52 protein-coding genes and 2 pseudogenes (1 of these 54 running past the window's edge) are annotated in these 57,671 nt (G+C 38.6%); 7 read left to right on the top strand and 47 right to left on the bottom strand.

Annotated features, from left to right (window positions below):
- The 26 genes from ACI6MV_RS16065 to ACI6MV_RS15940 form a co-directional block, all read right to left on the bottom strand.
- A protein-coding gene (locus ACI6MV_RS16065; RefSeq protein ID WP_407271335.1) for a beta-galactosidase GanA crosses the window boundary here: on the bottom strand, positions 1 to 1,271 show its 5' portion. It extends 751 nt beyond the left edge of the window; only the first 1,271 of its 2,022 coding nucleotides appear in the window; the start codon lies at positions 1,269 to 1,271; its stop codon lies beyond the left edge, outside the window.
- Between the two features lie 98 nt (positions 1,272 to 1,369).
- Positions 1,370 to 2,518 (bottom strand): galactonate dehydratase, encoded by a 1,149-nt coding sequence (gene dgoD, locus ACI6MV_RS16060; RefSeq protein ID WP_407271334.1) that lies wholly within the window; start codon positions 2,516 to 2,518, stop codon positions 1,370 to 1,372.
- Between the two features lie 21 nt (positions 2,519 to 2,539).
- On the bottom strand, positions 2,540 to 3,547 hold the full coding sequence (locus tag ACI6MV_RS16055) for a 2-dehydro-3-deoxygalactonokinase (RefSeq protein ID WP_407271333.1): 1,008 nt from the start codon (positions 3,545 to 3,547) through the stop codon (positions 2,540 to 2,542).
- Positions 3,548 to 3,563: 16 nt separating this feature from the next.
- Entirely contained in the window at positions 3,564 to 4,190 is a 627-nt protein-coding gene (locus tag ACI6MV_RS16050) for a bifunctional 4-hydroxy-2-oxoglutarate aldolase/2-dehydro-3-deoxy-phosphogluconate aldolase (RefSeq protein WP_407271341.1), read from the bottom strand.
- 530 nt (positions 4,191 to 4,720) lie between these two features.
- Positions 4,721 to 7,774: a beta-galactosidase, LacZ type gene (gene lacZ / locus ACI6MV_RS16045; protein WP_407271332.1), complete on the bottom strand. Its 3,054-nt coding sequence runs from the start codon at positions 7,772 to 7,774 to the stop codon at positions 4,721 to 4,723.
- A 151-nt stretch (positions 7,775 to 7,925) separates the two neighbouring features.
- Complete coding sequence (gene lacZ / locus ACI6MV_RS16040) at positions 7,926 to 11,048, bottom strand: beta-galactosidase, LacZ type (RefSeq protein WP_407271331.1); 3,123 nt, start codon at positions 11,046 to 11,048, stop codon at positions 7,926 to 7,928.
- Positions 11,049 to 11,127: 79 nt separating this feature from the next.
- Complete coding sequence (locus tag ACI6MV_RS16035) at positions 11,128 to 11,955, bottom strand: carbohydrate ABC transporter permease (protein WP_407271330.1); 828 nt, start codon at positions 11,953 to 11,955, stop codon at positions 11,128 to 11,130.
- Positions 11,952 to 12,806, bottom strand: coding sequence for a carbohydrate ABC transporter permease (locus ACI6MV_RS16030; protein WP_407271340.1), 855 nt, complete (start codon positions 12,804 to 12,806; stop codon positions 11,952 to 11,954). The genes ACI6MV_RS16035 and ACI6MV_RS16030 overlap by 4 nt, the downstream gene beginning before the upstream one ends.
- Before the next feature lie 322 nt (positions 12,807 to 13,128).
- Positions 13,129 to 14,430 carry an ABC transporter substrate-binding protein gene (locus ACI6MV_RS16025; protein ID WP_407271329.1) on the bottom strand — a complete coding sequence of 434 codons (1,302 nt, stop codon included), beginning with the start codon at positions 14,428 to 14,430 and terminating at the stop codon, positions 13,129 to 13,131.
- Between the two features lie 408 nt (positions 14,431 to 14,838).
- A complete protein-coding gene (locus ACI6MV_RS16020; protein WP_407271328.1) occupies positions 14,839 to 16,599 on the bottom strand; it encodes a cache domain-containing sensor histidine kinase in 1,761 nt (586 codons plus the stop codon).
- A gap of 10 nt (positions 16,600 to 16,609) precedes the next feature.
- Positions 16,610 to 18,145 carry a response regulator transcription factor gene (locus tag ACI6MV_RS16015; RefSeq protein WP_407271327.1) on the bottom strand — a complete coding sequence of 512 codons (1,536 nt, stop codon included), beginning with the start codon at positions 18,143 to 18,145 and terminating at the stop codon, positions 16,610 to 16,612.
- A 346-nt stretch (positions 18,146 to 18,491) separates the two neighbouring features.
- Positions 18,492 to 19,601 (bottom strand): GGDEF domain-containing protein, encoded by a 1,110-nt coding sequence (locus ACI6MV_RS16010; protein ID WP_407271326.1) that lies wholly within the window; start codon positions 19,599 to 19,601, stop codon positions 18,492 to 18,494.
- Between the two features lie 279 nt (positions 19,602 to 19,880).
- Positions 19,881 to 21,257, bottom strand: coding sequence for a 23S rRNA (uracil(1939)-C(5))-methyltransferase RlmD (gene rlmD / locus ACI6MV_RS16005; RefSeq protein WP_407271325.1), 1,377 nt, complete (start codon positions 21,255 to 21,257; stop codon positions 19,881 to 19,883).
- 174 nt (positions 21,258 to 21,431) lie between these two features.
- Positions 21,432 to 22,349, bottom strand: a complete 918-nt coding sequence (locus tag ACI6MV_RS16000) for a diacylglycerol kinase (RefSeq protein ID WP_407271324.1) — start codon at positions 22,347 to 22,349, stop codon at positions 21,432 to 21,434.
- Between the two features lie 122 nt (positions 22,350 to 22,471).
- Positions 22,472 to 23,902 carry an Asp-tRNA(Asn)/Glu-tRNA(Gln) amidotransferase subunit GatB gene (gatB, locus tag ACI6MV_RS15995; RefSeq protein WP_407271323.1) on the bottom strand — a complete coding sequence of 477 codons (1,431 nt, stop codon included), beginning with the start codon at positions 23,900 to 23,902 and terminating at the stop codon, positions 22,472 to 22,474.
- On the bottom strand, positions 23,902 to 25,371 hold the full coding sequence (gatA, locus tag ACI6MV_RS15990) for an Asp-tRNA(Asn)/Glu-tRNA(Gln) amidotransferase subunit GatA (RefSeq protein WP_407271322.1): 1,470 nt from the start codon (positions 25,369 to 25,371) through the stop codon (positions 23,902 to 23,904). Before gatA ends, gatB begins: the two co-directional genes overlap by 1 nt.
- Positions 25,372 to 25,385: 14 nt before the next feature.
- Positions 25,386 to 25,676, bottom strand: coding sequence for an Asp-tRNA(Asn)/Glu-tRNA(Gln) amidotransferase subunit GatC (gene gatC, locus ACI6MV_RS15985; RefSeq protein WP_407271321.1), 291 nt, complete (start codon positions 25,674 to 25,676; stop codon positions 25,386 to 25,388).
- Positions 25,677 to 25,769: 93 nt separating this feature from the next.
- Entirely contained in the window at positions 25,770 to 27,035 is a 1,266-nt protein-coding gene (locus ACI6MV_RS15980; protein ID WP_407271320.1) for a helix-turn-helix domain-containing protein, read from the bottom strand.
- Between the two features lie 111 nt (positions 27,036 to 27,146).
- Positions 27,147 to 28,298 (bottom strand): CamS family sex pheromone protein, encoded by a 1,152-nt coding sequence (locus ACI6MV_RS15975; RefSeq protein WP_407271319.1) that lies wholly within the window; start codon positions 28,296 to 28,298, stop codon positions 27,147 to 27,149.
- 12 nt (positions 28,299 to 28,310) lie between these two features.
- Positions 28,311 to 30,314, bottom strand: coding sequence for an NAD-dependent DNA ligase LigA (gene ligA, locus ACI6MV_RS15970; RefSeq protein ID WP_407271318.1), 2,004 nt, complete (start codon positions 30,312 to 30,314; stop codon positions 28,311 to 28,313).
- A 15-nt stretch (positions 30,315 to 30,329) separates the two neighbouring features.
- Complete coding sequence (pcrA, locus tag ACI6MV_RS15965) at positions 30,330 to 32,570, bottom strand: DNA helicase PcrA (RefSeq protein ID WP_407271317.1); 2,241 nt, start codon at positions 32,568 to 32,570, stop codon at positions 30,330 to 30,332.
- Positions 32,571 to 32,585: 15 nt separating this feature from the next.
- The gene (gene pcrB, locus ACI6MV_RS15960; protein ID WP_407271316.1) at positions 32,586 to 33,275 is read right to left on the bottom strand and encodes a heptaprenylglyceryl phosphate synthase; all 690 of its coding nucleotides are present in this window, start codon (positions 33,273 to 33,275) and stop codon (positions 32,586 to 32,588) included.
- Between the two features lie 396 nt (positions 33,276 to 33,671).
- Positions 33,672 to 34,658 (bottom strand): Gfo/Idh/MocA family protein, encoded by a 987-nt coding sequence (locus ACI6MV_RS15955; RefSeq protein ID WP_407271315.1) that lies wholly within the window; start codon positions 34,656 to 34,658, stop codon positions 33,672 to 33,674.
- Positions 34,659 to 34,693: 35 nt separating this feature from the next.
- Entirely contained in the window at positions 34,694 to 35,002 is a 309-nt protein-coding gene (locus ACI6MV_RS15950) for a YerC/YecD family TrpR-related protein (protein WP_407271314.1), read from the bottom strand.
- Positions 35,003 to 35,029: 27 nt separating this feature from the next.
- On the bottom strand, positions 35,030 to 36,106 hold the full coding sequence (locus ACI6MV_RS15945) for a DUF3048 domain-containing protein (protein WP_407271313.1): 1,077 nt from the start codon (positions 36,104 to 36,106) through the stop codon (positions 35,030 to 35,032).
- Positions 36,107 to 36,551: 445 nt separating this feature from the next.
- Positions 36,552 to 38,294, bottom strand: coding sequence for an adenine deaminase C-terminal domain-containing protein (locus ACI6MV_RS15940; protein ID WP_407271312.1), 1,743 nt, complete (start codon positions 38,292 to 38,294; stop codon positions 36,552 to 36,554).
- Between the two features lie 84 nt (positions 38,295 to 38,378).
- On the opposite strand from ACI6MV_RS15940, the gene ACI6MV_RS15935 reads away from it, so the two are divergent.
- On the top strand, positions 38,379 to 38,624 hold the full coding sequence (locus ACI6MV_RS15935) for a YgaP family membrane protein (RefSeq protein ID WP_407271311.1): 246 nt from the start codon (positions 38,379 to 38,381) through the stop codon (positions 38,622 to 38,624).
- 240 nt (positions 38,625 to 38,864) lie between these two features.
- Here ACI6MV_RS15935 and modB read toward each other — a convergent pair whose 3' ends face one another.
- Positions 38,865 to 39,527: a molybdate ABC transporter permease subunit gene (gene modB / locus ACI6MV_RS15930; protein ID WP_407271310.1), complete on the bottom strand. Its 663-nt coding sequence runs from the start codon at positions 39,525 to 39,527 to the stop codon at positions 38,865 to 38,867.
- On the bottom strand, positions 39,524 to 40,309 hold the full coding sequence (gene modA, locus ACI6MV_RS15925) for a molybdate ABC transporter substrate-binding protein (RefSeq protein ID WP_407271309.1): 786 nt from the start codon (positions 40,307 to 40,309) through the stop codon (positions 39,524 to 39,526). Before modA ends, modB begins: the two co-directional genes overlap by 4 nt.
- A 110-nt stretch (positions 40,310 to 40,419) precedes the next feature.
- Here modA and moaC point away from each other — a divergent pair, with 110 nt between their 5' ends.
- Positions 40,420 to 40,911: a cyclic pyranopterin monophosphate synthase MoaC gene (gene moaC / locus ACI6MV_RS15920; protein ID WP_407271308.1), complete on the top strand. Its 492-nt coding sequence runs from the start codon at positions 40,420 to 40,422 to the stop codon at positions 40,909 to 40,911.
- Positions 40,912 to 40,920: 9 nt separating this feature from the next.
- On the opposite strand, the gene ACI6MV_RS15915 is transcribed toward moaC, so the two are convergent.
- Genes ACI6MV_RS15915 through moaA form a run of 6 tightly spaced genes read right to left on the bottom strand, consistent with a single transcriptional unit; the run spans position 40,921 to position 45,478 of the window.
- Positions 40,921 to 41,430, bottom strand: coding sequence for a MogA/MoaB family molybdenum cofactor biosynthesis protein (locus ACI6MV_RS15915; RefSeq protein ID WP_407271307.1), 510 nt, complete (start codon positions 41,428 to 41,430; stop codon positions 40,921 to 40,923).
- Positions 41,431 to 41,446: 16 nt separating this feature from the next.
- Complete coding sequence (gene moaD, locus ACI6MV_RS15910; RefSeq protein ID WP_407271306.1) at positions 41,447 to 41,680, bottom strand: molybdopterin converting factor subunit 1; 234 nt, start codon at positions 41,678 to 41,680, stop codon at positions 41,447 to 41,449.
- Positions 41,677 to 42,138, bottom strand: coding sequence for a molybdenum cofactor biosynthesis protein MoaE (locus tag ACI6MV_RS15905; RefSeq protein WP_407271305.1), 462 nt, complete (start codon positions 42,136 to 42,138; stop codon positions 41,677 to 41,679). Before ACI6MV_RS15905 ends, moaD begins: the two co-directional genes overlap by 4 nt.
- Positions 42,138 to 43,406, bottom strand: a complete 1,269-nt coding sequence (locus tag ACI6MV_RS15900) for a molybdopterin molybdotransferase MoeA (RefSeq protein ID WP_407271304.1) — start codon at positions 43,404 to 43,406, stop codon at positions 42,138 to 42,140. The genes ACI6MV_RS15905 and ACI6MV_RS15900 overlap by 1 nt, the downstream gene beginning before the upstream one ends.
- Positions 43,407 to 43,424: 18 nt before the next feature.
- Positions 43,425 to 44,435: a MoeB/ThiF family adenylyltransferase gene (locus tag ACI6MV_RS15895; RefSeq protein ID WP_407271303.1), complete on the bottom strand. Its 1,011-nt coding sequence runs from the start codon at positions 44,433 to 44,435 to the stop codon at positions 43,425 to 43,427.
- A gap of 26 nt (positions 44,436 to 44,461) precedes the next feature.
- A complete protein-coding gene (gene moaA, locus ACI6MV_RS15890) occupies positions 44,462 to 45,478 on the bottom strand; it encodes a GTP 3',8-cyclase MoaA (RefSeq protein ID WP_407271302.1) in 1,017 nt (338 codons plus the stop codon).
- 210 nt (positions 45,479 to 45,688) lie between these two features.
- On the opposite strand from moaA, the gene ACI6MV_RS15885 reads away from it, so the two are divergent.
- Positions 45,689 to 46,108: a VOC family protein gene (locus tag ACI6MV_RS15885; protein ID WP_407271339.1), complete on the top strand. Its 420-nt coding sequence runs from the start codon at positions 45,689 to 45,691 to the stop codon at positions 46,106 to 46,108.
- A gap of 38 nt (positions 46,109 to 46,146) precedes the next feature.
- On the opposite strand, the gene ACI6MV_RS15880 is transcribed toward ACI6MV_RS15885, so the two are convergent.
- The 6 genes from ACI6MV_RS15880 to ACI6MV_RS15855 form a co-directional block, all read right to left on the bottom strand.
- Entirely contained in the window at positions 46,147 to 46,542 is a 396-nt protein-coding gene (locus tag ACI6MV_RS15880) for a VOC family protein (protein ID WP_407271301.1), read from the bottom strand.
- A gap of 15 nt (positions 46,543 to 46,557) precedes the next feature.
- A complete protein-coding gene (locus tag ACI6MV_RS15875; RefSeq protein ID WP_407271300.1) occupies positions 46,558 to 47,046 on the bottom strand; it encodes a DinB family protein in 489 nt (162 codons plus the stop codon).
- Positions 47,047 to 47,050: 4 nt separating this feature from the next.
- Positions 47,051 to 47,479, bottom strand: coding sequence for a DUF1801 domain-containing protein (locus tag ACI6MV_RS15870; RefSeq protein ID WP_407271299.1), 429 nt, complete (start codon positions 47,477 to 47,479; stop codon positions 47,051 to 47,053).
- 14 nt (positions 47,480 to 47,493) lie between these two features.
- Positions 47,494 to 48,333 carry a hypothetical protein gene (locus ACI6MV_RS15865; protein WP_407271298.1) on the bottom strand — a complete coding sequence of 280 codons (840 nt, stop codon included), beginning with the start codon at positions 48,331 to 48,333 and terminating at the stop codon, positions 47,494 to 47,496.
- Positions 48,334 to 48,582: 249 nt separating this feature from the next.
- A complete protein-coding gene (locus ACI6MV_RS15860) occupies positions 48,583 to 49,035 on the bottom strand; it encodes a hypothetical protein (protein ID WP_407271297.1) in 453 nt (150 codons plus the stop codon).
- A 4-nt stretch (positions 49,036 to 49,039) separates the two neighbouring features.
- Positions 49,040 to 49,828: a hypothetical protein gene (locus ACI6MV_RS15855; protein ID WP_407271296.1), complete on the bottom strand. Its 789-nt coding sequence runs from the start codon at positions 49,826 to 49,828 to the stop codon at positions 49,040 to 49,042.
- 328 nt (positions 49,829 to 50,156) lie between these two features.
- Here ACI6MV_RS15855 and ACI6MV_RS15850 point away from each other — a divergent pair, with 328 nt between their 5' ends.
- Positions 50,157 to 51,989 carry a cation:proton antiporter domain-containing protein gene (locus ACI6MV_RS15850; RefSeq protein WP_407271295.1) on the top strand — a complete coding sequence of 611 codons (1,833 nt, stop codon included), beginning with the start codon at positions 50,157 to 50,159 and terminating at the stop codon, positions 51,987 to 51,989.
- Between the two features lie 24 nt (positions 51,990 to 52,013).
- Positions 52,014 to 52,439 (top strand): annotated as a pseudogene (locus ACI6MV_RS15845) (GNAT family N-acetyltransferase).
- 106 nt (positions 52,440 to 52,545) lie between these two features.
- Here the strand turns inward: ACI6MV_RS15845 and ACI6MV_RS15840 are convergent.
- Positions 52,546 to 53,100: a DUF3231 family protein gene (locus tag ACI6MV_RS15840; protein WP_407271294.1), complete on the bottom strand. Its 555-nt coding sequence runs from the start codon at positions 53,098 to 53,100 to the stop codon at positions 52,546 to 52,548.
- A gap of 136 nt (positions 53,101 to 53,236) precedes the next feature.
- Here ACI6MV_RS15840 and ACI6MV_RS15835 point away from each other — a divergent pair, with 136 nt between their 5' ends.
- Together ACI6MV_RS15835 and ACI6MV_RS15830 are read left to right on the top strand one after the other, a co-directional pair.
- Positions 53,237 to 53,680, top strand: coding sequence for a hypothetical protein (locus ACI6MV_RS15835; RefSeq protein WP_407271293.1), 444 nt, complete (start codon positions 53,237 to 53,239; stop codon positions 53,678 to 53,680).
- Between the two features lie 59 nt (positions 53,681 to 53,739).
- Positions 53,740 to 54,285 carry a CBO0543 family protein gene (locus ACI6MV_RS15830; protein ID WP_407271292.1) on the top strand — a complete coding sequence of 182 codons (546 nt, stop codon included), beginning with the start codon at positions 53,740 to 53,742 and terminating at the stop codon, positions 54,283 to 54,285.
- A 60-nt stretch (positions 54,286 to 54,345) separates the two neighbouring features.
- Here ACI6MV_RS15830 and ACI6MV_RS15825 read toward each other — a convergent pair.
- The 6 genes and pseudogenes from ACI6MV_RS15825 to ACI6MV_RS15800 form a co-directional block, all read right to left on the bottom strand.
- Positions 54,346 to 54,633, bottom strand: a pseudogene (locus ACI6MV_RS15825) (C40 family peptidase); the annotation flags it as partial.
- Between the two features lie 21 nt (positions 54,634 to 54,654).
- A complete protein-coding gene (locus tag ACI6MV_RS15820) occupies positions 54,655 to 54,933 on the bottom strand; it encodes a LysM peptidoglycan-binding domain-containing protein (protein ID WP_407271291.1) in 279 nt (92 codons plus the stop codon).
- Between the two features lie 546 nt (positions 54,934 to 55,479).
- Complete coding sequence (locus ACI6MV_RS15815; RefSeq protein WP_407271290.1) at positions 55,480 to 55,716, bottom strand: hypothetical protein; 237 nt, start codon at positions 55,714 to 55,716, stop codon at positions 55,480 to 55,482.
- 43 nt (positions 55,717 to 55,759) lie between these two features.
- Complete coding sequence (locus ACI6MV_RS15810) at positions 55,760 to 56,131, bottom strand: DUF4181 domain-containing protein (protein WP_407271289.1); 372 nt, start codon at positions 56,129 to 56,131, stop codon at positions 55,760 to 55,762.
- An 83-nt stretch (positions 56,132 to 56,214) separates the two neighbouring features.
- Positions 56,215 to 57,009, bottom strand: coding sequence for a hypothetical protein (locus ACI6MV_RS15805; protein ID WP_407271288.1), 795 nt, complete (start codon positions 57,007 to 57,009; stop codon positions 56,215 to 56,217).
- The gene (locus tag ACI6MV_RS15800; RefSeq protein ID WP_407271287.1) at positions 56,996 to 57,520 is read right to left on the bottom strand and encodes an RNA polymerase sigma factor; all 525 of its coding nucleotides are present in this window, start codon (positions 57,518 to 57,520) and stop codon (positions 56,996 to 56,998) included. The genes ACI6MV_RS15805 and ACI6MV_RS15800 overlap by 14 nt, the downstream gene beginning before the upstream one ends.
- Positions 57,521 to 57,671: the final 151 nt, after the last annotated feature.

The raw sequence follows: 57,671 nt of genomic DNA, 5'->3' as shown, positions 1-57,671 counted from the left end.
TTCTTGGTTTTCAATCCATAGCCTTGTGCATCATTTAACGCCCAGTTACTTTCCCAATCGTATAGAATGGCTACATCAGCTGGACGATTCGTACCAACAACAGCTGATATTTTTTCTAACGTTTCCCCGACTTGGGCAACTTCTTTAAACACACGATTGTTTGAGCTGTTATCATGATCTACAACTGCACCATGGAATTTCTCTGAAGAGCCTCTTGATTTTCGCCATTGGAAATACATCACACTATCAGAACCGTGGGCAATCATTTGCATGGAAGATAACAAATGCATGCCTGGACGTTTTGCTTTGTTTACTTCGTGCCAGTTTACTTGGCTTGGTGTCGACTCCATTAATAAAAACGGCTGCTGTTTTAAACTGCGGTACAAATCATCAATAAAGCCTACCTTCATAGCTAAATCTGAATTACTTTCCCAATCATTATGCCATGCAGGATAAGCATCCCAGCTGATCACATCAACATGTTTGGCAAACTTGCTATAGTCCAATGATTGAAAAGGAATTAAATCAAACGTATCAGCCATAAAATTTGTGGTGATTGGAATATCCGGTGTGAGCTCACGCAATGGTACTGCTTCGTTCTCATAAAAATCAATTGTCTGGTCTGTGACAAAGCGTCGCCAGTCTAAGTTTAAGCCATGAACGGCATTTTCTCCGATTGCTGATGGCGATTCAACTTGTGACCAGTCGGAAAACGTATGACTCCAGAAGGGACCCCACCATGCATCATTTAATGCTTTAAGATCATGATTGTATTTGTCTTTCAACCAAGTTCTAAATGCTTCTTGACAAAGGTCACAATGACATTCTCCACCATACTCATTAGAAACGTGCCACATTAACAACGCTGGATGGTTGCCATATCTTTCTGCAAGCAAGCGATTCATCTGTTGTGTTTTTTCACGGTAAACATTGGAAGTAAAGCAATGATTATGTCGGCCACCGTGCAGTTGCTTCACGCGACTACCATTCACACGCAACACTTCTGGGTACTTTTGTGACATCCAAGCAGGACGTGCCCCACTTGGTGTAGCCAAAATAACGTTACCACCAATTCGGTGAATGTTTTCAAAAATGTCATCGAGCCACTCAAACTGGTAGCTGCCTTCCTCAGGCTCTAATGTACTCCATGCAAAAATTCCTACAGAGAAAGTATTGGTATGGGCAAGCTTCATTAATTTAATATCGTCTGCTAGAATGTCTGGATGATCTAACCATTGATCTGGGTTGTAGTCGCCACCGTGAAGCAGCATGTCTGTTTTTGTAACATATGTTTTATTATGTTTTACGATCGTACTCGCCCTCTTTCTTATACGTTTATCTTATATCTCTTTATTTCAGATGCACTAATCTACCATTCAGCAATACTTCCATCTTTATGACGCCAGATTGGATTTTTCCAGTTATGGCCTTCTTTCGCCTTTTCTTTTACGTATTCTTCATTGATTTCAATTCCAAGTCCAGGTCCTTGTGGAATCTTCACATAACCGTCCTTGTAATCAAATACACTCCGGTCCTTGACATAATCTAAGATGTCATTTTCTTTATTATAGTGAATCCCTAAGCTTTGCTCTTGAATAAAGGCGTTATGTGAGGTTGCATCAACTTGTAAACAAGCAGCAAGCGCTATTGGTCCTAATGGACAATGTGGTGCAAGTGCCACATCATAAGCTTCCGCCATTGATGCTATTTTCTTCACTTCCGTTATTCCACCGGCATGCGACAAATCTGGTTGAATGATATCAACATAACCGTCTGACAAAATTGATTTAAAATCCCATCTAGAGAACATTCTTTCACCGGTGGCAATCGGAATATGCGTGTGGTTAGCGATTTCTCTCAATGCTTCATTATTTTCAGGCAGCACTGGTTCTTCGATAAACATAGGTCGATAAGGCTCGAGTTCTTTTACTAATATTTTTGCCATTGGCTTATGCACACGACCATGAAAATCAATGCCGATTCCGACGTCATTACCAACTGCCTCTCGCACTGCTGCAATCCGTTCCACTGTTTCGTCAATTTTTTTGTAAGAATCAATGTATTGTAGTTCTTCCGTACCGTTCATTTTCACCGCAGTAAATCCTGTATTTACTACATCCTTCGCAGCCTGACCGACATCTGATGGGCGATCTCCACCAATCCAAGAATAAACACGGATCGAATCTCGAGCCGCACCACCCATTAACTGATAAACCGGCGCATTATAGTATTTACCCTTAATATCCCAAAGTGCCTGATCAATCCCCGCAATCGCACTCATTAGAATTGGACCTCCGCGATAAAAACCAGAACGGTACATCATGTTCCAGTGATCTTCAATACGCAATGGGTCTTTGCCAATCAAATAATCCATTAGTTCCTCGACGGCAGCATTTACGGTATGCGCTCTTCCTTCGATGACCGGCTCTCCCCAACCAACGATTCCTTCATCCGTTTCAATTTTCAAGAACAACCATCTAGGTGTAACCGTATAAAGTTCATAGTTGATTATTTTCATTGCTAACATCTCCTTTACAAATTAATGATTCGTATCTACCATACGTTTTTCTCCTAGCATTTTCGCACCAATAATTGTACTCAATTGAACATGTTCATCATTTGCTTCTATCACTTGAGCAAAATTCATATATTCTAACACGTGAATAAATGCCTTCCGCAACGGGTTAGATCCACCAACAACAATCCAAGCAACGTCTAGTTCTTCATATGTATTTTTTAGTGCCTGGATATCCGCAGATAATATCGAACCCAAAAAGTAATTTGCACGCTGATTTTCATTCATTTCTTCAAATAGCTGCAGCAACCGAATATGATAAAAGGAGCGCGTGAGACCAAATTTATTCCCAGATTTAAATCCTTCTAATAATAAATTTCTATCTGCCTCTGACACCAAATCATCATTAAGAGAACTCGATAAAATCGTCTCCTTCTGCACGGCATATACCATTTCTCCGCCTAACGTGGAAAGGCATGAGGTAATTTGTTCATTATCCATCATTACATATTTGGTATGTGATCCCGGTAAAACGAATAGTCCTTTCCCTTGTAAACCAAGTTGCTTTTTTAATCCAAAGGCTTCTACCTCTTCTCCTCTCATCACATCAAAATAATTGATGTGATCAAAAAGAGAATCAGTTTCCGTATCCGAAACATTATTTTTTAAACCTGGAACAAAAATACAAGGAACGTCAAAAAACTCTGGTAATTTCTCAACCACAGATCCATTTACAAAATCATCAATACTGCCAGGACTAGGTATGTGTGGAACTTCTAAAATACCTAAATTTGAAGTAATCATTCCAGTAGCCACAATGTACGCAATGTCCGCTGTAGTACAGGTATTTTTCGTAAGTATTTCTTCTATTGCAGCAGATAATCCTTCACTTAAGGCTTTCGTTGTCCCGTCAATTGCCGTGTTCCTAACACCTACACGTTTTTTAATGACATCGATCAGTTCGGAACTCTCTAGGTCAATTAAATGGACGCGAGAATTAGTAGTTCCTGAATCTATCGTAAGGATATACATTTCCTCACTCCCTTTGTTAGTTAGAAAAATTGGTTACAACGTCGACAAATTGCTTGGCTCGTTTCCCAATCTCAGCAAAATTCTTTTCTTTTACTAACTGATTACTTACAATCGTTGAACCAACACCCAAAGCAAAACTTCCTGCTTTTAAAAATTCCTGGGCATTTTCCTTACTTACTCCACCGACCGGTATCATGTCTACATGGGATAATGGGCCTTTCAAATCTTTAATATAATTTGGTCCTAAGGAACCAACTGGGAAAACCTTTACTACCTGCGCACCTAATTCATAAGCAGTCAGTACTTCTGTTGGTGTAAAAACGCCTGGTATCACTGGTACATGATATCGATTTCCCATTTCAATCGTTTTTTTACTTAATGTTGGTGCCAGTAAGAAGCTTGCTCCAGACAAGATAGCTAGTCGTGCTGTTTCAGCGTCTAATACCGTGCCAGCACCTATCTCCATGTCTTCATATTTTTCTTTAATTTGTTCAATTCCTCTAAGTGCACCTGGTGTATTCATCGTAACTTCAACAACCCGAATCCCCGCTTCATAGAGGTGATCAGCAACCTCTACAAGTTCATTCGAGTAATCAGTTCTAATGATCGAAATAATACTGTGTTGTTTGATTGTCTTTAGCACATCTACCAATGTCTATCCCTCCTTTTTATTGCTTACAGATAGCGTAATTGAAGTAAACTCCGTCGTAACGTAGTGCTCGTGATTTCCGCTCCAGGCAGTCGCTTTCCGCGGGCACGGCTTCAGCTAACTCAGAAGCAAAATGCGCTTCTGAGTGGATCTTCAGCTCGCGCTTTCCCGCTGGAGTCGACTGCCCGGAGCTCCAATCACCCGATGCAAAGGAATCCCGTTAGCAGCGGAGGAAATCCACTTCGACTCCTCGAAAATACAACCCAATTTTCTTCGTGCGATGTATTGCTGTCGTAGCTTTCCTTTTCCTGCGGGACTAGTGGCCTAAATGAGACCCCGCAGGAGCGAAGCGACGAGGAGGCTCACTAGCCCCCCGCGGAAAGCAAAAGTGTATTTCTGGAGCGAGTGAAAGCACTACCCATATAGTTATGCCGGAGTTTAGCTATTTTCTGTCACATATAAAAAAAGCACTATTAGGAGAGACCCTGTTTAGAGTCCCTCCATAAATTTTTTAATTGTACTAATTAAATTCTACTAATAAAAAATTCAAACTGCCTATTCTCATTTGCTTTAATCAGATGCTCTTCATGAACTGGTGCACCCCAACTGTCATCTCCACCAACGCCCATTTGCTTTCCTGCTACTGTTACAACTGTGTAATGGACATTTGGTAATTCGTAATGATGTCTGGCGTTCTCTAGTTCGAAAGCGGTATATGGGGAAAAATTGCACTCAAGCTCTTTGTTTGAAGATGCTATTTTTATCCCTTGACCTTTTTCGTTTGTTACATTCACCCATCGCACACCAGTCCGATTCCCTGACTCTTGTGGTACTAAATAATTCGTTACATTGCTGGTTACTTGATTTTTAAATATACCTAACTTTGCTCCCATCGAACGATCAGAGTAATTCTCTTCCGGTCCCTTCGCATACCATTCTAAGTGTTGGTAGTCTGCAGGGATTTTAAATGAGACTGCAAAAATTGGCATTTGTGGTAGTCCACTAACACCTTTATATTCGGAATTCACTCGAATACTTCCGTCAGCATATACGGTATACATTACCTTCGTTTCAATTTCATCATTAATTGAAAACTTATACGTGAAGGCAACGTTCACTTGGTTCTTGTCATCGTTAAAAGTAATCTCTGAACACTTTCTAGCAAGGCTTGCTGTTAACCAGCATCCTGAATGAAAGTTTTGTGCAAACCCGCGATCGTTATCTGTTGTTGCTCTCCAAAATAATGGAGCAGGTGGATATTCAATCATTTCTTTTCCTGCATAATTAACGGAAATTAAACTACCTACTTGCTTAGAGAACATGATCGTGAAATCTTTGCCATGAACACCAATGTTCACATCGCCTTCCACAACTCTAAGGTTACCTTCTATTAAATCAACGACTTCCGTTTGTTTTTCTGTGAACACATACTGACCAAACCCAACTTCATAGCCTGCATCTTCCCACAAAGTGTTCTCTTTTAACTTGAGTGAAGTATGAATATAATACTCTCCAGACTCAACGAACAGATGATTAGGTAATTCAAAGTCAACACGGCTTTCGCTTAATGGCTCTACATCAGCTGAAAGATTACTTCGATAGATTTCTTTTCCTTCGAAATATAAAATATATTCTAAATCAAATTCATTTACATTTGTAAACAGGTTGTCGTTAACAATTGTTACACCAGTTTGATCAGGGCGAAGCTTAACGTTTTGATATAAGAACTTTACTTCTTGCATTGTCGGTTTTTCTTTGCGGTCAGCAAATACAATACCATTCCCACAAAATTCATAATCAGTTGGACGATCGCCGAAATCTCCGCCGTAAGCCAAAAACTCATTACCATAACGATCTTTTTTCATTATTGATTGGTCCATATAATCCCAAATAAATCCACCTTGGTACATCGGGTATTTATGTTCAAGGTCTGTATATTTGTACATACCACCTACTGAATTCCCCATCGCGTGCATGTACTCACAGCTGATATATGGCTTTTCAGGGTTATCATTCAAATAGTTCTCTATATCAGCAGGCTTTGCATACATACGGCTTTCCATATCACTTGTATCATTATAGTCTCGGTCGTAGAAGACTCCTTCATAGTGAACCATTCGACTTGAATCAACTGATTTGAAATATTTAGAGACATTCAGAATTACTTCCCCGGCATACGATTCATTACCACAAGACCAAATAATGATAGAGGGATGATTTTTGTCTCTTTCATACATGGAAATTGCCCGGTCCATAACAATGTTTTCCCACTCTTTTTTATTTCCCGGTACATTCCAAGAAGGCTCTACTGCACCCATTTTTTGCCACGAACCATGACTTTCTAGGTTCATTTCATCAATCACATACAAACCATATTCATCACATAGTTCATACCAATAAGTCTGGTTTGGATAATGAGATGTTCGAACAGCATTCATGTTATTTCTTTTTATTGTTTTGACGTCCCATAACATATCTTCTTTCGTTATCGTGCGTCCACTATAGCAATTAAATTCATGGCGGTTAACACCTTTAAAAACAATTCGTTTTCCATTGATATGCATAATGTTATCAATCATTTCAAACCTTCTAAAACCAATTTTTTGAGGAATTACTTCGACCAATTGATCAGATTTATCAAAAATTTGAATCGATAGTTTGTATAAATAAGGATCTTCGGCACTCCATAAATTTGGATTATCAACTTTCAAAGAAATTTTGCCTACTAATTGATTTGGCTCGATCGTTGTCGATAATACTACTTCACCACTTTTATCGGCTAAGTTCGCCAATACTTTTGTACCGCTTGGCATATCTGATAAGAAGTTCAAGTCAACATCAAGTTTACCAACATCATATGTGTCGTTTAACTCTGCATGAACTTTCAAATCATTCACATGGATTTTAGGAACAGTATAAAGATACACATCTCTGAATATACCAGAGAACCTCCAAAAATCCTGATCCTCTAACCAGCTTCCGGTGCTACGCTGATAAACCTCTACCGCAAGCTTATTCTCTCCATCGGTTATAAAGGGAGTTAAATCAAATTCTGCAGGGGTAAACGAATCTTCACTGTATCCCACGAATTCACCATTTAACCACACATAAAAAGCTGACTCTACACCCTGAAATGATATATAGACTGGTTTTTTATTCATATTAGCTGGCACTTGAAATGATTTTACATAACTACCAACGGGATTGTGATCCGTTGGAATTTCAGGAGGACGGATATCGTTATGTCCATCCCACGGATACATCGTATTTACATATTGTGGTTGGCCATAATCTTGTAGTTGAATATGTCCTGGAACAGTAATATCTCCCCATCCTGAAATATCAAAATCAGTTTTATAAAAATCCTCTACTCGATTTTGAGGATTAATTGCATAATTAAACTTCCAATTACCATTTAAGCTATGTCTCATGCTCATCGGTTTATTCGAACTTGCCTCTGTTAATGTCTCATAATATACATGGTCGGAGTGTGCAGGAATTCGGTTAACTGCAAATACACTAACATCTGAAAGCCAATCAATACTTGCTTCTTTTTCTGTTTTAATGTTTGTTTTCAAGCTAATCACTCTTTCTGTAGTAAATATTATCTTTTCCTTACTATTTTCACAATTACTGATACGTTTAAATCACTGGTACATAAAAAATTACCTGAATACTACTTGATATCTTCCTGTGAAAAAAATCAGGAAGATTCTCAATTTTTATAGTCTAACCAACATTCGGTTTTAATTTTAATGCAAATTCGAATGGACCACTGTATAATCTATACTTTTCCAATACATCTGGACCACAGCTAGAAGATCCGAGACCGTGTTGCTTATGATCAATTTGTACAGTAATGAAATCTTGTTTCACCAAATCAAATGTGTGTTGTGCTGTTTCGATATTTTCTGGTGTATAGTAAGCAGCGTTAAAGTCAAAATCTGGCTGTCCTTGGAACTTAATACCGATACCATTCTGATTTGTGAGTGTTGACCAGCGCACTTCATGCCTATTTCCATTTTCTTGCGGATAAACGTAAGGAGTGTACAGGTCTTCTACTTTTTTCGACCATACACCAAATGCATTCGCTTGCTTACTATCAACATAGGCTTCACCCGGTCCGCGACCATACCACTTTACTTGTTCAAACATTTTTGGAACTTCCATTTTTAACCCGATTCTTGGGAACGTAGTTGGAAGCTTACCATATGGTTCTCCTTTTACATTTATCCCGAGCATTCCACTCTTATCCATTGTATACGTATAGGATGTTGTAATTCCCCAGCTTAATACTGGTGGAGCAACACGTGCATGAACAACAACTTCCACTTGATTGTCCTCTAAAATTTTATAGCTAACAAAGTCGATTCGTTGTTGCATTCTATGAAGACCATGATTCTTCCATTCCGTGATAGACGGAACATCTTTCCAGTGATTTTGCGCCCAAAGATCATTATCTATTGGCGTTCTCCATAGGTTCAATTTTGGTCCAGTTTTAATAAGGTCGATACCTTGATATTTCCATTCCGCTAAGTTTCCGGTAACCTTATCGAACCTGGCAACAAACTCATCCCCATGAATGACAAGACTGTTGCGTAAATCTTCGACTCGCAATGCGCTTCGTGAAGAAGTTACATTATCTAAATTGGCTTTTTTGACAGGTAATTCAAACTGGCCCCATGCAACTTTGTGTCCAACTAATGCCCAATCATTATCTTTTGCAAGTGAAAAATCAATGTTCAACCAGAAATCATCTACTGAACCATGAAACTTGTTCATGTCATAAGCTAACTCGACTGTCTTATTAGAACGGCCCGCAATCTCACTAACTGGAATTGTTCCGCTTGCTACAACAGATTCTCCCGATTTAATCGTCCATGTCGCATGTAGATGCGCTAGTGAAATAAAATCATAACGATTCGTAATTGTAACTTCGCCTTTTTCCAAATTTACTGCTTCAACAATTACTGGCTCGATAACTTTTTTGTACTCAATTAGTCCTGGTGAAGGTGTGCGATCGGCCATCACTAATCCATCAATAACAAAGTTGGAATCGTGTGGATTTTCTCCAAAATCACCACCATAAGCAAAATATTCTTGACCGTCTTCCGTATACTGACGAATACCGTGATCCAACCATTCCCATACAAAACCACCTTGAAGGCGTTCGTGCTTGTAGAACGTGTCCCAATATTCCTTTAATCCACCTGGACCATTACCCATGGCGTGTGCATACTCACAAAGGATATGTGGTTTTTGCAAATCCGTTCTTTCGCCTAACTTATCCATGACTTCAACCGCTGTGTACATCGTCGTAAATATATCCGATGACTCTGGATCACGCTTTGGATCATAATCACTTTCTGTACGTGTAATCGCACGACTTTCTCCTTCATAATGAATAAGTCTTGTATCGTCATACGATTTTGCCCAATTTGCCATTACAACATGGTTCCTACCAAAGCCTGATTCGTTTCCTAATGACCACATAATAATTGATGCATGGTTTTTGTCACGGTGGACCATACGTTTCATGCGATCTAAATAGGCAGCTTCCCATTCCGGGTCATCACTAAGCTGATTCCAGTTGCCAATCACATCAAACCCGTGTGTTTCTAAATCTGCCTCATCTATTACATATAAACCATATTGATCGCATAAATCGTAGAATCTTGGATCATTTGGGTAATGAGCAGTTCTGACTGCGTTAATATTATGTTGCTTCATCAGTTTAACGTCCTCAATCATCCACTCAATCGGCACCGCTCGCCCTAAATCTGGATGATGGTCATGACGGTTCACACCTTTAAGTTTAATGGCTACACCGTTAACCCAAAATAAGCCATCTCTAAGCTCTACAGACCTGAAACCAACTTTTGTAGGTATCACTTCCGTCATTTCACCATTTTGATTCTTTAGTGAAAGTAACAGGCTATACAGATATGGATCTTCTGCAGACCACTTGTTTGGCTTTGTAATATCAACAGTTTGAATAATTTTTTCTGTGCTATGAGCTGCAATAGAGATAGCCGCTGAATCTTGCTCACTTACAACCACACTTCCATTAGCATCTAACAACTCATAAGCTAGTGTGTATGCTTCAACTGGCATTTCACTGTTGTTTTCAACAACTGTTTCTATTTGTAGCACTGCATTTTCATAGTTTTCATCTAAGATTGTTTTAACAAAGTAATCTTGTATGTGCACTTTAGGCTCTGCTAACAAATATACATCACGAAAAATACCGCTCAGCCACCACATATCCTGATCTTCTATATATGTCGCATCGGACCACTGGTAGACTTGAACGGCAACAATATTTTTACCCTCTTCGATATAAGGAGTAACATCAAATTCAGATGGTATGCGACTTCCCTGACTATAGCCAACTTCCTGACCGTTAACCCAAACATGGAACGCACTATCCACACCCTCAAATTTCAGTGTGATTTGTTCACTAATCCATTTCTTTGGAATGAAAAACTCTCTTACATAACTGCCAGTCGGATTTTCATTGGGGACAAACGGCGGATCGACTGGAAACGGATAAACCACATTCGTATAAGCTGGCTTTCCGTATCCGTGCATTTGCCACGAAGATGGAACGTATAAATCATCCCAGTTATCGGTATTATAATCTGCCCGATAAAAATCCTCAGGTGCTAAGCTTGGGCTATTTGCATAGTTGAATTTCCATAGACCATTTAATAGTTTAATTGAAGAGGTGTTATCGCGGTCGAACGTTAATGCACTTCGTCTTTCTTTAAACGGAATAAAATGTGCTCGTTCGGATTTACGGTTTCGATGTAGTACGTCTAAGTTTTCCCAATCGTGTTTAATCGTAGGCAATTTCTATTCCTCCAAATATGCAATTTAGGACGGTTCACTTGTCCCATATCGCCTGAGACAAGGGAACCGTCCCTCTGAATTATCCTTTTACTGAGCCCATCATACCTGCTACGAAGTGCTTCTGCATAAAGAAGAACACGATAGCGGTAGGTAGTGTTGCGATCACAATCGCTGTCATAATAACACCATAGTCTGGTGTGTAACCAGCACCTAGGTTGGAAATTAACAATGGAATTGTTAATTTGCCTGGTGATTGCAAAACAACGAGCGGCCATAAATAGTTATTCCAGCTATTCATAAATGCAATGATTGCCGCTGCTGCATATGTTGTTTTCATTGTTGGTACATAAATACGGAAGAAGATTCCGAGTTCACTTAAACCATCAATTCTTCCAGCTTCCACCAATTCCTTCGCAAACATTTTCGTGTTTTGACGGAATAAAAAGATGAAGAATGCTGTAATGATCGTCGGCATTAATGCTGCTGCTAACGTATCGATACCTAAAAAAGGAGCTGGTCCGGAGATTTGACCAAATAAACGGTACAACGGAATCATAATTGCTGCAAATGGAATCATCATTGATAATAGTAGCACCGCAAATAATTTATCCTTACCCGGTGAACGATAGATCTCAAATCCATAACCAGCTAAAGAACCAATCAATAACGTTAAGAATGTTGTAATTACCGCTATAATAAGGGAGTTCATCAATGCGCTACCAATATCAACTTGCTCAATAAGTACTCTCAAGTTTTCAAATAAGTGCGTCCCTGGTAACAAACGACCTCCTGTAACATCCACGGATTTATTTGTCATACTAACGAGCATCCATAAAAATGGAAAAATAGAAACGAAAGCTGCTGCACTTAAGAAAATATAGGTTGCTGCTCTTTTTAACTTTTTCAATTTCTATCACCTGCCACTCTGAATTGAATTAAAGAGAGGATAACAACTAAGATAACAATCACGTAAGATACGGTTGCTGCATATCCAAAGTCTGGCGTATATTCAAACGATAGGTTGTAAATGTACATGGAAATGGAAAGTGTCGCATTTCCTGGACCACCACTCGTAATGTTCATAACTTCATCAAATAATTGTAGTGTACCAATGGTAGAAATAATCGATGTAAATAAGATTATTGGCTTTAACATTGGAATCGTAATAAAGAAGAACTGTTGTATTGCTGAAGCGCCATCGATTTTTGCCGCTTCATACATTTGCTTATCCACGTTCTGTAATGCCGAAAGATAGAAGATCATGTTATAACCTGTCCATCTCCAAGTAATTGCTATAATGATTGTGATTTTCGCTAAGAATGGATCGGATAGCCAATTTAATGGCTCTGGAATTACATGTAACCCCATTAATGCTTCGTTAACTAGTCCGTCAACACCAAAAAGGTATTTAAAGATTACTGCATATGCAACAAGAGATGTTACACACGGTAAAAAGATGGCTGTTCTGAAAAAACCTTTAAATTTCAATGTCGGATCATTTAATAGCACAGAAAAGATTAATGCTAAAATAATCATTACCGGTACTTGAATTAGCAAATACAGTAATGTATTCGTCAGTGCTGTGATAAACGTTGGATCTTTAAATAACCTCGCGTAGTTGTCTAGGCCCACAAATTCAAGGTTTGCACCCATACCGGATTTTAAAGATAGAAGAAATGCTTGAACCATTGGGTAAAAATAAAATAATGAAATACCGACTACGGATAGCGCAATAAACAACCAGCCGATATAACTCATTTTAAAACGTTGAACTAATGTCTTTTTGTTTGTGGATCCCACATTCGCACCTTTTGTCAGTTGACTCATGTTCCTATTTCCTCCTAACTCATGAGACAGACTCGGCATTACTAAGAAAAGAATTCTCCTTAAAGTATATTACTTTCAAAGAATCCCTCTTATTTCTTGAAATGTTTATTCAAGCTTACCGATGGTTCTCTTTTAGGTCATTAACTAGACGTTTTTTATAGAAACAAAGCCTAAGGGATAGCTCTGTATTGGCGTACTGCTACTTATCCAGATCCAGGCTTTCCCTTAGGTTTTTATTATTTACATTAACAGATTATTGTAGCTGTGATTCTGCTTGAGCTTGAGCATCTGCAAGCACATCTTCAATTGCCTTACCTTTAAGGTATTCTTGCATTTGTGCAGCTAAGATATCCTCAATTGCATATGTGTGTAATCCCATATTTACAGGAGGAACATCAGCAGCCCATTCAGAGAAGTCTTTTACAATTGCCTGACCACCAAAGAATTCATTTGGAGTAGCATAAGCTTCAGTTTCAGCAGCAGGATTATAAGTACCAATTGCACCAACTTCAGTAACTAATTCTTCATAGAATTCAGTACTTGAACCAAATGTTTCGCCTAAGAATTCAGCAGCTTTTTCTTTACCGTCAACATTTAGTACGTACCATGAGCTACCACCTTGGTTCGATGATTGTACTGCGCCCTCGATGTCCAAACGTGGAGTTGGAGCTACTGCCCATTTTCCAGATTGAGTTGGTTCTGCTTCAATACTTGCTGCAATCCAGTTACCAACAGGAACAGTTGCAACGTCACCACTGTTAAATGCAGCTAGGAATTGACTCCAGTCAGAGTTAGCCTTTACAATATCAGCTTCCATAAGCGCTTTATAGTTTTCCATTGCTTGGATCAACGCTTCATTTCCTTCAAGATTAACAGTTGTACCATCTTCTTCTACATACCAAGCACCGGCAGTTTGCATCATAACACGTAAAATCCCTAAATCATTTGGATCAAGAGAAATGAAATCTTGACCTGTCTTCTCTTTTACATCTTTACCAATTTCAACATATCTTTCCCACGTAATGTCAACTAGATCATCATGTGTATATCCTGCTTCTTCAAGATAGTCTGTACGGTAGAACAAGCCAGTTACACCAGTATCAAACGGTAAACCATATTGCTTTCCATCAAAACTAGTTGGCTCAAGCTTGTACGCTGCGAAATCTTCTGTATTGAAATAGTCACCAATTGGGAAGAACGCATCTGGATAAGCTTGTAAGAAACTCTGAGCACGTTGGTCTTCAATTAGTACAATGTTAGGCATACCATTCATTGTACCTGAGCTTAGACCTGTGTTTAATTTCTGTACAATATCATCTTGTGCATTTTCAACGATTTCTAACTCAACGTCATCGCCTGCATATTGCTCATTTGCAATTTCAAGTGCAGCAATGTTAAAGTTCGGATCCCATGCCCACGCTGTAACTTTTGTTGTTTCATCACCTGAGTTAGCGTCACCTGAGTTAGAACTGTTTTCTTCTGTATCTCCACCATTACACGCTGCTAGAAAAACGATTAATAATACAGTTAAACTTAAAAACCATAGTTTTTTCATCTGAAAAAACCCCCTCTATATTTTTGTGAGTTGTTTTGAAAGCGTTATCTTAACGCCTGGATTAATCATAACATTGAATATAAACACACTGTTAGAACAATATTTAGGTATTAATTTGATTATTATTAGGGATTATTGGAAACGCTATCATTACAATTGTATTTTCTTTAGAAATAGTAATATTTTTAGATTTCAAATAGTTATATTGTTAGCTTTATGCTAATTCCATTCCCATCCCACATTTGCACAACCAAATAACTCAGAATTAGTATGAGCGGGATCTTGTTAAAAATACATTAAAGTTATTACTTTTTTTCTAAGTAGAGACGACTTTTTACCACATATATGCATGCCTAGACGACAAAACACTGCCACTTTGCGGTTATCTCTAACCGGAGTGGCAGTGTTTTACTTGATTAAAGGCAAGGTAATCTTCACTTTCGTTCCTTGTCCTAATTCACTTGTTATTTCTACACCATATTCTTTGCCATATAATAATTGAATCCGTTCATGTACGTTTCTTACACCGATTCCACTAAATAATTGTCGCTTCGCTTTTAGATAAGGTAATTTCTTCTCTGTCTTGTCGACTTTCATGCCATCACCAGTATCAATTACTTCACAAACAAGATTATTATCCTTTTGTGCGATCAATATGCGAATATGGCCTTGCTTTTTATCAGTAAAACCATGAAAGAAAGCATTTTCGATAAATGGCTGAATTACAAGCTTTGGTAAATAATATTGCAAGCAATCTGGAGAAATGAGATAGTTTACTTTAATTCGATCTCCATATCTCGTTTGATTAATGAGAACATAGTTTTTCATGTTAACAATCTCTTGTTCAACCGTAATTGTCTCATCCACGTTACCTAAAGCATTTTGCAGTAGAGGGATAAGTGCATCAATCGTCTCTAAAGCAGCTTCTTTTTTTCCTTCCTTCACTAAAAACTTAATCGATGTTAGCGTATTATAAAGAAAATGCGGGTTGATTTGATATTGCAATGCTTCTAATTCTGCTTTTCGTTGTTTTTGCTGTGTTTTCATTAAAATATTTACATATTCGTGCAGCTCATTAAGCATATAATTAAACGCACTCGCCATTTTTCTTGCTTCATAACCGCCTTTCTCTTGCACAGGCTTACTAAAATCGTACCTAGCCATATTGGAAATTTGGTTAATCAATCTACTTAAAGACACCGTCATTCTTCTTGAGATAATAAATACAACCAACACAGCTAAAAGTACTATTCCAATACTTATTAATATTATTTCTCTTGTATCAACTAGATTGTCGATTACTAAATCATTGTCTATCAAATTAATAATGTATAAATCAAGGGTTGGTAAATACTCTGATAACATTAAATAGTCTTTGTTGAATACATTTACCTCTTTATGCTCTAGATTGTTATCCTCTATTTCACTCGTAAAAGTTAAAAGATCGAGTGCATGATCACCTACTAGCTCGCGTTGATTGCTGGAGAGTATTTTGCCGTGACTATCCATCACTAACACATTGTTTCCCTGACTCGTATAGCCTTCATAAAATTCTCTTACATTTTGTTCACGGATTGGCACATATAAATATCCATAGATGTTACCTGTCGACCTTTCGCTAAGAGCTTTCGTTGCTACAATCATTGGGATACCATTCGTTGCCTCTGACTGATCAAACTGATAAAGTATTTCATTAGGATTATCTCTAGTCTTAATTGTCATCGGATGATTGACTAATGTTTCCGCTGAAATAGGCCAATTGGAATATTTCATGTTAAATAAATGATAATTAGCTCCTAACAAAATCATATTTGCATCGTTAGGGTTATCATAGTAAATACGTTCCATTTGTTCGGTAATCTCATAGAACGATGTGTTCATCTGTACAGAATTTCCATCTTCTTGTGTTAAAACATCTTTTATCGTTCCATTATTTTGTACATCGATAGCGGTAACAATAACAGAATAGTTGAAGGCTTCAAAACGTTGTTTAATCTGGCTGAGCACCTTTGTATTGGTAATACTAAATGTTTCCATAAACAGACTACTAGACATTCGGATCGTGCTAAAAGTTATTAAGACTGATACGGATACGATGCTTATAACCATTACGAGAAACATTTTGACGAACAAGTTGTTATTTTGAATAATCTTGAGTAATTTCTTCATAGGATTTCCCTCAATTCAGTGCTGAAGCTTTTTTTCGATAGCTACCAGGAGACATCCCTTCCATACGCTTAAACACTTTACAAAAATAACTAGTATCTGAATAGCCAACTAATTCACTAACTGTCGCTACTGGCGTCGTGCTAGATTTTAAAATAAACTTGGCCTTATCAATTCTCACTTGATTCAAATAATCACTAAAGCCTTCTTTATGGTGCGCACTAAAATAACTAGATAGATACGATGCATTAAAGTGAAAATGATCCGCTAAAGTTTTTAAGGAAAGTGGCTCTGTATAATGATCTTCAATATACTGCAATAATAATTGCATGTTCGTTGGTTGGTCCTCTTTTTCGGCTAAAACAATTTTTTTAACCTCTGATAAGAAATCATTGAAAAGATTGACTGCAATAATTGCATGTTTCGCTTCATTAATACTTGTGAAGTAATCATATTTCTTAGCTTCAAGCTCCGTCGTATCGTATTTCATATTTCCTAATAATACAACAATGTTGAAGATAACGTTTTCCAACCATGATTTAAATTCGTATATATCTTTTGTATAATTAGTCGCTAAGGATTCAACATGGTCAGCTAAATACTGAGTGGCAATACTAAAATGCTTTTGTTTAAAAAAATCAATAAATTGATTCAAATCAAAAGTGCTGCCATTGTCAGGTACTTCTGGCAAATCATCGTACAACAATACTTTTCTATCTTGTAAATAAAAGAAATAATTTCTCATTCTTAGCAGATCTTCATCATATATCTCTTTTAATTCGCGGATTAATCCAAATGGCCTCGTCATTATCCATGCACACTCGTAATCAAGATCATTGTAATGATTTTCCGATTCAGCAACTGTTTCCTTGATTAACGGGAGCTGGCTTGGCTCAAAATTTAGAATAAAAGTGACATCGTTTTCATCGACTATAATTGGATACATCTCAATTTGCTCTATATGTTTGTTAAATTGATCAACTATTTCCTGGTAAGTTAAGACATTTTCTTTTTCATTGTTATCGTGAACAGCTACTAAACTAAATTGGCTGTATGGAAAAGCATCTGTAAGTGCGCTTTCACCGTTCATTAATGCATAACCTTTAATACTTTTTTGCAAAAGTTCTTCTACGGAAGCTGGACTATTGTTTGTTTCATTATTAAGAATTTCGGTAGGTACAATTTTGCGCAACGTTTTAATTAGCTCTTCTCCATTAAGCTTTGGCTTTAATATATAATCAGCAACACCACTCTGAAAAGTTGAACGAACATAATCGAAATCCTCAAAGCTACTTAACACTACTATTTCAATCGAAGGGTATTTATCTTTAACCTGCTTCACTAATTCGATACCATCCATGCCCGGCATGACGACATCGGTAATAATAATGTGAGGTAGATTCTGATCAATTAATTGGAGGGCTTCATTTCCATTTCCAGCTTCTCCAATAATTTGAAAACCTTCTTCCTCCCAATTGATGTAATTAATAATTCCTTGCCTAATAAGCATCTCGTCATCAACGATGATTACTTTCCATGGTACATTCATAACGTTCTCTCCTTGTTCAGGTATGACTATTAGGTGAATGATGGCTAGGTAGTTTTTTGAATAGAGTACCTGTCCCCAATCACTACCTATTTAGTATAACAGGATTTCTTGACAAAGTTGAGGGGAACATGGGGTCAGGTTTCTCGTGCCACTAAAATAAACTATTTAAAGTACCGAGTATCGGGAAGTAAATGATGAAGATAAATGTCCTGCCACTAATTTTGCAATAGTTGTGCTTCCTGCTTATTGGCATCTGTTATGCTTCCAGGATGGGACAATTAACCTGCCCCCACGTTCCTAAGGAGGGTATTATGTTAGGATCTATTAAAGTAGGTGACATCAACCTTCACCCTATTCTGTTCGCATGTTTGCGTGCATACATTTCTTTGTCTACTTTAATGTATAATTCATCGACGGTCATTTTTTCTGAATATTGTTGGTACCCATAACTAAATCTAAGTTGATTGATATACGTTAAAGGATTATCTTCTAGATGCGTTTGAATTTGGGAGATATAGTACTCCGCATTTGTATTCGTAGATTCCACCACGACAATAAATTCATCTCCCCCAAGTCTGAAAACTAGAGAATTAGGATGAAACACTTTCCCCAAAACTTGAGCAAACACTATCAGTACTTGATCTCCAATGTCGTGACCATATTGATCATTTATATCTTTAAATTTATCTAAATCAATAAAGATTGCGGCAAACTTTTTATCCGTTTCAATTAGGTGTTTTAAATATGATTCATAACTATGTCGATTGTATACTTTGGTTAGATAGTCTACCTCAGTCGATGAAGTTTCTAGAAAAACATACGCTACCAAAATCCCCAATACAATGAATGTCCATGAAAAATATAATTTTGAGTCAATTAACTGAACTAACATCCCAATTATAGGTAGCATAAAAAATAATACAAATATACTCACAATATAAAGCTTAGTTCTTTTTCTATTCTTTATTAAAAAGATTAACATGTAGATATATAGACTTGCGAGCGTTACATAATGAATCCATTTATACTCTCCACTACTAAAACTGTTCGTAACTGGATTTACTTGAAAATAAAACGGATAAAATATATTAACAATTAAGACAGCAAATGTAAGAATACTTACATCCTGATAAAACCTTCTCTTCAATATCCGTTTTAGATCTTTAAAAATACAATAATCAACATATGCTAACATTAATCCACCCAACAGAGGTCCCATCATAAACAATATAAAATTACTAACATACTCAAGTAAAAATGCACCAGCAAATTGCATCCCATCAAATATCCAAGTTAAAGGTTCTATTATGATTGCAACTGTACTTGCTATCAAAATCATCCTTAGTAGCATTTTACCAAAACTTTTTATTTTTGATCTCATTCTAATAAACAGATAGAGTACTATCAAAATCATTAATGCGAAGATATTAATTTGAAATTGAATAAGATACTGCATGTTTTGTTCCTCCACCATTTTTTTTGATCAAAATAACTTTTCTACTAGGTTGCACTAATTATATCAAATGTTAACGGTTACGGCTTGCTTAAAAGGCTCCATATCCCTGCTAGGATAAAGTACTAATTCTACATTTATGCCAAACCCTCCTCCATATCAAGCAATTATATGTAAAAGTAAGACTCCAAGGATCAAAAAATCCCCCGAACCATTAGTCCGAGGGAACAAAAAACACACTTTATTTTTCTGTTAAAAACCACTAAACCTATTGACACCAAGCTATTTCAACTCTATCAACGCCACACACTCGACGTGCCCTGTCTGCGGAAACATATCAACTGGCTGCACTTGCTTCGTTTCATACCCGCCATCTTCTAATATTCGCAAGTCGCGAGCAAGTGTGGATGGGTTACAGGAAACGTAAACAATCCGCTTTGGTTTCATCGTAATCATCGCTTCGAGCAACGCTTCTTCACAGCCTTTACGTGGTGGGTCGACAACAATAACATCTGGACGGAGGCCTTGCGCTGTCCACCATGGCATTACTTTTTCAGCTTCACCAACATAAAACTCAACGTTGTCCATATGATTTAGTTTCGCATTCGCTTTTGCATCGGAAATGGCTTCTGGTACAATTTCGACACCGTACACTTTTTTTGCTTTTTGTGCTAAAAACAAAGAGATCGTTCCAATCCCGCAGTATGCGTCAATTACTATTTCATTTCCACTTAAATCTGCATACTCTAATGCTTTATCATAAAGCTTTTTTGTTTGGGCCGGATTGACTTGATAAAATGATTTAGCAGAGATAGCAAACTTGATATCCCCAATCGTGTCATAAATGTATTCTTGGCCCCACAATACTTTTGTATTCTTACCTAAGATGACATTTGTTTTTTGTTTGTTCACATTTTGCACGATTGATTTTATTTGTGGATACGTTTCGTTTAGTTCTTTCACTAGCTCGGTCTCATATGGTAGTTCTTCCGTACGTGTGACAAGGACAATCATCGTTTCGTTCGTTTCGAAACCGGTGCGGACCATAATATGACGTAAGACACCTTTATGTTTTTCCTCGTTATATGCTTGTATCCCCAGGCGGTCAGCGATACGTCGTACAGCTTCGACCATGCGATCATTAATTTCAGCTGTGATTACACATGTATCCATACCATCAATGATTTCGTGACTGCGCTTGCGATAAAATCCAGTGATTAACTCGCCACCCCGATATCCTACAGGAATTTGTACTTTATTACGGTATCTCCACGGGTCGTCCATCCCGATGGTTGAATGTACTGGCACATCGGTAATATGACCGACCTTTTTTAAAGCATTTTTTACTTGGTTTTGCTTCATATTCAACTGCAGATTATAGCTCATATGTTGTAGCTGACAGCCACCGCATTGCACATATACATCACAAGGCGGCTCTACGCGATCCGGGCTGACTTGATCTATTTCAAGCAACTTACCAAAGCCGAAATTTTTCTTAACTTTTATTACTTTTACCTTTGCTTTTTCCCCTGGTAGACCGTATGGGACAAAGAGCGGATAACCATTGATTTTTCCGACACCGTCTCCTTCATGGGTTAAATCTTCAAAGGTTAATTCTATTGTTTGATTTTTCTGTACTGGTGGAATTTGTTTTACCATCAATCACGCGTCCTTCTTCTCTTTTGCTGTTCAAAGTTTATCATATCTCTATCTGAAAACAAAATACTCGGTCGATACTATTCTTATAATTTCTTGGTATTTCCCAGGAAATTTTCATGTTGTTTCATTCTTCGACAATTTTCTAACATAAAAAAGAGAAGACGCTCGCAACAATTAGCTGTCTTCTCTCTGATTTTTAACGATAAAATCCTGTGGCACAAAATATTCAATGTGCTGGTAGAGGTTCGTGAATTCTCCTGGTAGTAATCCACCATATTCTCCATCAATGTTTAATTGCATTTTTTCCTCGGTATTGACTTTTATATGTTTTGCTCTTGTGTAAAATATAAGACTATCCTCAAGATGTGCACCTCTCAGAGCCAACGTTGCGATGCGGATGAAATCAGCAAGATTTGTTTTTCTTAAGATAAGCAAATCAAACAAGCCATCATCCATTTGTGCAGTCGGTGCGAGTTTTTCAAAGCCACCTACCGAATTGGTATTGGAGACAAGGAATAGCATAATTTCATCTTCAAAAACGTTACCATCATATTCTATTCGAACATGGGTAGGACGAAGAGAAGGTAGCATTTCAATTCCTTTTAAATAATAGGCGAGTTGTCCGATCATTGTTTTTAATTTACTAGGAACTTCATAAGATAGCTCCGTTAATTTGCCTCCACCTGCAATATTCATAAAATATTCTTGGTTCACTCTTCCAATATCTAAGGCAGTTGTTCGTCCTTCAATGATGACATCTACCGCTTTTTGAATGTTCCTCGGAATAGATAATGCACGCGAGAAATCATTCGTTGTTCCTACCGGGATGATACCTAGTTTAGGTCGATTTGGCTTTTCTGCCATACCATTGATGACTTCATTTATCGTACCATCTCCGCCAGCAGCAATTATAACGTCATACTTACGTTCCACTGCAGCTGCAGATTCTTCAATAGCATCTCCTGCTCCTGTCGTTGCATGTGTAGATGTTTCATAGCCTGCGTGCTCCATACGTTGAAGTACATCAGGTAATTCTTTTTTAAACATCTCTCGACCAGAAGTAGGATTATAGATTATTCGAGCCCGTTTCATACGGCACCCCCTGCCTCTTCAAAATAAGTTACGGTTTCATCTCTACTTTACGATGTTGCGAGTAAAAAGGTTTCAAAGAAGCGGACTGCTCCCTATTAAAGAACAGTCCCAAATCTTGGATTTTACCGTTTATCCATTTCTTGTACTAATATCTTGTTTACCATTGGTGGGTTCGCTTGTCCTTTTGTTTCCTTCATAACTTGTCCAACTAGGAAACCAAGTGCACGATCTTTCCCGTTTTTATAGTCAATAATTGATTGCTCGTTTTTATCAAGTATGGTCGTGATAATCTCCGTTAATTGACTTTCGTCAGAAATTTGAACGAGACCTTTGTCTTTAACAACTTGTTCTGGATCGCCACCATTTTCTACGAGCTCAGAGAATACTTTCTTCGCCATTTTTGATGAGATTGTTCCATCTTCAATAAGCTGTATCATCTTCGCTAGCGCTTCTGGAGTTAGTGGTAGCTCTGGCAATTCTTTTAAGTGTTTATTCATGTATGCAGACACTTCACCCATTAACCAGTTGGATGCTTGCTTTGTATCTGCTCCAGAAGCAATTGTTTCTTCGAAGAAATCAGACATTTCTTTTGTGCTTGTTAATACAGCAGCATCATATTCTGGTAAGTCAAGATCATTTACATAGCGTTGTTTTCTCGCGTCTGGAAGTTCTGGAATAGAAGCACGAATTCGTTCTTTCCAATCTTCATCTATATATAACGGAACTAAATCGGGCTCAGGGAAATAACGATAATCGTCAGAACCTTCTTTTACACGCATTAAAATCGTTTCTTTCTTCTGTTCATCATACCGGCGTGTTTCCTGCTCAATGATCCCACCAGATAACAACTCTTTTTGCTGGCGCTTTTCTTCAAACTCCAGCCCTTTTTGCACAAAAGAGAAGGAATTTAAGTTTTTCAATTCCGTTTTCACACCGAATTGTTCTTGTCCTATTGGTCGTAGGGAGATGTTCGCGTCACAACGTAGAGAACCTTCTTCCATTTTACAATCAGAGACCCCTGTAAATTGAATTATATTCTTTAGCTTTTCCAAATATGCATACGCTTCTTCTGGTGATCGCAAGTCTGGCTCAGAAACGATTTCAATTAGTGGTGTTCCTTGACGGTTATAATCGACATAAGAGTACCCGTCATCGCCATGCGTCAACTTACCAGCATCTTCTTCTAAATGAAGACGCGTAATGCCAATTCGTTTCTTATTGCCATCGACCTCGATCTCGATCCAGCCATGTTCACCAATTGGCTGATCAAATTGAGAAATTTGGTAAGCCTTTGGATTATCAGGATAAAAATAGTTTTTACGGTCAAACTTCGTATCAGTTGCAACTTCACAATTAAGCGCCATTGCTGCCTTCATTGCAAAATTTACTGCCTCTTCGTTTAATACAGGTAAGACACCAGGATAACCAAGGTCGATCGGATTCACATTTGAATTCGGCTCTGCGCCAAAGTGATTATCACTAGGACTAAATATTTTAGAATTTGTTTTTAGCTCGACATGGACTTCTAGACCGATAATGGTTTCAAAATTCATTATTTAGCACCTCCAACTACCGGCTGTTTTTTATGATGCTCCGTTGCTTGTTCATACGCATAAGCAGCACGGTAAATCGTACGTTCATCAAAGTGTTTACCAATTAACTGCAACCCGATTGGTAAACCGTCTTTTGATAGCCCACATGGAATCGACATTCCTGGAACTCCCGCAAGGTTTACGGGGATTGTTAGGATATCATTTGCATACATTGTTAATGGATCATCAATGATTTCCCCGACTTTAAATGCTGGTGTTGGTGTTGTTGGCCCAATGATAATATCGTAATCTGCAAACACTTTTTCAAAGTCTTGCTTAATTAAAGTACGTACCTTTTGGGCTTTTTTATAGTACGCATCATAATATCCAGAGCTTAAAGCAAACGTTCCGAGCATAATTCTGCGTTTTACTTCGTCGCCAAAGCCTTCACTGCGAGATAGCTTAAACATATCAATCATGTTTTCTGCTTTTTCAGAGCGAACACCATAGCGGACACCATCAAAGCGTGCAAGGTTTGCAGATGCTTCGGATGAAGCAAGCAAATAATATGCTGCAACTGCATAGCGTGAATGTGGAAGCGACACTTCTTCCCATGTTGCACCTAAGCTTTCATATACTTTTAATGCAGCAAGTATAGATTCACGTACTTCAGTTGATACACCTTCTTGCAAATACTCAGTTGGAACAGCAATTCTGAGCCCTTTGACATCTTGTTTGGTAGCATCAATATAGCTAGGAATATCAACATTCGCAGAAGTAGCATCCATCTTGTCATGTCCAACAATTGCTTGCAATAAGTGGGCGTTATCTTCAACCGTTCGTGTTACTGGTCCAATTTGGTCCAATGATGATGCGAATGCTACTAAGCCAAAGCGTGATACTAAGCCATATGTAGGTTTTAACCCAACGACACCACAAAATGCCGCCGGTTGACGAATCGATCCACCTGTATCTGAACCAAGTGCGAAAAATACTTCTCGTGCCGCTACTGCAGCAGCCGAACCACCACTAGATCCACCTGGTACGTAATCAGTATTCCAAGGATTACGTGTCGTAAAATAGCTTGAATTTTCATTGGAAGAACCCATTGCAAATTCATCCATATTAAGCTTGCCAATTGTAACGGTATGTTGACTGTTTAGCTTTTGTACGACAGTTGCATCGTAAAGAGGATCCGTAAAGTTATCTAAAAACTGACTAGCACAAGTTGTGCGCAAGCCTTTTGTAACGATATTATCCTTGATTCCGATCGGTGTACCAAATAATATCGATGCGTCTGTTGTTAAGCTTTCATCAAGCTGTTTTGCTTTAGCACGCGCTGATTCTTCATCTAGTGTGAGAAACGCCTTAACTTGCTCGTCCACTTCATCAATGCGATTATATGATTCTGCTACTAAATCAGTAACATTAATTTCTTTCTTATGTAATTTCCCTTGTAGTTCTTTTAAGGTATGGTCAAATAAACTCATATGCAATTTCCCTCCTATTCCAATATTGATGGGACGCGGAACTGTCCATTTTTCTGATCTGGTGCGTTTTTCAATGCATCTTCTCTATTAATCCACTTTCTTGCCTCATCTTTACGCATAACATTTTTTAAATCTAATACGTGTGTTGTTGGTTCTACGTTTTCTGTATCTAATTCGTTTAACAGCTCTGCATATTTTATAATGTCACCAAGCTGTTTTGTCATTGTTTCTACTTCTTCATCAGAAATTGCAAGCCTTGCCAAGTGGGCAACGTGCTTCACCTGTTCCTTAGAAATCTCTGCCATTTCCAGTCACCTCCGCTTATTTTTTACGATACTAACAATACTTATGATAATAGCAAAATTAATCGTTCATTGGCAACTTTTGCTATTAATCAGTTATATTTTTATCAGTTGCGCGTATGCGTTATTTACTAGCTTATAATATTGCGCTGCTAATTTATACTTTTTCATGCTTTCAAAGTGATTCCCTGCCATTGTTGCGTAATTAACGATATTCGCATAATCCTGTTGTTTTTTTAAAAGTGGTAATAATTCATCATTCGCTATTTTTGCAAAGCTGTCATTGTCCGATTGAAGTAAAGCATCGTAAAACGCTAGTGATTTTTCAATATACAGTAATTGCTGGCTATTCTCTTTTGCAAGGAGATCTTTGCCTTGGGTAACTAGGTTGATAGCTGCAGTCGTCTTGTTATCTAGATAGTAAAGTCTAGTTAAACTAATAATCGCTTTTAAACGTGCTTGGAAACGTGAATTTGGATCCTTCACCACTTCATTATAAAAGTAAAAAGATTTTTCATTATTACCTTTGGTCTCATATAAATGCCCTAAATTAAGATTTGTCAATTGAATAAGTGACAAGTATCCGTGGGCTTGGGCTAGCCTTAATGCAAGATCATAGTTTTCAATCGCTTTGTCATTTTTTTTAATTCTTCGATAGGCGATCCCTATCAAAATGTGCGTTTTAGCACAGCGATTATAATTGTAGTGCTGTTGAAATATTTCCAGTGCTTCCTTTGCATAATCAATAGAGTCATTGCTAAAACGAAGCTTGCCATAAGTAAGGGACATATAATATTTCAAATCAGCAATATCCTGTTCTTGTATTAAAAACTGATTGACTTTACTGTGAGCTATCTTGAAATACTCTAATGCTTGTATAAAGTTTTCCGTTATTTTAACATGAAAATTCCCTTTGAATTTATACCAGTAATATTGCTTCTCAACGTCAAAGGTAGTCACTACCTCTTTTAACTTTTTAAGCTGTTCTAATGCAAGGTCACCCTCATCGATCAACGTAAAATACCTAATCTTATGAAGCTCAAATAGTGTATGGATATCGGAAAAATGATTATCCATAATTGCTTGAAGTTCTTGGTATAACAAAGTAATTTCTTCCGTGTCATTGCCTTCACAAAGTAGACTAAACCATTTCTTACACTTTTCTCTAGTTTTAAAATCATCATCATAGTGCATTATTACCCCTAATCGGGCACATAATAACTCTAGTAATTCTTTACTTGCTTCAGTCTTTTGGTTCTCAATCTTAGACAAATAGGACTCTGACACGATCCCTTCTGCCAATTCACCTTGAGTAATATTTTGTTTGATGCGATTTAATTTGATAAAAAAACCTATTTCCATAAACGGTCCACCTTGGTTCCATCGTAACGGAACAACATTTACATGTAACTAGACTTAGTAAAAGGTTCTCCCTCACCATCATCTAAGGTAATCATCTAACTATGCATGTTTTTAATGATATATATGCACCGCGAGATCATCTTCCCCTGCATTTCTAGTTATTAAGCTTTCTTGTCGACCATTTGATGTCACATTAATTTCTAAATCATAATTATTTTGAAATCCTTCTGTTACTAATCCATAAATATATTGATTAAAACCAATAATCTCCCCGTTTCCATTAAAAGATACTGGAATTTCAATTGTAAGCTTCTGTAGTTCATCTTCTATATAAAAGCCCTTACCAATTACACTAACATAGTTTGGAAAATATTCGGCAATATCTTGTTCAAAATACCCTAGATTATCTGACATCTCAGGATATTTTTCATTTGCTTCACTAGAAGGAAATAAAATATGTTCTTCATTAATATTTTCCCATGCACCAATTGTACTATTACCTTCCTCTACAAATGTTTTTGCTATGAAATTACCTGGAACGAGCGAGTTTTGTGCCTCTTCCCGGAACAAACTGAGTAACACTGGAACTTCCTCTAATCCTTCAATTTGGCGGACACGACTCAATACCTGTTGTGCAATTTGTTTTCCTTCTGAAATCAAATCCTCCATTGGTATATCCTCATAATATGAGGCACCAAAGTCTTCTGTCTGAAAGGTGTATACTGATTTCAAAGCAATTCCAATTGATATACCACCTAATTCAACAAAATCACCTTCTGTTTTAACAATATAGTTCTGCTCTAGAATGTGAGATAAGTATTTTGGATTTGCCCGTTGCTGATCCTCATCAGATTCATCTTCAATTGCAGGGTTTAAACCTTCAGGATTTGACCTACTTGCTTCTGTCTCTGAGAAACGCTCCAACCATTCATACACAATGCTATCCGTAATGTATTGGCCTTCTTGGAAAAAATATGTGTCAGGATCATAAACTTGTTTGGAATGACGACGTAATCCTTCCTCTAGCTCATCAATGTCAACACGATTTGCAACTTGGTTTGTTATTACACCACGTGCTTTACCAATTTTATAAGGGATCATCACCTTGTAATTATCCTCTGCGATATTGTAGCTCGGAATAATCGCTGTTTCTTGACCTGATTCATCCTGATTCTCCTCGATTACACCTTCTTGGCTGTTAAACGATGGGGCACAGCTCGTTGTGAGTATTAGCATGACTATCAATAGCATAAACCTTTTCATTCTTCTCACTCCCTAATTATCCAAGGCTTGTCTTAGTTGCTCTTCATCCCAGATTTCCACACCCAATTGTTCCGCTTTAGAAAGCTTTGAGCCTGCATCTGCACCGGCAATAAGTAAATCTGTCTTTTTACTAACGCTACCGGTTATTTTTCCTCCTAGTGCTTCGATTTGCTGTTTTGCTTCTTCACGGGCAAATATTTCTAATTTTCCTGTTAATACGATCGTTTTATCCTTAAATACAGAGTCTTCTGGCTGATCAGTTTTGCGCAGTCCTTTGTACTCCATATTGAGTCCTAGTTGCTGTAACTCCTGTATTAGTGCCTTCGCTTGTGGTTCATCGAAATAGCGCGCGATTGAATCGGCCATCTTATCGCCAATTTCATTAATCTCGATCAATTCTTCAAAATTTGCAGAAACAAGCTGCTCGATCGATAGGAAATGTTCAGCTAATGTACGTGCTGCCTTGGCACCAACAAATCGAATACCAAGACCAAATAACAAACGCTCCAGCGAATTTTGTTTCGAAGCTTCAATCGCTTCTAACAGATTGGTTACTGATTTTTCACCCATTCGCTCTAGCTCTAATAAATCTTCCTTTTCTAGCTTATATAAATCAGCAATGTCATGGACTAGCTTTTCTTCAAACAGCTGGATCACAACTTTTTCCCCTAAGCCGTCGATGTTCATGGCATTTCTAGAAACAAAGTGAATCAGTCCCTCAATTAATTGAGCGGGACAGCTTGGGTTAATACAACGAAGAGCAACTTCCTCTTCTAAGCGTACTAATTCACTGTCACAAGCTGGACACTTCTTCGGCATATGAAACAGTTGCTGCTCTTCACTACGTTTATCCTTCACGACACGAACAACTTCGGGAATGATATCACCTGCTTTTTTAATAACGACGGTATCACCAATCCGAATATCCTTTTCACGAATCAGATCTTCGTTATGCAAGGATGCGCGTTGTACAGTCGTGCCCGCTACTTTTACAGGCTCTAAAATTGCAGTAGGTGTGACTACCCCTGTTCGGCCTACACTCAGTTCAATATCAATCAGCTTGGTAATTGCCTCTTCTGCTGGAAATTTATAAGCGATTGCCCAACGCGGATTTTTCGCGGTAAATCCAAGCCTCTCCTGTTGCTCTAAATTATCTACTTTAATTACAATCCCATCAATTTCATAGCTCAAATTTGGACGATTTTCCACCCATCCTTGAACATAAGCAATCACTTCTTCGATTGTTTGGCATTTTTTCCACTCTGGATTTGTTTTAAATCCAAGTGTTTTTAAATAATCCAACCGTTCACTGTGAGAGGAAAGTGTTCCATCCTCCCATTGTCCAACACTGTATAAGAAAATATCAAGGTTACGTGCTGCCGCAATTTTCGAGTCAAGCTGTCTAAGCGATCCTGCCGCTGCATTACGTGGATTGGCAAATGGCTCTTCCCCATTTGCGTCTTTTTTCTCATTCAATGCTAGAAATGATTTTTTCGGCATAAATGCCTCACCACGCACCTCAATTGCATCGTCTAAATCAATTCGTAACGGAATACTACGAATCGTCTTTAAATTGCTTGTAATTTCTTCCCCTTCCGTCCCATCGCCACGGGTTGCTCCTTGCGTAAATAAACCATCTTCATAACGAAGGGAAACTGCGAGTCCATCAATTTTAAGCTCACACACGTAGGAAACTTCTTCATTCAAGCCTTCTCGTACACGACGGTCAAAATCACGCAGGTCCTCTTCATTAAATGCATTTCCTAAGCTTAACATTGGTATGGTGTGCTGTACTTTACGAAACGCATCTAACGGCTCTCCACCGACTCGTTGTGATGGAGAATCGGGTGTAAGCAAGTCAGGATACATCGACTCCAATTCAATCAGTCGCTGAATTTTTTTATCATACTCGCTATCGGAAACACTAGGACTATCAAGTACGTGATATTCATAATTATATTGATTGATCTCCGTACGAAGTTGTTCGATTTCTTTGTTTGCTTGTGCACGGTCCATTCCAAACACCTCAATTTAGTCTTTTGTGATCGGAGCAAATTTAGCGAGCAATCGCTTGATACCTGTTGGTGCAGGAAAAGCAATATCAAGTTCCATGGCATCTCCATCCCCACTCACTTTCACTACTGTTCCTTGCCCCCATTTTTTATGATTCGCCTTATCTCCCGGTTGCCAACCAATTGATTCGCCACCAGTTGTTTTCTGCTGCATTACTTTCCTCGGCGCGCGTTTCGGTTGATCGGTTGCGGTCGGGTTCTGTCCCTGACGAGCAATCGCTCCATGGAACGGATGTCTCGCTTTACTCGCCACTTCAATTCCATCTAACAATTCATCCGGAATCTCTTGAATAAAGCGGCTAACAGGGTTCATGTTGGTACGACCATACAAGGTACGCATTTGCGCATGTGTTAAAAATAACTGCCGTTCCGCCCTTGTAATACCTACATAAGCAAGTCGTCTTTCTTCTTCCATTTCTGCTTCTTCCATTAAGGAACGACTGTGCGGGAATACATTTTCTTCCATACCAATTAAGAACACGATCGGAAATTCAAGTCCTTTTGCTGCATGCAAGGTCATCATTGTTACTTTGTCATTTGCTTCTTCATCGTCATCCATACGGTCAAGGTCAGAAATTAAAGCAAGGTCTGTTAAGAAAGCAATTAAAGATTTGTCTTCTTCCGCAGTTTTTTCAAAGTGGTTTGTAACTGTTTTAAATTCTTCTAAGTTTTCTAAACGACTGGCTGCTTCGATGCTCCGTTCATTCAATAACATCTCTTCATATCCTGTCCGTTTCAGTACTTCTTCAACCAAATCTGTTGCAGTTAAAAACTCTTGTTGTTTTGTCCAGTCACGAATCATTGCCCCGAACTTAGCAAGTTCATTGGCAGCCTTTGCACTTACTCCTGTAAAATCCACTTCCTGTACGGCTTGATATAAAGAAATATCATGTTCAGCAGCAAATGCCTGCAGCTTCTCCACCGACGTTTTCCCAACACCACGCTTCGGTTCATTAACGACACGAACAAAGCTTAAATCATCATTCGGGTTACAAATTAACCGCAAATAAGCGAGCATATCCTTAATTTCTTTTCGATCATAGAATTTTGTACCGCCGACCATTTGGTACGGGATATTCGCCTTCATGAATGTTTCCTCGATGGCACGTGATTGGGCATTCGTTCGGTAAAGAATCGCCATATCCTGATAATGTAAATCCTTCGATAGATGTAACTCTTTTATTCGTTCGGCAATAAACAACCCTTCTTCTTGCTCGGTCGCCGCTTGGTAATAAGTAATTTTCTGACCATCTTCATTATCTGTCCATAGCTTCTTTGGCTTACGTGATGGGTTCCGCTCAATCACCTTATTTGCTGCATTTAAAATCGATTTGGTTGATCGATAATTTTGCTCTAATAAAACGACAGACGCACTAGGGTAATCCTTTTCGAATGAAAGAATATTTCCTATATCCGCACCTCGCCAAGCGTAAATTGACTGGTCAGAATCACCAACTACGCAAAGATTTTGGAATCTGTTCGCTAACTGCTTTACGAGTGTATATTGTGCGCGGTTTGTATCCTGATACTCATCAACATGAATGTAATGGAACCGGCGTTGATAGTATTCCAACACCTCTGGCACTCGTTGAAATAAGACAATTGTCTGCATAATCAAATCATCAAAATCGAGGGATTGGTTCTTCCGTAGCTTTTTTTGGTAACGCTCATATACTTTAGCAACCTGCTGCTGGTAGAAATCGCCCGCCTTTTTGGTGAATTCCTCATGAGTAACTAGTTCATTTTTAGCTGAACTAATCGCGTTAAGCATTGCCCTAGGATCATATTTCTTTGGATCAATATTCAGCTCTTTAACGACTTGTTTAACCGCAGTCAGTTGGTCTCCACCATCTAATATCGTGAAGTTACTGCTAATACCTATCCGATCAATCTCACGCCTTAGTATTCGTACACACATCGAGTGGAAGGTAGATACCCAGATTTGTGCTGACTCGGCACCTACGAGACGATGAACACGATCCTTCATTTCACGCGCCGCTTTATTCGTAAACGTAATCGCTAAAATACTTCTCGGTGATACATCTTTTTCATTTAATAGGTAGGCAATTCGATGTGTTAGCACACGTGTTTTGCCACTACCTGCTCCTGCCATAATCAATAGTGGTCCGTCTGTATGCTGGACCGCTTTTCTTTGTTGTTCATTTAACCCTTTTAGTAAGCCTTCAATCGTCTGGCTCAAAAGAGACACCACCCTTTATTTTTTTCCTTTCACCGCTTCCACTGTTTTCAGCGCTTGCTTAATATTTTCATAAATAACATTGCCGACAACAACAACATCGGCAATCTGACTAATTTCCTTTGCCTGCTCTGGAGAACTAATTCCGCCACCATAAAAAAGTTTCGTGTCAGTTAATTGTTTTTTTACTTTTTGGACAAGCCCTAGATCGCCGTAGATTCCACTGTATTCTAAGTAAAAAATTGGCAACCTAAACATGTTCTCTGCCATTCGTGCAAAAGCAATCACATCTTCTTCATCAGGCATAAAACAGTCAGCTAGCTTGTACGCCTTCGCTTGTTCGTTCATAATGCAATAGCCTTCAACAAAGATTTCATCCCAGTCCATCACATTACCATAATCTTTAATCGCTTGATGCTGGATACCTGTGATCCACTTTTTGTCAGAACTATTAAACACCATTGGTACATGATAAAAATCAAATCCTGGTGTAAGTGCGCGCAAGTTGGAGACCTCTAACGAACAAGGTACCGTATAACGTCGCACGCGACTCATCAAATCGAGGACATTATCTAATGTAATATTGTCTGTACCGCCGACGATGACCGCATCTGTACCTGATTCACAAATTTTTTCTAAATCCTGATCCGAAATTTCCTTTGCCGGATCGAGTTTAAATACATGTTTCCATGAACTCAAATCATACAAAATTGAAAACCTCCATATATAGCCATGCCCGCATCATCTATGTTAAAAAAAGCGCAGAGCGCCCGCTTAGAAACATAGCGACTGGAGCGAATAGACTAAGATAAAAGAATCATGCCCCGCGTAGGGGTATGTCGACGTTGAATGAGAAGTCCGCTTTTAGTCGACCTTCCATAAAACGTGAATCGATGATGACTATCTTAAGGCGATTCGTGACCTCGCTACGTTTCTAGCGCTCGGAGCTAGATACATGCACAAATTTTATACTTTCTTTTCTATAAAAATTAATAGTAATATCCATCTTTTCATTATAACAAAAAACAAATCAATAATTCAGGAAAAACACAACGCTACAAAAATAAATGAAGCTCTCCTATACAAGAAGAGCTTCACTCATTTTTAAGCTTTATCAGCTGGAAACACAAGACCGAATTGCTTTCTAGCTTCCTCTAACACTTCAGCTGTTTGTAATGAAACTGCAAACGTATTTATGTCCGATTGTTTTTTATTTTCTTTAATCAATGTTATAAATGCTTTTGCTTCATAAAACATCGTATTTTCTACTTGTGGCTCAGCAATATCTTCAATAGTACCATCATTATATCTGATTTCCACCTTAGAAAGTGACTGAATATTATCAATAATAATGCTGCCTTTTTCTCCTTGAATTTCTGATGGCACAAATGAATTAGAAATCTTGGAGTACATGACCATACCGTTTATTTGATCATAATCAAAGAGGATACTACCTTGCCCATCTACACCCGAATACAGCATATGTGCGTTAGCTTGCCACTTATTCGGTTTACCAAACAACGCAATCATCGGATAAACACAATATATACCAATATCCATTAAAGATCCGTTTGAAAATTTAGGATCAAACGCATTTAACACTGTGCCATCCTTTAGTTTGTCATAACGGGTAGAATATTGGCAATAGCTCGCAAAGTATCGTCTAATTGTACCAATCTTATGTAAGTTATTTTTAATCACTTCAAAATTGGGCATATGTGTTGTTTTTAGTGCTTCCATTAATAACACATTATTTTCCTTAGCAGCCTTGATCATCGCTGCTACTTCTTTACTATTCGATGCCATTGCCTTTTCGACAATTACATGCTTGCCATGCTGCATACATCGTATTGCTTGTTCCGCATGCAAGGAATTTGGACTAGCAACATATACCGCATCAACTATGTCCGACTGTGCGAATTCATCCAGATCGGTATAAGTCTGACCTACATCATATTTAGCAGCAAATGCTTCTGCTTTATCCTTCGTTCTAGAATAGACAGCTGTTAATGAAAAATCATCGACCTGCTTCGCTCCATCAATAAACCGCTCGGTAATCCAATTTGTACCTATGACGCCAAAGCGAACCATAGTTACCTGCCCCCTTTCTCTGCTGTAAGACCGCACTACTCCTGATCTTTTTCTTTTGTTTGAGTGCGGTCTAAGACCATTTGATAGCCATCATTTCCATAGTCTAGGCAGCGCTTCACCCTCGAGATTGTCGTAGTCGAAGCACTGGATTCTTTCACAATTGTATTATATGTGTACCCTTCTCTAAGCATCTTAGCCACTTGTAACCGCTGCGTGAGCGATTGTATCTCACTAATTGTCGCAATATCATCAAAGAAACGATAGCATTCCTCTACATTTTCTAATGATAAAATCGCTTCAAATAGTTGATCTAAATGCTCGCCTCGCAATTTATCAATTTGCATGCTTGCTTCACCTCTTCGACTAATTGCTTACTTGATTGTAACAGCTTCCAAACCTGGATTGTTCGGAATTACATTAATCCATGTTTTCCCAGGAACCAAACCAACTGGAGTGTCGCCATCATAAGGCAAAATCTTACCATCTACATTTTTCCATTGCACTTCTTGCATTTTCCCTTTTTGGAATAAGTAGGCATCTCCACCAGATTCGAAATCAATCTCACGGCGGCCAGAACTATCAACGACCTCATGATGAGTTTCTAAAATAAATAGATTGTCTAACTGTACCGGCTCTTCTGTGTCTAATTCAACCGTCTGCATATCACCATTAAATCGAGAATACTTTTCTGTACTAGTATCGTACGTATACCTAGTTGGTGTTGAAGTATAAGAGTAACTTATCTCCGTGGCGGGATCCCCACTAATCGCGGTCACTTCTTCTTCAGATAAAAACGATAATGCTTTGTGATCATAAGTTACCTCTAGACCATTCTCTTCCGCAACCTCATAAGCAGCACCTAATAGTAAATATGAATTGTGTGGTGCTACACGAAAATCCTCTCGTTTAAATAAATGCTTGTCATTATCATAATAAGCACCATTCAGATTATCGACGATACCAGCTCTCAACTTGTTTTCAAATTGCGTTGCAGCACCATGATAAATGTACAACGCATTAAAGCTGTCTGCTAAATTCCAATAATAGGGACGAGCACTACGAACAGGTCCAACTACCTCAGGCTGTTCACTTTGAAATAATGCTAAAAACCTAGTGATATTATACTCAGATAAAATCTCAAACACCACATCTGCTTTTGTTAATCCTGATTGCGGTCTTGCTTTCGGATGGTTGTTAATCATAACACCAATCGTCCGATTATCAACACTATCATTAGTTGGGATTCCCGTTAATGGATGGATGTTTTCAAATTCAGGCTCCTCTGGTTCAGGTTCTGGCTCTTCAACTTCTTCAGGTTCTTCGATTTCTGGTACTTGTACTTCATTTTCATTTGAATTAGATTCGCTTGCTTGATCATCATTTGAACATGCTGCAACTAGTAATAATAAAAAGATCATTAGGATAATAGACGACCACTGTTTCTTCAAAACTTTTCACGCACCTTTTTTAAGTTTGGCTGTTTTCGTAAAGTATATTGTCACGTCGAAGTTGAAACAATATCCGTCGTAGTTTGAGAGTGCTAGCCCGCTCCGGAAATGCACTTCGCTGCTAACGGGATTGATCTTTACGTCGGGTGATTGGAGCTCCAGGCAGTCGACTCCAGCGGGAAAAGCGCGAGCTGAAGATCCACTCAGAAGCGCACTTTGGGACTTCGATTACTCGTCCCACCGAAAACATTTGCTTCTGAGTTAGCTGAAGCCGTGCCTGTTTAAAGAAAAACGCTTTAAACTAGCGAAAAGCGACTGCCTGGAGCGGAAATCACGTACACTACGTTACGTCGGAGTTTAGCTGATTTATCTAATAACAACAAACTTTTTGAAAACAACCTTAAGTTTTAATTATCTGATTTTCCATTTTTTCATTATAGCAGACTTACCGCATGATAGCAGGAAATAGAATCTCCTTTTTCTTTACATCAACGATACCACTCGGTGTGATACGAATGTAAGGTAAATGTATTGAAGTTAGGAATAACAAGTTATACGCGGGATCATCATATTGGTAACCTTGTTCCTTTAATATTGCTTTTAATTCTTTATCTTTTTCAATTAATTTCTCAATATCCCCATCAAACATCATACCGCCAAGTGTTAATGGAAGTTCATAAATAATTTCCTCGTTATGAACCAGAACAATACCCCCACCAATCTCCTTCATCCGTTTCCAAGCTAGCATCATATCCTGCTTACACTTACCAATTAACACAATATCTCCGGTCGTTGTGTAAGAGCTCACTAATCCACCTAATGATTTCGTAAATCCTTTTATTAAAGTATTTACATGCCATTTTCCATAACGGTCCATCAGCACGAGGAAAGACTCAGGAAGATGGTCGTGTATACGGTTTACCATTGCATCAATTCGAATTGGATATGGTTTCAAAATCACATCATTGACCATTTCCAATCCAATTGGTAGTGAGAACTGTAAATCATTTTCTTCTATTTCCCAATCCATAGTTAATGGTTTAATTCCATAATGATCCCAATCGATTTCGAATCCTGAAGATACCAATTTACCGTCTTTCTTCATCCATTTTCCTTTTGCAAGTACGGAAATTGGGTTCGGCTTTTCTTTTGCCTCTAGTATGTTAATGTGCGCAACTCGGCCAGGGGCAATACTACCTAATCGATCCTGCATATTAAAATGTTTAGCAGCATAATAGCTTGCCATTAAATATGCTTCTTCGACAGGGACACCCTGCTCAATCGCAACTTGGATGCATTGATTAATAACACCTTGCTCATAAAAAGCCGGTGTTGAGCCGTCAGTCGTCATCCCAAACATCTCGTAATGATTTAGCCCTTCTTCATGAATCTCCTTAAAGATGGTTGGAAGATCTGGACGAATGGAAGAATATCTAAGCGATACTTGATAGCCTAAACGGACACGATCGATGACCTCTTTACCTGTCATCGCCTCATGATCTGCGCTTGCTCCAAGTAATTTTAATTTAGTTAACGTCTTTTCCGAAGCTCCAGGAAAATGACCTTCAATTGGTTTTCCTAGTCGCTTCGCTTCTTGCATCCAGTAAAGGATACGATCATCATCAGCAATTACTTGTGGCCACGATGTCAACTCGCCGCCTTGAATTACTGCACGATGGTTTAACCACTCTAATACCTTCGAATTCCTAAATAATTCTCTTTCATCCTGTAAAAGGGTTTGTGAATCAAATCGACACCACCAATACATAGATACCGGCATTCCCATAAAATCATCGATTAATGAGAACGCTTTCTTTTGTTCCAGTAAATAGAGCCAAATTAAATTATCATTGACCAATGTCGTTGTGCCCGTCTGTGATGCATATTCAGCAAATTGATGGGGATTATATAACTGAAACGGATGAGCATGCGGTTCAATATAACCAGGTACAACATACCGATTCGAGCAATCTACGATTTCCATGTCGGATTGATTAGCTGGAAGCTGGTCTCCAACATAAACAATTCGGTCTTGATAAATCCAAATATTTGCTTTAATCCATTGTTTTAGAAATACATTTAAATAGAGAGCGTTTTTAAGTAATACTGATGGTGAGGTGTCGCCATCTAGTACAGCAACCTGCTTTCTAATATCTCGGTTTCTCCAACGATAGTATTGTTCACTCATTACCATTCGCCTCTTTTTCTAGTTTTTTCTATCGTACCATATCATAACGTACAGCGCATTAAAGTTGTGAGAGAAGGTGACAAATTGATTCGACAAAATATCGGAATTTTAAATGCACTCGTTCGCATCACATGTGGACTGACTTGTTTAAGCATAGCGACAGCAAGGATGGTGAGACATCCAAAGCATAATGGCTCGTTAATGCTTGCTATTATGGGGGCTGCGAAGGTTGCAGAAGGGATCGTCCGCTACTGTCCAGTAACAGACGTAGTTGGCCGTATGATTACTGATGATCAGCAGGAACAACAAATGAGTGGCGCCGAGCAATAAGGCGCCCTCGTATCATGTCGAATGAATTTACAGTGAATTTACAGTTTGAATTGGGGATGTTTTCGGCGATTGAAGTCGTTTGGTGCAATTACGCTGTGGTGTGGTGCAATTATCGTGTTTTATGGTGCAATTGTCCAACGGTGTGGTGCAATCCCTCGCCCATGTAGTGCAATTACACCAAAACATGGTGCAATTCCCCATCGACCAAGCTGTCACCGCACCTATAAGCATCCACACAAACTAATCTGCAAACCGCCTAATCAAAAATAGCATTGTAAACGACAATAATATAATTCCAATCACCCACGCCCACGCTAATTCCATTTGATTTGTTTCCATCGCAACATAAATTGCTGTTGATATTGTCTGCGTTTTACCTGGAATGTTGCCAGCGAACATTAATGTTGCTCCAAATTCTCCGATTGCTCTAGCAAAACTGAGCACCACCCCAGCAAGCACTGCTTTGCGACTGATCGGTAATGTTATGTAACCGAATACGGCAAGTTCTCCTGCCCCATCCACGCGCGCTGCATCCTCTATGTCCTTGTCCACTGCTTGAAAACCAAGCTTTACGGATTGATACATTAGTGGAAAAGCAACGATTGCAGCAGCTAGCATCGCTGCTGCGACGGTAAACAAAAGCGACTGCTGAAAAATTGCTTGAATCAGTTGACCGATAAACCCTTGTTGACCAAAAGCGACGACGAGTAAAAACCCCACTACTGTTGGTGGCAGAACAATTGGAAGTAACAGCACCGTTTCAATCACGCTATGTCCTTTAAACGATTTTCTCGTCATCAACCACGCCGTACACACACCAATCACAAGTACAACGATAACAGCGACAACTGCAACCTTTAGTGACAGCGCAATTGGCTGCCAAAACATTTCTGAGAAAATCATTGTTCCACCATGGAAACAAATCCATATTGCTCAAAAATAGACATCGCTTGTTCACCCTTCAAAAATTGATAAAAATCCACCGCCTGGTCATGATGTGTCCCACCATTAATAACACCTACAGGATAGACAATTGGCGTATGATTCCGCTCCTCCGCAAAAGCAACAATTTTAATATTTTCAGATGTTAATGCATCGGTATGATAGACGATACCAGCATCAACGTTTCCTGTTTCTACATAAGTGAGCACCGCACGCACATCCTTTGCGAAAACTAATTTCCCTTGCTGTTGTAATCGGTCATATATACCACCTGAAATCAGTGTTTCCTTGGCATATTTTCCAGCAGGTACGGTCTCTGGCGTACCAATTGCCAGTTTGCTAATATCGCTTGAATCCAAGTCTTCAAAAGAAGTTAGTTTTTGATCAGCTTCTTTAGGTTGAATTAAAACTAGTGAATTTCCTAACAAATTCGTTGCATGTGTATCGTCAATCATCCCCTCCAAAACTAAGCGTTCAAACTTATCTTCAGCCGCTGACACATACACATCTACCGGTGCACCTTGTAAAATCTGCTGTTGTAGTGCACCAGAAGATCCGATATTTAACAAAATCTTAATCTCAGGATGTTCATTTTCAAATAGGTCTACAATTTCGGTCATTGCATCGGTCATACTAGCGGCTGCAGACACGGTAACTTCTAAAGGTTGCTCAGATTCTGATAGTGCACAACCAGTTAACCACACTATTATAAGTAACCCACTACATAACAAGCGCTTTTTCATACAAACAGAACCTTTCCACTTTAAATAAAACGATTATAGCATAAGGCATGTTCCAGCAGTTTTTGCTATAATGAGAAAAACTTTCCACACCCAATTGGAGGAGAAAACTATTGGCACCTGAATTCTCTCATTTTAACGAACAAGGCCGCGCCAAGATGGTCGATATTACGGATAAACAAATAACGAACCGTCAAGCAACGGCTCGTTCTAGCATCTATGTAAATCCAGAAATCTATGAAAAAATAACCAATCATCAATTTAAAAAAGGTGACGTGTTATCCGTTGCCCAAGTAGCGGGGATTATGGCTGCTAAACAAACGTCAACGATCATCCCGATGTGTCATCCATTGCCGCTCAGTGGGATCGACATTCAATTTGACTGGGAGCAAAATCATGATTCCTATCGCCTGCTCATTACTGTTTTCGTGAAAACAAAGGGCAGTACAGGAGTAGAAATGGAAGCTTTAACTGCCGCTTCTGTTACCGCCTTAACAGTTTACGATATGTGTAAAGCTGTTGATAAAGGGATGGTGATTGGACAAACTTATTTAATAGAAAAAACAGGTGGAAAAAGCGGCGATTTTAAACGTACGGACCTTTGAGTGCTAGGGTTATAGATCCTTCCGCACTTCTCCGACAACATGACCAATTTCGGGTAAGATTAACGACTCCATCGCCAGCCTAACTGCACCAGTGGAACCGGGGACAGCAAATATAACAGTGGCTCTCGCTGTGCCAGCGGTGGCACGTGATAAAATTGCAGCCGTTCCAATGTCGTCTCGATAGCTTAAAAAGCGAAAGATCTCACCAAACCCTGGCATTTCTTTATCAAGCTTCGTTTGGACAATTTCAATCGTCACATCTCTTTTCGCTATCCCGGTTCCGCCATTTAAGATGATCGCGTCAATTCGAGGATTAGTAATGCCTTTCTCAATTTCTGCTTCAATCGCTTCGGCATCATCTGTAACGATCGCATAAGCAGCAGTCGAGTGACCGGCATCCGCCAACAGCTGCTGAATTAACTTTCCACTTTTGTCGGTTTCTTCCGTTCGCGTATCACTTACAGTAATCACATGACAAGCAACAGTTCTAGCCGCTTGTTTTCGATGATTTTTCAGCATAAGCGTCTCTCCTTTATCATCCACCACTAACTGGTGGGATTAATGCAACCGTACTTCCTGTTGAAATAATATCGGTGTCGCTGGCATAATTTTCGTTAACCGCAACCATTACTTGATCTAAGTTACTCACAGTGTATGCTTCCGTTACCCACTGCTTTAATTCGGCTACAGTTAACTCTGCTCGATCAATTTCAATCGAGGCTTGACCGATTTCTTCTTGTAAATGAGCAAATAATAAAATCTTAATCATTCCGTCTCATCCCCTACCTCTGGTTTCCCTTGTGGGTATGACGTTTGTTCGAGCTGATCGCCAATCCACGTTTCGCCGTCTTCCCAGTGTTCCTTTTTCCAAATCGGCACAATTTGTTTAATCCGTTCGATTGCATACTCGTTTGCTTCATAGGCCGCTTTTCTGTGCGGTGATGAAACGGCAATCACAACCGCTATATCCGAAATATCAAGACGGCCAATACGATGGGTAATCGCTGTTTGTGCTGTTGGCCATTTCTCGGTAATTTCGTCACCAATTTGTGCAAGCATTTTTACTGCCATCGGCACGTATGCTTGGTATTCTAAATAAACCGTCCGCTTGCCATGTGTCCACTCTCGCACAGTACCGATAAATGTCGTAATCGCACCAGCTTCCCGGCGCTCCACTTTTTTTATCACATCATCGACAATAATTGGTTGGTCGATTACTTCATACACTAGTTTCCGCCTCCAAACTCGATACTTCCACGTTGGTCATGTAATAAAAGTACATCAACAACATCTCCACAATGATAGCCTTGGTCTCCACCCGGTAACACAATCAACGCGTCAGCCATAGCAAGTGAAGAAACAGCACTCGTTTTATCCAAACCAGAATTGGTCACCGTTAGTTTTTCTCCCTGATTGTTCAACTGGCCGCGTACAAACCGGTAAAACGGATTAGGTTTTTCGAAATCACACGTTAACACTGCTTTCATCCGACGCAAATGTACACCTGATACGAAAAAGTTAGCACGAATGATTGGTCGTACAAACAACTCGAATCCGACAAAGCAAGCCCCTGGATTTCCTGATAATCCAAACAACAATTGACCTTCAAGTGCAGCAACCGTCGTCACACTACCTGGGCGCATCGCTATTTTATTAAACAACACGTTGGCACCGAGCTTTTCGTAAATCGCTGGCATATAATCATAGTCGCCAACAGACACCCCACCAGTCGTTAGGACGATATCAACTTCTGTTAAAGCTTGCTTCACCTTTTGATAACAAAGTTCAAAATCATCCTCGAATTGACCTAACATAACAGGCGTACCTCCAGCCCGTTCAATTTGAGCAAGTAACATATATGCATTGCTATTGCGTATCTTTCCAGGTGCAAGTGCTTCATTAATCTCAAGTAATTCCGTTCCGGTAGAGATGATACCAACTTTAGGGCGAACAGTGACAGGCACTCGCACATAACCAAAGGTAGCTAATAACGCAATAATACCAGGCGTTATATGTGTGCCTTGTTGCACGAGCACGGTTCCCTCTTTAGTATCTTCGCCTTGCGGGGTAATGTTTTCTCGGGGGCCGCACTGCTTTTTAACTAGCACTGTTTTGTTTTGATTAGTAGATTCTGTTTCTTCAAGCATGATTACAGCATCACAACCTACGGGTATTTCTGCACCAGTCATAATCCGAACTGCTTGCATGGACGCTACAGCGCCATCATACACATGCCCTGCACCAATCTCTGCTACTACTTCGAGCTCAACCGGCGTTTCTGCGGAAGCACCCTTCGTATCCTCGGCCTTTACCGCATAGCCATCGTACGGAGAACGGTCAAACAATGGTACATCATGATCAGCAATTAACGCTTCACCAAGAAAACGACCATGAGCCGCTTCGATTGGTACATATTCAACTTTTCCAGCCGCAGCATAGTGCATCACACGCTGGATTGCTTCATTTACTAGAATTGGTGTTCTGGACTCAACCATATCACTGCACCTCCTTCCTTATCCTTTCAATCGATAATAAACGGTTTTCGCTTCCTCGATATTGTTCGTTCCATGCACAAATGCACGTCCATCCTTAAAAAATACAACACGGTATTGATCCAGCTCAACGGAGACGAGATAGGGATTTTTCTTTACTTCGCCTACGACAGCAAGTTTTTCTGCAAGCGCACCGAGAGACACTTGTTGCTGCGCGCGGATCTGAACGGTATCTCGCCCACAAAGCACTTCTGTTTTTGTTTGTCTGTCATATTTCAAGCTTGGATAAGTCGGCGATTGCCCGCACGACTGGCAATCTTTTTTTCTTGCAGCTGTTGGATTAAAAGTCAGATAGCTATTATTCCACAGATCAAACGTTACATAAGTATCACGGCACACATCTTGATTCCCGGATAAAATTTTCAATGTTTCTGCGGTTTGGTGAGCAGCAACCATTTGTACGACGGGCGTGATGATTCCGGCCGTATCACACGTTGCACCAGACATCGGTGCTGCACCTAACAAGCATTGCAAGCAAGGGGTTTTTCCAGGGATAATTGTATAACTCATCCCTGTACTCGCTACACATGAACCATAAATCCACGGAATGTTATACTTTTGTGCAACATCATTAATGAGGAGACGCACATCAAAATTATCGGTCGCATCAATAATAAGATCCACTTGCTGAACAAGCGGTACTAATGTCTCTGCCGTTATATCAATAACAATGCCTGTAATATCAACCGTGGAATTAATTGCTTTTAGGCGCTGCTCGATTGCAACAGCTTTCGGAAGACGATCAACCGCATCCTGCTCGGTATATAGTTGCTGCCTTTGCAGATTGCTAGCTTCTACATAATCGCGATCAACAATCGTCACATAACCAACACCGCTACGCACCAATGCCTCAGCATTTGCAGTGCCTAGTGCCCCTGCACCAACAATTAGCAAATGCTTATCTGCGAGAAGTTGCTGACCTTGTAATCCGATTGGTTTAAATAAAGTTTGGCGTGAATACCGGTCATCCACTGCTTATCTTCCTCTCTCACATCTATTTATCCACCAATATACGACATTTCGATTTTCTTTCTATTTTTCACCGTTTCTTCCGTTCGTTCATCAGAGTAACGATCGGCACGATTGCCCCAAATTGTTTGCACTTCCTCTGATAATTGTTCGTGGTTTTTACCATCACGAACTAGTTTTCTTAAATCAAACCCTGCACTCGCAAACAAACACGTGTAAAACTTGCCGTCAGCAGCAAGCCTTGCTCTCGTACAGCTCGAACAAAACGATTCCGATACAGAAGTAATAAATCCAATTTCTGTGTTTGTACCTTTATAACGGTACCGTTTTGCCACCTCGCCGAAATAGGCTGCATCAACGGGTTCTAATTCAAATTTTGTTGTAAGCTGTTCAAATAACTGCTTTTTCGTTACTACTTTTGAAAAATCCCAACCATTTGAAGTTCCAACGTCCATAAATTCAATAAACCGCAACGTAATCCCACGTTTTTTAAAATAACTGGCCATTTCAAGCACATGATTATCGTTGACGCCTTTTTCCACTACCATATTAATTTTCACGGTTAATCCTGCTTCCTCGGCAGCATCAATCCCTTTAATGACAGCAGAGCTACTTACACCACTATCATTAATCGCTTTAAACACTGTATCATCTAATGCATCAAGACTAACATTGATTCTGTCTAAACCTGCATCCTTTAGCTGTTGCGCTTGTCTAACTAACAGCACACCGTTCGTCGTTAGCGCCACATCGTTTATACCATCTATTTGATTAATTCGCTTGATTAAATCAGCTAAGTTTCTTCGCAACAACGGCTCGCCACCTGTTAAACGAATCTTGTTCACACCTAACTCCGCAAATACCTTTACTAAGCTTTCAATTTCATCAAAAGATAGCAGCTGATCTTTGGGCAGGAAAGCATAATCTTTACCAAAGATCTCTTTCGGCATACAATAGATGCAACGGAAATTACAACGGTCGATGACGGAAATTCGTAAGTCCTGTAGAGGCCGATTCCATTTATCTTGCACCTTTATTTTAGTCATATTATCGCTCCTAAAAGGATGATTTTGAAAAATCTGAAATTAGTTATAATGAGTAGATTAACAAAAAATGCATAAAAGCACAACTTAACATCATCTTTTCTATACCTACATTGTATCATGGACAGCAAAACATTTTGGCGATTCGTTAGTTTAGAGGTTTATCAAGCAATACGTTATGATGAAGAAAGAAAATTAAAGGGGCACGACAACATGGATAAACAAATGGACCATATTGGTATAGCGGTTCGGAATTTAGACGACAGCATTCATTTTTACGAAACGATATTAGGAGGCAGTTTCATTGATCGATATCGAAGTGAGGCCAAGGGTGTGGAAAGTGAAATAGCAATCCTTGAAGTGAACGGTAATCGCATCGAACTGCTAGCACCTACGAACAATACGACTTCTCCAATTGCTCGGTTTATCAAGCAAAAAGGAAAAGGTGTGCATCACATCGCATACCGTGTCGACGATTTGACAGCAGCATTAGCTGAATTTAAAGCGCAAGGGATTCGTACTTTACCTGATAGCTTGCGAACAAACAAGCACGGGCGGCGGTTAATCTATTTGAACCCTGCTGATACAGAAGGAACAATTATCGAAATTTGTGATTATCCTGAAGAAAATTAACTAAAAGGAGAGACAATGGCCATTGTCTCTCCACTCTTCTATAAAGGTAAATTTAACGCCCAAGACAATCCATATTTATCACGTACGACTGCATATTTTGATTTCCAGAACGTATCCTGTAATTCCATTTTCACTTGACCATCTTTAATTAGTGCTTCATAAATCTGATTTAATTCTTGTTCACTTTCTAATTGTAGCGTCAACTGAATATTATTTCCTTTGTTAACTTCACCATTAAATACATCGTTAAAATAAATGATGCACGCACCATTTATATTGAGTTCTCCATGTATGTATTTGCCTTCATGTCCTTTGAACATCTCAATGCCGTCCGCTAGTTGGGTATTTTTAATATCTCCGCCAAATATCGTTTGGTAAAATTCCATCGCTTCTTTACAATTGGCAATCGTTACATGTGGAATAATCTTTTTCAATATAGTTCCTCCTTGTTATACATACAGCATAAAGAAATGCAGATCGTGTCCATTCTGTTTTAAATAGTTATACAGCTGTGAGCGATGATGGAACATGTGCGTAACAATCTCGATTAACCACTTCATTTGCACAGACCCATGATCTAAGTAAAAAGCTTTTGATTCCTTGTGTAACAGATCGTCTTCACTTAGAGATAAAAAATAGGCTTGAGCCTTTTCAAAATTAGTACGCAACTGATTTGCGAGCGTTTCTGGATCGACAATGTCCTGCACACTAGTCTCGACAATACCCACTTCTTGTTCCGTTTTCTCCTGTAAAATCGCTAAATCTGAAGCCGGAACAGAAACAAGATGATGAACTAACTCCAATAATGAACGCATATTATCTTGCGGTCGGTAGTCCCATTCTTCCTTGCTTACACGCTTTATTAGGGTTTCTGTTGTTCGAACTGCAAGCTCCAACTCTTCCACTAAATGATCTCTTGTTTGCATCACACCGCTCATCACTTTATTCTCCTTTGTCGGGATACGTTTTTTGTAAAAATGCTACAGATTGGTTAATGAGAGCCTTTAGCACTTCTACATCAATATCCGCTACTTTATTTATGTACACACACGCTTTCCCTGTTGTATGCTTGCCGAATTTTTCTAATAGTTCTCCTCGCTTGTCATCCCCTGTTGCAAAATACAAGCTTATCTTTGCTTTACGAGGTGAAAACCCAACCAGCATCGCATCTCCTTCATGGCCAGAATCATATTTATAATGATAAGATCCGAAACCAATCATACTGGTCCCCCACATTTTTGCAGGGTAGCCCGTCGTTTCAGTAAAAATGTCTAACAGCTTATAAGCGTCTTCTCGTTTTTTTGGACTGTCAACCGTTTCAATAAATTCTATTACACTAGCATCGTTTTCTTTTGTTTTTTGCTCGTACATGATAACCTCTCCTTCTACTCTCTAATACGTAGTCTTGCCGCGTCATCTTCAAGTCCTAATTCTTTGAGCGTGTCGATCATCAACTGCCATACGACTTCATCATAGCCTGGAGCTGTAATATAGCGCATATTTGCATCACGAATGAACGCCAACTTCTCCACTAGCTTAGCTTCTTGCAGAAACGCTTGCATCCGTTCTTTTTCTTGCTCGCTAAATGGATTAGCATAGTCCCACTCATAAGAACGAAATTGCTTACCATTTTCTCGATCGTCAACAATTCCTAAACCATCTGTTGTTGAAATCACAATCTTTCCTTCCCGCTCTTGTCTTGCTTCCGATAAACAAGTATGCACGGAAACAGTCTCTAACTGAAAGGTCTCTATCAATTGCTTAGTAATTTTTGCTCGTTGTTTTAATAACTTACGGGGCGTGTCTTTTTCTACCAGCTCGCACTCTTTTTGAATTTGTGCGTCATCAAGGAACATAAAGCTTTCCAGCATTTCTACATCAGGTACAGACGCTGCCATATTCAAAAATCCCTTGAGATTACGAGCGATATATCTAATTGGTGGGTCATTTGTTGGGGTAACACATACAATTGGTGCTTGTGTTAAATCTTTGACACGGCCAAAATCAGTTAAGAACCCAAAATGGATACCATCTCCACCTGTATCCGCAAAAGGGATAAGATCCGGTGGTGTAATGGCATAGGCATACGCAAAGATAATCGGTCGAAAACAGATCATTGCCGATGATAACTTATTATTTTGCAATCTATTTTCGAGATCATGGAGCTTATATATATCATCTGGTATAGAATACGAACCGTAAGCCTGTTTCCACTTTTCTTTCATGATTTATCACTCCATTCAAGTCAACTCTTGTCTTTTATTTTACTTTGACAATAATGAGTGATATCCCTGCTAGTTTTATGTAAATGTTTTTATTTATTTGTTAGCCGAGTCAATTTCATAATTACCTTATACAGATATCTTAAAATCAGTATTATGGAATTAACTAAGCCGATTGCATTTAATAATTACTATATACTTTTGCAATAACACAACAGCTCAGATGGTGTGATCCAACTGCTTGGCCAATTGTCATTTAATCTTAGCTACACCTAGTGCATAGTGGTCCCATAAAATATTTTCAACCCACTCCGCATCCACGTCTTCACATTCAATAATTAAAATCACTTCCCCATGTTTACCTTTCAGTAATTTCTTTTTATTTCTTGTAATTGTAAACACTCTTATTGCAAAGCCGATTATGAAACCAACAATCGCTCCGATTAAACCCCAATAGATTGGTCCCCACGCCAATTTAAAGCCTATGCTCGCACCAATTACAGCAAATGCAGTAGCTAAAGCCATTCCAACATCAACTAAAGAAGTCCCATCTGATCTATGTAATGTATCAAAAATTTTTCGTTGTTCCGTTCTATTATCAAGGGGTACGGCAAATATTTGTTCCTTCTTTATCCCTTTTTTCTCAAGCATTGCAATTACTATTTCTAGAAAAGCATTATTTTCAAAAGTCGAAAACAGTTGCATAATATCACTTCACTTTTTGTCCATTTAGTATTTCAAAGGTTTTTGCTTGGTAATTTTTTTGTAGAAACTGACGTTGCTCTTTTTCAAAAAGCTTATTATTTTCTACCGTGTTCGAGTACGAGTCATAGACAGAGAAACCATAAATAGACGGGAAAAATAATAGCCATGCAGGCCTTAGAACGGATGTTGCTTCTTCTAATTCTCCTAGAAATAAAAGCGAAAGTGCTTCCAGACTATGGGAAAAGTAAGAAAACATTACAACCCATATAATTACAAAAAAAGCTGTTACAATTCTATGGATATACAGCTGGCCTAGGCCAGGAACAAACAATGACCAAATGACAGCAAGAATTGGATTTCTTTTATCAAGATAGTTAATCTCCAATGCTCCAATACTAAACGAATTGAAGCGATGTTCCTCCCGTTCCGCAAGTAAATAGACCTTATTCAGATCAACCGTCGTTCGATAGCTATCCCAAATCGCAAAAAGATACACAGGTATGTAAATTAATAACCATCTTGTATCTAATACAGCCTTAGCCATTTCGATTTCGCCCTGAAAAGAATAAACCATTGCCAGATTCACATTTGCTTGTATATTTACTAATACTTCCCAAACGAATAATACGAACCCGCGAAGGTATTTCGATAGAAGCAAGTGGCCAAAGCCTGGGAAAGCAGCACTCCACCAAGCAACAATGTATGGGTTTCTCAAATGAATTTGTGTCGTGCCAAGCACACTGACATGTGCTACATACCGTCTAGCTGTGTTGTCATTGGTGTAGTTGTTCATAATTAGGCCACCTACTTGGTAGAAGTATGATTTCTAGCAATAGCTTTCCTGATATCAGTTGTTTATATTCCTAATTTATACTTCATTAATTTATAAGTATCTTGAGTGGATTTCAATAATTCTCTAAAGACATAGTCTGGTAATGGACTAACCTAACTAAATGTCAGTGTAAATGGCGATATGCATCTGATTAATATAAGAACAAAATCCTTAGTTCGTTTTACTATATAAACATGATTAAATGAGTTAGGATAATCAAAAGGAATGAAAGCTTACATATAAATTCATTTTCCTCAAAAATACAAACTCACTCAAAGAAGGTGCTTATATGGAACATCAATCACTCACATCACTTATGTTCGTTGTTGGAATTGCATTCTTCATTCCCATTATTCTACAACGGTTTAAGTTAAACTTTGTTCCGGTTGTAATTGCTGAAATTATTGCCGGACTCATTATCGGACAAAGTGGTCTTAATCTTATTACAGAAGAGCCTTTACTTGAATTACTATCGTTGTTAGGGTTTATTTTTCTTATGTTTATTAGTGGGTTAGAGATTGATTTTAGCGCCTTTAACAAGAAGCAGAAACAAGACAATCTGCCGACACCAATCATCTTGTCCTTAATAATTTTTGCTCTGATACTAATCGTGTCTTTTGGTCTATCTTATATACTTGTATTTCTAGATTTGATTAAGGATCCCTTTTTAATGACACTGATCATTTCTACCATCTCGCTTGGAATCGTTGTGCCTGTAATAAAAGAAAAAAACCTAAGTGATGGTGTACTAGGGCAGGTTATATTACTCACCACGGTCATTGCTGATTTCTCTACAATGATCTTACTAACGGTATATGCGATGTTCCGCGATCAAGAAGGAATGCGAGTGATGTTATTGCTCGTTCTATTCCTAGCAGTATTTCTAACCTATCGCATTATTAAAAATTATTTTCAATTCAAGTTCTTTGATAATCTGCTAAAAGGAACAGTGCAACTAGGAACAAGAGGGGTATTTACCCTTATTTTATTATTTGTTGCCATTTCTGAATCAATCGGTGCAGAAAATATATTAGGCGCCTTTTTAGCTGGTGTTATTGTTTCGCTGTTGTCTCCAAAAAAAGAATTTGTACACCAGTTAGACTCTTTTGGTTTTGGTTTTTTTATCCCGATATTTTTCGTGATGGTTGGTGTACGTTTAAACATTTGGGAACTGTTCGTTGATACAAAAATACTATTCCTTATGCCCTTACTGCTAGTATTCATGTACATTGCCAAAATTGTTCCTACACTGATTTTGAAGAAATGGTACTCATGGAGAGAAACACTTAGCATTGGTGTACTTACAACTTCCAAACTTAGTCTTGTTATCGCGGCTGCAGCCATTGCTCTAGATCTTGGTGTAATTGATAATGTATTGAATGGTGCGATTATACTCGTATCCATTATTACTTGTTTAATATCACCAATACTATTTGCGAAATATTTTCCAGAAACTAAATCTACAAGTAAGCAGCATGAAATTTCAATTATCGGTTCTACAGATGCGACCAGATTAGTAGCTCGAGATTTAACGGAGGAAAAGATGATTGTTCGTTTATATAGTACAAAACCACAGCCAAAGCAGCATGATCAATCGTTCCCACACATACAGGTGCAGCAATTAACCATTGAGCAGCTAGATGCTAATAATGCCTTCGAGGCAGATAAAACAATTATTGCAACTGAATCTGACATGATAAATATTAATTTGGGACGAAATGCGAAGCGTCACGGAATACAATCTGTGATTATTAAAGTGGAGGACCAAGTATTACATAAACAATTAGTAGAAGAAGGATTTTCAGTTTATTCCGCATTATACTCGACGAGAACACTGTTAAAAGTATTGGTTGATAATCCTGGTCTACTACAATTAATTTCAAGGCATAATAAGACAATTAAAGAGGTATTCGTCAATCATAACAAGTTTGATCAAACACCAATAACAGAACTTCCGTTTTTAGGTGAGACACTTATTTTGCACATTATCCGTTATGGTCAGGTTATTATCCCACATGGTGACACGACCCTACATCATGGAGACACGCTTCTAGTCAGTGGCAAGAGCTCCGAGATAAAGGAAATACAAAAAGCATTGTCATTTCAAACGAGTTTAATGTGATTGATGTGAGGGAGAGTTCTGTTCATGGAAAATCTATTTTTTAAAAAGCTTGTAACCGAATCAGAAATTTTGGCTGGTTTTGTGGTGATGAGACATCTGCGCACAAATCTTGATAAAGCATCCTATCTACATTTAGTTACAGAAGCCAGAAATAAGGAAGGATATCAATTAGTTGCTCTTTACCACCATAACAAGATGGTGGCAATTACTGGTTTCATCCCGATGATCACCTTATATAATGGTCACTTTATCTGGGTATGCGATCTAGTTACATTGCCGGCTGAACGGTCAAAAGGTTACGGGGTGAAACTGTTAGAATACGTTCATTAGTGGGCAAAAGCACATGACTATAAAATCGTCTCTTTATCTTCAGGATTGCAACGCGAGGATGCACATCGGTTTTATCTTGATAAAATGGACTATGATAAAGTGAGTTATGTATTTTCATAAGACTTTAGTAAATGAACTAATCTAAGAAATGACTTTATGTTACCTTGTACAAAATCAGTATTATTTAGCAAAAACCGACCCTAGTGCTTTGAGTCGGTTTTATGCTTTACTGTTTTGGAATACCAGGCGGATAATAGTACGGCGGAACTTTAAGCCAACCTCGTTTACGCATCAGTGTTTTTAATGTCGTACCGAAAGTTACCCACTCCGAATAAAATTCAAGCCACATTAAACCGACATCCGTGCGCACCGAATCAGCCTGTCCCTTTGCACACGCCTGTATACAGGTAACTAATTTGAATGCAATACCATTAGTAATCTCATCATCAGTTAACTTCACCCCCAAAGGAACTTCATTGGGAACGGAGTCTGGTTTTGCCGATGTAACATCTGGCAATGAAATGCCCTCTTTTCGCATGAATTGGCTTAACCTGTTCACATGTGCTTCACACGTTTTAACTGCATCTGTTAACATTTCTATTACTTCATCATCCGTGGTTGTATTCAATCCCACTTCTTCATAACGAATGTATTCTTCAACCATCGTTACATACTTCCAACAATCCCCTACTTCAATTACATGTAATGGCGAATGCGGTTCGTCTGTGCTATCTATAGCAGTTTTTAGTGAGTTCCAAACTGCTTCAAATGGATTAGGCACCTTGTCACCTCCTCACGATTATCATGCCTTATCTATTGTAAATAATGTGGAAATATTAAAACATACGAATTAAAGCATAGATTAATTAGTAAGTTCGATGATTTGGTATTATATAAACTAAGAGAGGAGTTAAACTATGATCACAACTGTAAGAAATGGTTTCTTCGTGGGCAGCCTGTCTGGCATTACATTAGGCCTTTTCTTTAAAGCTATAGAACTAATAACAGGTCAAAAAGTGTATAGGTTGCTCTTAAACATTGATTATATCCCTGTTCTAAAGCAAATACATTTTCCAGAGATAATTGAATTTTTGTTTCATATTGCAGTGTCTATTATAATAAGCATCGCTTTACTTCTGCTTATGAATTATCAGCGATGGATACAAAGACGAATCATCATATTAACGACGTTGCTTAATATTTGCATTGGGTTACTGTTTTTTCCCACAACTGCATTATCCGATCAAACACCAGAGATAACAAATATTCCCGCACTTTTGTTGTGGCTAGTAGGCCATCTTATCTACGGTCTGATATTGGGGATCTTATTGAGAACCGTCACTGTAAACCATAATGTATGAAGGTGCTAAGTATGTAAACAATACCATGTAACAATTTTAAAAGGTGTGAGACGCTCACCGTGATACATACAAATCTAACAAATATACAAGAAGCACAAAAAACAGTGAGTTCTTTAAGGTGGGAACATTGGCGTAGTGAAGTCGTTTTTTCACCTCAGTGGTTATTCATGATAGTATCGTTAACTATCTTAATTATTCTTTGGGTAAGAATCGTTGATAAAACTAGACTAAAAAACATCCTCCTATTCGGTACAATTTCGCTATTAATCGTAACTGTTTTAGATACACTTGGAGGGGAACTGCAGCTCTGGGAATACCCTTATATGGTATTGCCATGGGGTCCAAGAATTATATGTATTGATATGATGATTTCGATTATTTTTATGGTTATATATCAATATGCAAGACAATGGATAAATTTTATTATTTCTGCGATTGTTATAGCTGTTTGTTTTGCTTTTATTCTTGAGCCTATTGCGATAAAAATGCAAATCTACAAACCTTACGAGTGGAAATCTTTCTATTCACTTCCAATCTATATTTTTTTAATGATTATGATTCGATTAATTGTAGACAAGGTTCTTAAGATTGAGTCCACCAGGTAAATTTTAAGTTCGCTTTAAGAATAGAAATGCCGACCATCTAGCAGTCGGCATTTTCACAATTTAAATTACACGCTGTGCCCATAAGAACCTCGGATAACTCCATCTTCCCCATACGGCAAAAATCTCAACATTCTTATTTGAATTCAAATTACTAATCCATAGCCCGTCACCAATATAGATCCCAACATGCGTAATTTTTCCGTTATCACCGAAAAACATCAAATCACCCTTTTGAATTTGACTGAATGTGATCGGTGTCCCAACCTTTGATTGCTGCGTACTTGTACGCGGGAGGTCGATTCCAAATGTACGATATACATGCTGTGCCCAACCGCTGCAATCCGTTTCATAAGGGGCATTTTGTCCTCCTTAAACATAATCTGTTATTCCCTGCAAACTACGCGCGTACCCGATAATATCTTCTGCCAAGTGATTGCTTGTAATATTGATATGTTGGTTAGGATAAATCCAGTCGATATTTTCAATATGCGGATTCAATACTTCAATTTGTTCCAGTGACATGCCATATTGCACTGCTATTTTCCCCATCGTATCTCCAGGTTTTACAATATGCTGCGCACCCGCTACCGCAGGAATAGCCAACAATAACACTACTGTTAACAAGATAACCTTTTTTATATAGTCCATCTCCTAATGTAATTTAGCATTTATTAGGATGTGCAAATTTTCATTTGGATAGATTGCTATTTGTTGGATTATTTTTTCAGTTATTGCGGGAAATGTCCTAATATGCGTCGTAGTGCTTAGGTATTCACTCATCATACATGTGCACCGCTCCGTCCCTCCACTTTGCTTTCCGCGGGGGGCTAGTGAGCCTCCTCGCGCTTTCGCGCTGCGGGGTCTCACTTACGCCGCTAGTCCCGCAGGAGTCAAAGTGGAGGGCCTACGCTTCATAAAAGGTGCGTAACAGAAAACTACCTAAGCTGTGGAAAAATACGCCACTCCAGCGGGAAAGGAACAGTCTGAAGACCCCGCAGTGAGCGCTCTTTGCGAGGGAGGAGGCTGAAGCGTTCCCCGCGGAAAGGGCGTATTTTTCCACAGCGCCGGATTAGCAATCACTACTACGACGGAATTCACTTCAACTATGAAGACTTAAAAGGCACCTTATTCGAGGTATTAAAAAATAGGCAGCCATAGTAAGTTATAATTACTTTGGCTGCCTAATGAGCAATATCATGTTTGCTTATCTCTAACAAGATAGTCAACAAAACTCCCTGCAATCATGCCTGCAAAGACATTGATGATTGGAAATGGGTCTATTTGCAAGGAAAATATAACACCGATAACTCCGAAGATAATTGTGTTTCTAATTTTGAACACAAATGGCATCGCTTGTAACGTATCAAACATGAATGGTGCGTAGCATAGTGCTATGCATACGAGAACAACAATAATTAAAAATAGTTCCATAATAAACCCTCCCTTTACATCATTAAAGAGTAATTATTAAGACTTATAATAACATTCCCAGAACTACCACTACAGCAATAAATAACAGCAAGAACATACCGACAATCAAATTTAGGATATGCTCTTTCGATTCAGGGAAATACTTTCGCTGCATATAATAGGCAAAACTATGATAAATCACAACAAAAACGGCAAACAAGGATGCAATTGCCTGGGTTGAAGCAGTGTGTACAAAGAAAATACCAATCGCAAAGAAAGAACTAAACAAAATTTCTCCAAACTTATGATACTTGTTAACATACTTTCTTGCTCCTTCAGGCTTTTCAATACGAAGCCTATTTCTTACTATTAATTCAAGGAAAAACGATAAGATAAATGCAACTATGATTAGGAAGATAAGATTGAATAAAGACACTGTTGATCCCTCCTGCTGTGCATGATAAGATTCATTTTTGGAAAAGAGCTCCAACCAGATTGGTTGGAACTCTCCCCCGTTTATTATTCGACCATTAATTCTTCACCTGTAAGCACATGAAATAGAATTTTCGACATTTGTTTCGTTAGCACTGCATATTCATCAGGATCTCTAACGATTACTAACTGGTCACCATTATCGCTAACCCAAATGTTATGCATGATTGCCTTTGTTGCCATGTCCGTGTTTTCATATTCATAATAAAAACGATAATCTGCTGGACGATTCATGTCTACTTCTACTTTCTCCCATGAGATTTGCTCCATGATTTCTTTCACTTGCTCTACCGTTTGATTATTTCTTATGTTGTTTATATTTTCATATGCATTTAACTGCCCATCACCAATTCGCTGCTGCATGATGATTCTTTGCTCTAAATCAGATTGATTTTCCATCTCTTCACGGGGTTCTTCATGACTTGATTCCCCATCCGAATTAGATTCCTCTGCAGCATTATTAGTAGCTTCTTCACCTTCTGCTCCATCATAACTGCCGCTATCATTACCACTCGTGTCCTGGCCTGAATTCTCTGATGTATCATAATCTGCTTGAGGGCTCCCAGAATCAGCGGCTTCATCGCTAGATTTATAATTAGGTATGGAAGAGAAAAACTGAAATCCTAGGAATAATAAGGCGATCACACCAGCTGTACTTGAAACGTATTTAAAGCTCTTTTTCCATCGTTTTAGCCTCTGTTGACGTTTATTAAGTGTTGATTGGATCTTATTTCCTAGTCGCTTTTGACGACTTTCATCCCAGTCGATGTCATCATCAAGGTCTTGTAAAAGACGATCTAACTCTGACTTATCGTGCCTCATCTAAAAACCCCCCCTTCACCAATTGTTCTTCGAGAGCGGGTAATGCTCTATATAGAGTGGTTTTCACTTTGCTTTCTGACCAGTTTAAAATTTCTTTCGTTTCTTGTATGCTAAAGCCTTTTATTTTCCGGAGAATAATTACTTCCCGGTAAGACTGATTCAACTTACTTAACGCTTCATACAACTCTTTTGAATTCTCCTTTATTTCAACCATTTCCTCCGCAGATGGTCCTGCATCTCCTTTTGAAAATATAATTTCTTTAAGAAAATTTAATGGTTTTTGCTTTCTTATGTAGTCAATTGTTACATTATGGGCAATACGAAATAGCCACGTTTTAGGAGAAGCTTTTCCTTCAAACGAATCAAAGTATTTATATGCTTTAATAAATGTATCGTGTGTTAAATCCTCTGCTAATTGGTAATCGTGTGTCATCATACAAATGTATTTAAAAATGGACGCACTGTGTTCCTCATACCATGTCGAGAGCTCACTCTGCTTATAGTCAGACATGCAATCTACCCTCCTAGGATAATAGATCAATTATATAGACGGTTTAACTTCATAAAAGTCACATCTGTGGTGGATTATGTTTGTAAAATTATAGCAACACTATTACTATACCGTATTTGGTGTAATTACTGAACAGCAAATACAAGGTTAC

It is taken from the genome of Radiobacillus sp. PE A8.2 (genome assembly GCF_045635475.1).
Taxonomy (GTDB): Bacteria; Bacillota; Bacilli; order Bacillales; family Amphibacillaceae; genus JBJGXI01.
The sequence above is the reverse complement of the archived record's forward strand: the minus strand, read 5'-3'. Positions and strand labels throughout refer to the sequence as shown.

Coding starts and splice junctions, on each gene's coding strand:
- ACI6MV_RS15980 (WP_407271320.1), bottom strand. CDS start 27,035: ATGGAAATAGGTTTTTTTATCAAATTAAATCGCATCAAACAAAATATT.
- ACI6MV_RS15820 (WP_407271291.1), bottom strand. CDS start 54,933: ATGGACTATATAAAAAAGGTTATCTTGTTAACAGTAGTGTTATTGTTG.
- ACI6MV_RS16015 (WP_407271327.1), bottom strand. CDS start 18,145: ATGAATGTACCATGGAAAGTAATCATCGTTGATGACGAGATGCTTATT.
- ACI6MV_RS15800 (WP_407271287.1), bottom strand. CDS start 57,520: ATGTCTGACTATAAGCAGAGTGAGCTCTCGACATGGTATGAGGAACAC.
- modB (WP_407271310.1), bottom strand. CDS start 39,527: ATGATTTTCTCAGAAATGTTTTGGCAGCCAATTGCGCTGTCACTAAAG.
- ACI6MV_RS16055 (WP_407271333.1), bottom strand. CDS start 3,547: ATGTATATCCTTACGATAGATTCAGGAACTACTAATTCTCGCGTCCAT.
- rlmD (WP_407271325.1), bottom strand. CDS start 21,257: ATGGTAAAACAAATTCCACCAGTACAGAAAAATCAAACAATAGAATTA.
- ACI6MV_RS15915 (WP_407271307.1), bottom strand. CDS start 41,430: ATGCTGAAAAATCATCGAAAACAAGCGGCTAGAACTGTTGCTTGTCAT.
- ACI6MV_RS15955 (WP_407271315.1), bottom strand. CDS start 34,658: ATGGTTCGCTTTGGCGTCATAGGTACAAATTGGATTACCGAGCGGTTT.
- ACI6MV_RS15950 (WP_407271314.1), bottom strand. CDS start 35,002: ATGCAAATTGATAAATTGCGAGGCGAGCATTTAGATCAACTATTTGAA.
- ACI6MV_RS15850 (WP_407271295.1), top strand. CDS start 50,157: ATGGAACATCAATCACTCACATCACTTATGTTCGTTGTTGGAATTGCA.
- moaD (WP_407271306.1), bottom strand. CDS start 41,680: ATGATTAAGATTTTATTATTTGCTCATTTACAAGAAGAAATCGGTCAA.
- dgoD (WP_407271334.1), bottom strand. CDS start 2,518: ATGAAAATAATCAACTATGAACTTTATACGGTTACACCTAGATGGTTG.
- modA (WP_407271309.1), bottom strand. CDS start 40,309: ATGAAAAAGCGCTTGTTATGTAGTGGGTTACTTATAATAGTGTGGTTA.
- ACI6MV_RS15885 (WP_407271339.1), top strand. CDS start 45,689: ATGGATAAACAAATGGACCATATTGGTATAGCGGTTCGGAATTTAGAC.
- gatB (WP_407271323.1), bottom strand. CDS start 23,902: ATGAATTTTGAAACCATTATCGGTCTAGAAGTCCATGTCGAGCTAAAA.
- ACI6MV_RS15900 (WP_407271304.1), bottom strand. CDS start 43,406: ATGGTTGAGTCCAGAACACCAATTCTAGTAAATGAAGCAATCCAGCGT.
- ACI6MV_RS15860 (WP_407271297.1), bottom strand. CDS start 49,035: ATGCAACTGTTTTCGACTTTTGAAAATAATGCTTTTCTAGAAATAGTA.
- gatA (WP_407271322.1), bottom strand. CDS start 25,371: ATGAGTTTATTTGACCATACCTTAAAAGAACTACAAGGGAAATTACAT.
- ACI6MV_RS15815 (WP_407271290.1), bottom strand. CDS start 55,716: ATGGAACTATTTTTAATTATTGTTGTTCTCGTATGCATAGCACTATGC.
- ACI6MV_RS15835 (WP_407271293.1), top strand. CDS start 53,237: ATGATCACAACTGTAAGAAATGGTTTCTTCGTGGGCAGCCTGTCTGGC.
- ACI6MV_RS16010 (WP_407271326.1), bottom strand. CDS start 19,601: ATGCAGTATCTTATTCAATTTCAAATTAATATCTTCGCATTAATGATT.
- ACI6MV_RS16030 (WP_407271340.1), bottom strand. CDS start 12,806: ATGAGTTATATCGGCTGGTTGTTTATTGCGCTATCCGTAGTCGGTATT.
- ACI6MV_RS16000 (WP_407271324.1), bottom strand. CDS start 22,349: ATGAAACGGGCTCGAATAATCTATAATCCTACTTCTGGTCGAGAGATG.
- ACI6MV_RS15805 (WP_407271288.1), bottom strand. CDS start 57,009: ATGAGGCACGATAAGTCAGAGTTAGATCGTCTTTTACAAGACCTTGAT.
- ACI6MV_RS15870 (WP_407271299.1), bottom strand. CDS start 47,479: ATGTACGAGCAAAAAACAAAAGAAAACGATGCTAGTGTAATAGAATTT.
- ACI6MV_RS15865 (WP_407271298.1), bottom strand. CDS start 48,333: ATGAAAGAAAAGTGGAAACAGGCTTACGGTTCGTATTCTATACCAGAT.
- ACI6MV_RS15940 (WP_407271312.1), bottom strand. CDS start 38,294: ATGAGTGAACAATACTATCGTTGGAGAAACCGAGATATTAGAAAGCAG.
- ACI6MV_RS16025 (WP_407271329.1), bottom strand. CDS start 14,430: ATGAAAAAACTATGGTTTTTAAGTTTAACTGTATTATTAATCGTTTTT.
- ACI6MV_RS15875 (WP_407271300.1), bottom strand. CDS start 47,046: ATGAGCGGTGTGATGCAAACAAGAGATCATTTAGTGGAAGAGTTGGAG.
- ACI6MV_RS15855 (WP_407271296.1), bottom strand. CDS start 49,828: ATGAACAACTACACCAATGACAACACAGCTAGACGGTATGTAGCACAT.
- ACI6MV_RS16020 (WP_407271328.1), bottom strand. CDS start 16,599: ATGAAGAAATTACTCAAGATTATTCAAAATAACAACTTGTTCGTCAAA.
- gatC (WP_407271321.1), bottom strand. CDS start 25,676: ATGGCAGAGATTTCTAAGGAACAGGTGAAGCACGTTGCCCACTTGGCA.
- ligA (WP_407271318.1), bottom strand. CDS start 30,314: ATGGACCGTGCACAAGCAAACAAAGAAATCGAACAACTTCGTACGGAG.
- moaA (WP_407271302.1), bottom strand. CDS start 45,478: ATGACTAAAATAAAGGTGCAAGATAAATGGAATCGGCCTCTACAGGAC.
- ACI6MV_RS15975 (WP_407271319.1), bottom strand. CDS start 28,298: ATGAAAAGGTTTATGCTATTGATAGTCATGCTAATACTCACAACGAGC.